This window comes from Bradyrhizobium sp. CCH5-F6, assembly GCF_001556045.1.
GTDB lineage: Bacteria > Pseudomonadota > Alphaproteobacteria > Rhizobiales > Xanthobacteraceae > Bradyrhizobium.
Map to the genome: position 1 here is coordinate 1 of NZ_LSIC01000150.1, position 53,919 is coordinate 53,919.

Sequence of the window (53,919 nt, forward strand, 5' to 3'; positions counted from 1 at the left end):
AGCGAAGCAATCCAGAATCTTTCCGCGGAGGGACTCTGGATTGCTTCGCTGCGCTCGCCAATGACGGGGATCAGGAGGCACCCTGCGCATGGCGCCGATGATGCCATTCTGCCGGTGTTTTGCCCGACGAAGCAAATCGCTTCGGCAGGGCCGAAATTTTGCTAACGTTTTCAACCCCATCCCTACTGTGCATGGGGTTGTTTTCGCGGTTTATGTTGGAGGGCCCTCCGCGCAGCAAAAGCCCTAGGGCTTCACCTCCGCCACCGTCTTCGCCTTCGGCGCCTTCTTCGACGCGCGCCAGTTCTCGAAGCGCTGCACCACCACGAAGAAGGCCGGCACGAACAGCACTGCAAGGCAGGTCGAGGCCAGCATCCCCGAAAACACGGTGATGCCGATCGACTTGCGCGCGCTGGCGCCGGCGCCGGTGGCGAGCACCAGCGGCACCACGCCGAGGATGAAGGCGAAGGAGGTCATCAGGATGGGACGGAAGCGGGCGCGCGCCGCCTCGATGGCGGACTCCAGGATCGGCTTGCCGTCGCGGCCGTGCAGCTCGAGCCCGACCTCGACGATCAGGATGGCGTTCTTCGCCGACAGCGCGATCAGGAGGATCAGGCCGATCTGGCAATAGAGGTTGTTGTCGATCTTGAGGGCGCTGAGGATCAGCATCGGCCCGAGCAGCGACAGCGGCACCGCGAGGATCACCGAGATCGGCGCGTACCAGCTCTCGTACTGGCCGGCGAGCACGAGATAGACCAGCAGCATGGCGAGGCCGAACACCCAGTAGATCTGGTTCGAGACCGCCTTCTCCTGATAGGACATCGCGGTCCATTCATAGCCGGTGCCCGGCGGCAGCGTCTTGTCCGCGATCTCCTCCATCAGCTTCAGTGACTGGCCGGACGAATAGCCCTGCGCCGGCAGGCCGATGACGGTCGAGGACGGATAGAGATTGTAGAGGCTGATCAGCGACGGGCCGGTCGCCGGCGTGATCTTGGCGACGGTGCCGATCGGAATCATGTCGCCGTTCGAGTTGCGCACCATCATGTTGGCGATGTCGCGCTCGGTGACGCGGAATGCCGGATCGGCCTGGGTGTAGACCTGGAACACGCGGCCGAACTTGTTGAACTGGTTGACGTAGGACGAGCCGAGGTAGGTCGACAACGCCGCGAACACCTGGTCCGTTGTCACATGCAGCGTCTGGGTCTTGACGCGGTCGATCTCGACGTCGAATTGCGGCACCGACGAGCGGAACGAGGACTGTACGCGCTGCAGCGCGCTCTGGCTCTGGCCGTTACTGACCATCGCGCTGGTGATCGCCTGCAGCTTGGCGAAGTCGCTGTTGCCGTCGCGCAGTTCGACCTGCATCGAGAAGCCCGCGGCGTTGCCGATGCCCTGGATCGGCGGCGGCGGCAGCACGATCGTGCGCGCCTCCATGATGGTCGCGAGCTTGTCGTTCAGCCCGTAGACCAGCGAACGCAAATCCTCGCCCGGCCCCTTGCGGGCGTCCCAGTCCTTCAGGATGATGTAGGCGACGCCGGCATTGGCAAGGCTAGCGCTGTTGTCGAGCGCGGAGATGCCGGCGATGGTGATGACCTGCTGGACGCCCGGCGTGTCCTTGATGATCTCGCTGGCCCTGTCGAGCACGTTCTGTGTCCGCTCCAGCGCGGCGCCGTCGGGCAGCTGCACGGCGGCGATCAGATAGCCTTGGTCCTCGATCGGCAGGAACCCGGTCGGCACCCGCGACAGGCCGTAGCCGCTGGCTCCGATGACCAGCAGCGCGACCGCGACGGAGATGGTGGCGTGCTTCACGAGGAAGGTGATCAGCCGCGTGTAGCCGCGCTCGACCCGGTTGTAGACCGCGTTGAAGCCGCGATAGAAGAAATTGCGCTGCTCGGGCGGCACCGACGGCCGCAGCCAGAGGGCGCATTGCGTCGGCTTCAAGGTCGCCGCGTTGATGGCGGAGAGCAGCGCGGTCGCGGCGATCACCAGCGCGAATTGCGAATAGATGCGTCCCGTCAGCCCCGCGAGGAACGAGGCCGGCAGGAACACCGAGATCAGCACCAGGGTGATGCCGACGATCGGCGCGAACAGCTGGTCCATCGCCTTGATAGCGGCGTCGTGGCCGTTCATGCCCTGCTCGATGTTGTGGGCCGCGCCCTCGACCACGACGATGGCGTCGTCGACCACGATGCCGATCGCGAGCACGATCGCGAACAGCGTCGACATGTTGATGGTGAAGCCGAGCGCCGCCATCGCGGCGAACGCGCCGATGATGGTGACCGGCACGGTCGTCGCCGGCACCAGCATCGCGCGCCAGTCCTGCAGGAACACCAGGATCACGACCAGCACGAGCAGGCCCGCCTCGATCAGGGTCATGTAGACCTCGTGCACCGAGGCCTCCACGAACTTGGTGGTGTCGAACGGCGTGTCGTACTTGATGCCTTCAGGGAAGCGCTTGGCGAGCTCGGCCATCTTCCTCTCGACGGCCTGCTCGACCTGGAGCGCGTTGGCGCCGGGCGACTGGAATACGCCGATGCCCACGGCCGGCTGCTTGTTGAGCGAGAAGATCTGGCTGTAGGTCTGCGCGCCGAGCTCGACCCAGCCGACGTCGCGCACCCGCGTGACGTCGCCGCTGGTACCGGTCTTGACGATGATGTTCTCGAACTGGCTGGCGTCGTCGAGCCGTCCGTTGACGTTGAGAGTGTACTGGAACGCCTGTCCGGGCGGCGTCGGCGGCGCGCCGATCTGGCCGGCTGCGACCTGCTGGCTCTGCTGCTGGATCGCCTGGATCACGTCCTGCGGCACGAGGCCACGGACCTGCAGCTTGTTGGGGTCGAGCCAGATCCGCATCGAATACTGGCCGGCGCCGAACACGGTGACGTTGCCGACGCCGGGCAGGCGCGAGAGCTCGTCGCGAATGTTGATGGTGGCGTAGTTGCTCAGGTAAAGGCTGTCGTACTTGGAGTCCGGCGAGGTCAGGGTCACGAACAGGAGGATCGAGGTCGATCGCTTCTGCACCGTGACGCCCTGGTTCTGCACGGCCTGGGGCAATTGCGACAGCGCGCTGGAGACGCGGTTCTGCACCAGCACCTGCGCGAAGTTGAGGTCGGTGCCGATCTTGAAGGTCACGGTCAGCGTGTAGGTGCCGTCCGAGCCGCTGTAGGACTGCATGTAGAGCATGTCCTCGACGCCGTTGACCTGCTGCTCTATCGGCAGAGCCACGGTGTCGATCACGGTCTTGGCGCTGGCGCCGGGATAGCGCGTGGTGACCTGCACGGTCGGCGGCACCACGTCGGGATATTGCGCGATCGCGAGGTTGAACAGCGCGACGCCGCCGATCAGGATCATCAGGAGCGCGATGACGTTCGAGAGGACCGGCCGCTCGATGAAGAATTTCGAGATCATGGCTGACAGCCCCTCACTTGGCCGAGGCCTGAGACTGGTCGATCTTCGTCACCTGCGGGTCGATCTTCTGGCCCGGGATCACCCGCAACAGTCCCGCGGTCACCACGCGATCCTCCGGCTTCAATCCGCTTTCGATCACGCGCAGGCCCTTGTCGGTCGGGCCGATCTGCACCTTGCGCTGCTCGACGACGTTGTCGCTGTTGACCACCAGCAGGTAGCGGCCGCCCTGGTCGCTGCCGAGCGCCGTGTCGGGAACGAGGAGGGACTCCTTCTCCTGGCTGAAGGGCACGCGGACGCGGACGAAATAGCCGGGCAGCAACACCCGCTTGTCGTTGGCGATGAGCCCGCGTACGGCCAGCGTGCCCGTGGATTGATTGAGCGTCGGCGCAACGTAGTCGAGATGTCCCTGATGCGGGTAGCCGGTCTCGGTCTGAAGCCCGATCTCGATCGGGAATTGCTTGAGGTCGGCCGGCGTCAGCCCCCGGCGAGCCGCCTCGGCGCGGATGCGCAGCACGTCCTGTTCGTTGACCGTGAAGTTCACATAGATCGGGTCCATCGCGACGATGGTGGCGAGCTGGGTCGGCGAGGAGACGCCGACGAGCTCGCCGATCGAGACCATGTGCGCGCTGACGATGCCGTCGAACGGCGCCGTCACCCTGGTGTAGCCGTAGTTCACCTCGGCGAGTTTCGTATTGGCCTGGGCCTGCTGCAGATTGGCCTGGGCGTTGTCGCGGTTGGACGTCGAGGTGTCGAGCGTGGCCTGGGAGACGGCCTGGCGCTGCACCAGCTCGGCCTGCCGCTTGTAGTCGGCTTCCGCCTGACGGAGCGAGGCCTGCGCGCCGGCCTCGGCCGCCTGCGCCTGCTCGAGCTTGAGCTTGTAGGTCTCCGGCTCGATCGTGAACAGCTGGGTGCCTTGCTTGACGAAGGTGCCGTCCTGATAGTCGATCGATTGCAGAAAGCCCTGCACGCGCGCGACGAGATCGACGCTCTTGATCGGCGCCGTGTTGCCGGTGGCCTCGATGTAGCGCGTCACCGGACGTTGCACCGGCGTCGCGACATCCACCTTGGGCGGCGGCGGCGCCACGAACGTGTTCTTGTCCTCGCAGCCGGCGAGCGCGATCGCGGCGGCTGCCGTTGCCAATGCTCGCCCGGCATATCTCCACACTCCGTTGCATCGTGCGGGAAATGCGGGATTCGCGCGCGTCATTCGGTTGCCCTCGTTGCGGTCTGTCGGTGCGGCAGGCTAGCAACAAAAGTCCGGCCGTGGAACACCATAGCCATGGCAGTCACAGGTCTTGCAGTGCAAGGAGCGGTGTGCCCTCTGACAGATTTGTCATGACAGGCCGCTTTTCATCGCGCGCATGATCGTCCAGAATTGCGTCAATGACCGCGCGACGGACGGGAAGCGGTCCGTAGAAGAAAAGATGAAGTAAGCATGACATGCCCATGTCTCTCGGATTGGCGTCTCTCGGATCGGCCCTTGCCGGCCTCGTTCTCGCAGCGGGAATTGACATGCCTGCACTAGCCGATGGCCTGAAGGAGGAGATCGCGCCGACCGGCAAGCTGCGCGTCGCGATCGCGATCAGCCCGGCGGGCGGCGCGTTCTGGTCGACCAGGACGGAGGCCGGCTATGCCGGCGTCCCCGTCGACCTCGGCAAGGAGATGGCCGCCTGGCTCGGCGTGCCCGTCGAATATGTCGTGCACCAGAATTCCGGACAGATCAGTGACGCAGCCGGGACGGGGAAATGGGACGTCACCTGGCTGCCGAAGGATCCCGAGCGCGAGACCAGAATGTTGTTCGGTCCGATCTACGAGGTCGCCGATGCCACCTACATCGTCAGGCCGGGCTCATCCATCACCAATTTCGCCACGCTCGACCAGGCTGGCGTCAAGGTCGCGGCGGTCAACGCCACGACCACCATGCGCGGTGCGATCGCGCATCTGAAGAACGCCAAAGTCACGGGCTATCAGACCTATGACGAGATCTTCGACCTCTTGAAAAGCGGCGAGATCGACGCCTCCGCGCTGTCACGCGACCAGCTCAACAAGATGGCGCAGAAGATTCCGGGCACGAAGGTGCTGGACGAAACGTTCAAGAAGACGGTGACCGCCGTCGCCGTCCCGCTCGGTCACGGCCAAGCATTGGCGTTCGTCACCAAATTCATGAACGAGGCCGCGACGAACGGCACGCTGCGCAAGGCCTATGACAACAACGGCCTGAAGGACTCGCCGATCCGGACGGAATAGAGCGTCCTTCGCCGGACACATTGGATATCAACTGGGCGCACATGCTTGGACGTTGGATTGCAGTTTCGATCATACCCCTGGTCTTGATGATGCAGAGCGCTCACGCCCAGCCGCTGACGGTCGATCCTGAAACCATCGTCCCCTTGCCGCCGCGGTTCGAGATGGAGCCGCCGGCAGCCGACGTGCCGCCGGAGATTGCCCGCTTCCAGGGTGCATGGATCGGGACCTGGCAAGACGACCGGCACATCCTCGTGGTCGAGCGCGTACAGGCCAATGGGCATGCAGACCTCGTCTTTGCCCGGTCGGACTCGGCCTTCAATGGCATGAACCGCGAATGGTGGCGGGACCAGGCGACGGTCGTCGATGGCGTGCTGACCATGACAGGGTTTCGTGTCTTTCGTTATGCCTTCGAGGGCCCGGACCGCTTGTACATGACGGCCACGCTCAAGAATGGCCTCGTCACGTCGGGAGCGCTGGTCCGTGCCGATCCCGCGCGTCTCGCTGCGGGCGAGTGGCCGAACGACTGGCCGTGGCCCGGAGAGCGCGTCCGAATTCCGCACCTCACGGTTCGAACGCCCGATGGTAAACGGCCGATCACGCTCGAGGGCACGTTCTATCCGCCGTCAGGGCATGGGCAGGCACCGCTCGCGATCCTCACCCATGGATCCGACATCGGTCGCAATCAGCTCAGGTCCTGGTCGTTCTCAACCGAGGCGCATTGGTTGCACGACAATGGATTTGCGATGCTGGCGCTCATGCGCCGCGGACGTGGCAGCTCCGAGGGTATCAACGGTGAGGAGACCTTCGGGCGTGCGAACGACGGCAGCCTCATCGACGTCTCGGCCGGTGTTGCCGAAGCCGTTGAAGACCTCGAGTCCGCGATCGCCTTTGGCCGCACGCTGCCGGGGGTCAAGCCGGGCAAGGTGCTGCTCGCGGGTCAGTCGCGCGGCGGCTTTCTCGCCATGCACTATGCCGGCCTGAAGCCCGGCGAGGTGATGGGCGTGGTGAATTTCAGTGGCGGCTGGTATCCTTACGGACCGGTGACCACGTCCTATTATGCGAATGCCGGCCGCGGTGCAGGCCCTGAGGTCACGCAGCTCTGGCTCTATGCCGATAACGACCGCCTCTACAAGGAGGAGCTCATCCGCGAATATCACCAGGCATTCGTAGCCGCCGGCGGCAGCGTGCGCTTCGAGCTGCTGCGCGGCGTGCCGGGCGATGGCCACCTGCTGCGGCTTTATCCGGAGCGGTGGAGATCGATCGCCGACGAATTCCTCGCCTCACTCGGTCGGCAGCAGTAATCGCGACAGCTTGCAGAGATCGTGTTACACCATGTCTGCAATGCGTCCGACCGGAAAGCGGCAAAGGATTGCTGGAGCCATTCCGTTGACCTAAGTCCTTTTGGCGGCATGCCACGCCGCAAGCACGTCCCGCTCTTCATCGGCGGTAAGCCCGACGACCGGGCCGCCGCTGTTGCGAAGCCAATGCAACGTATCGCGTGCGGTATCGGCCGGTGGTCGCGAGGTCAGGCCGGCGGCGCGCGCCGGTGAGGTGTCGCGGGTCAGGAAGCCGGCGAAGTCGGGCAGGGGAAGCCACATCGGCAAGGACCGCGGGCCTGCCCAGCGCCGCACGTCGTGCGCTTCGAGGAAGGCGCGATCGACCCAGGTGAACGTGCATGATGCGTTCAGCGCCGTTGCGCACTCGGCCAGGAATTCGCCGCGCGTGCGAATTGGCCCGATCCCGTCATAGATGCCGGACAGACGGGTCTCTGCCGCATGCACGATCCACTGCGCGAGATCGCGGACGTCGATGAACTGGACGGCGTCGTCAGGCGATCCCGGCGCCAGCACTTCGCCGCCGCGCGCGAGCCGCGCGGGCCAATAGGCGAAGCGTCCGGTCGGGTCTTCCGGTCCGGCGATGAGGCCGGCGCGGCAGATGAATGCGTCCTCGCCGACCTCCTGCTCGCACGCGACCTTCGCGGCACCGTAGATTGCATCGGTGCTGTGCTCGACATCCGCGGCAACAGGCTCGCGCAGCGGCGCGGTGTCCGCGCGTTGCCCCGGGATACGGTTGTCCGCATACACGCTGATCGTCGAAACAAAGGTCCAATGAATGCCCGGCCGCTTCAGCGCTGCGACCGCGCGGCGAACCTGGCCGGGATGACGCGAGACATCGACGATTGCGTCGAACGACTCGCCCGCGAGCGGTTCGAGACCGCCGGCGACGTCGCGGTCGATCCGCACGAAGCGCGCGCCCGCGGCAATCGGCCCCGCAAGGCCGCGGGCAGCGCAGGTCACGTCATGCCCCCTGGCGCAAGCATGGTTTGCGATCGCGCGTCCGAGAAACTGGCTGCCGCCGAGAATGAGAACGCGCATGAAACGGTCCGTGTCTCCGATGAGATCGCGAGACTACAACGTCCGGTAGCGGTTGCAACCGCTCCCTCAGCGTTGCCTTATCTCCGCATGTTTCGCCATCGCGCGCTCGAACTTCCTTTTGAACAGCCACATGGCAGCGAGGATCTCGCGGTAGCTTGCCGAAGTGCGCGCCCGGTCGGCCTGTCCGAAGGCGAAGATGCTGTTGTTGCGCAGGTGCTTCATGATGGTGGGGCTGGAGACCCCATAGTTCAGGAGATCGCCCGATTTGAGCGCGGACCTTGTCGGGGTGGGAACGATCTGGATCAGCTCGAACAGCTTCATCTGGTCGATCGGATCAGGCAGCGTCTTCGCAATTCCGGGGATCTCGCGGAACAGATCTGCGTGCGCGTTCATCAGGCCGTTGCGCACGTTGGTCCAGTGGTTGAAGCGGTGGTCGGTGCCGCGGGCCCGCGCCTCTTCCCTGTCGTCGCGCGCGCTCAGCGCCGGATCGATCGCGGCGATCTCGCCCTTGATGGCCTCCCATTTCCTCCGGCCGTTGCGGTCTTCGGAGGGGCCGGTCTGGAAGCTGCCCATGTAGGTGTTCGAGCGCGCATTGCGGACGTTCTGCTTGCCATTGGTTTCCGCAAAGAACAGCCCGAGGCTGATGCGGCCGGCAGTCTCGGCATGTTCAGGCGCAAGCCCCTTGGCGCGCGCGATCGCAACGGCGAGATCGACGACGTCCTTGAAGGGCGTTGGCGAGTTCTGCGCACTGGCAGGCGGCGCCTCCATGATGTCGAACAGCTTTCCATATTCGTCGACGAGCGGCTCGATGTCGGCATCGAAATAGGCGGGAGGAATCTCGAACTTGTTGGGCCGGCCGATCCGCGACGGCATGGCGTCGGTGAGATCCTTGTAGGTGCTGATGACGGCGACCCGCGCGAGATAGAGCGCCTGTCCCGGCAGGTTCGGCAGCGGCTCCCTCGCCTCGATCTGGCGCCGCCGCTCGGCGAGGATCGATTTGAAGTCGGCGAGCGCGCGGTCATAGGCGGCGAGCGCCTCGGATTGTCTGGCCGTGAGCGCGCCCTGTCCCATCGCGGGTGTCGCGAGAAGCAGGGCAAGCCCAGCGATGATCGCGGCGGCGTGGCGTCTTGATTGCATCGCGGGCTCCCGGACCGGCCGATTCGGCAGCCGGAATCGTAGGCAATACGGCCTGGCCTGGCGAGCCGCGAGTTCGGGTCGGCGGCAGCTAGCCGGCCTTCATGCCGTTGCCCGGTACTCCGGCGCGGAAGCCAGGAACTTCGCATAATCGTCCGCATCCGGAGGCTGGAAGCGGCCCGCGGGCCCGCCGCGCTTCTGGGCCCTCGCGCCGATGTCGGCCATCAGCTCGTCGAAATGGCGGTAGTGATAGGGCGCGACGCACAGGCCGCCATAGACGCCCGCAGCCGGCCGTTCGACGCGCTTGAAGTGCAGCATCATCTCGATGTTGTCGCGCATCGCTTGCGCCGTCGGCTGGTTGGCGAGCTGGCCGTCGGCATAGCGCACCAGCCAGTTGGCGGCGAGGTCGGCGCAGAGCACGGTGCAGAACGACGAGTTGAAGCCGACGAAGCCGAGCTCGGGCAGATCGGGATTGGCGATCAGGCGATAGAGCCGGTACTGCCCGTCGGCATCGACCAGCTTCTGCCGATACGCTTCGGGGAGGAACGGCACCCCGAGCTTGTAGCCGATGGCGAGCACGGCGACATCCGCACCGATGCGCTCGCCCCCGCTCGTCACGATGCTGTCGCCTTCATATCGGTCGAACGTGCCGAACACCGCCTTGATGCGGCCGTCGGCGACCATCGGATAGAAGCCCGGCGTTGCAATCGGAACCGAGCAGTTGACGCCGTCCTCGATCCGCTCCTTCGGCACCATCTTGCATTGCTTGAGCTTGAGCTGCGCTTTCAACAAGCTCTCCAGCCCGCGCCAGTTCGCCCAGACCAGTGGCGTGGCGAGGCGGTGTGCGAGCCGCGCCATCGGGCCGATGCCCCAGCCGGGAAACATGTCCTCCTGCGCGCGGATGTAGAGGATGCGCTTGAAGTTCACGAGCCCGCCGATGAAATAGGGAATGCGCCAGACCGGCTCGCGCATCACGATCGTCACCTCGCGCGCGCCCGATTTCACCGCGTTCACGGCGATGTCGGTCGCAGACTTCGACCCGCCGAGCACGACGACGCGGCGTCCTTTTGCCAGCGCGGCATCGTTGTATTTCGACGAATGCAGGATCTGGCCGCCCTGTGCGAGAAAGCCGTCCTCGCCGGGGCAATGTAGCTCGCGCGGCTCGTTGAACTGGCCGGTGCAGATCGCGACGAAGTCGAAATCCTCGCTCGTGTCCGTGCCGTCCTTGTCTTTCAGGGCGAGCGTCCAGCCCGGCTTGCCGTCGGCGCGGCGCGCCATGCCCGCGACCTCCGTGTTCAGCCGCAGCATGCGCTCGAGGCCAAAACTCTTGGCGTAATCGGCGAGATAGGCGTGGACCTGCGGCCCGGTCGGCCATTCCGGATAGGCGTCCGGCATGGCGCGATCGGTGTAGCGGTAGAGTTCCTTCGGGCTCTGCGTCTGCACGTCGGGATAGGAGCGCGCCGGCTCCCAGACGCCGCCGAGATCGCCGCTGCGCTCGACGATGGTGACGCGGTGGCCGCGGGTAGAGAACGCCTTTGCGGCGGCAAGACCGGAGACGCCGGCGCCGATCACGCAGACATGTTTGGGACTGACCATGAAATGGCTCGCAATCAATGTGTTTCGCGCGCAAGCGGCCACGTTCGGCCGCAAGGCGCGGCCGGCCGAGCTGCAAGCAGATGGAAATGGACGAGAAGGCGGATCGCCTAGTCGTTGGCCTCGGGCGGCAGGAAGTCGACCTCGTGCAGCGCCGAGATGCGCACAACCTCGGCAGGGTCGGTCAGATTGTGGAGCTGTTCGAACAGCGCCTCCAGCTTCTGCATCGGTGAGACCCAGAACAGTGCGCGGCAGGGCTTGTCGGATTTGTTGAAATAGCCGTGCGGGATCCCGCGCGGCATGCGCACGAGGTCGCCGGCATGGGCCTTGACCCATTGACCGTCGAGCTTGAGGTCGAGCGTGCCCTCCTGCACCAGGATGAACTCGTCCTGGGTCGGATGGATGTGCACCGGCACGAACTGGCCGGGATCGCTGTTGGTCTCGAACGCGAAGGTGGAGTCTGTGACGGCCTTGGGGAAATAGACCTGGCCCAGGATATTCCAGCTCTTGCCGCCATAGCCCGTGCCGTTCGCAGTAATGCCCTTTTCGAGTGCAGTCATGCTCGCCTCCTGATGGATTCCGGCGGGGACGGAGCATCGGCCAGCCAGGGGCCGCCTGTCTATCCGCTAAACGAATCCCGCGCGGCTTATCGCCATGCAGCACGACGATAAGCGGACACGGCCCTTTTCGTCCGCCGGGAACTATTATAGGCTTAAAATAATTCCCGGGCGCGAAGCATGGTCGACGATGTCCGCAGCCGAGCTGGAAATGAGCGCAAGAGCCTCTGCAGCCGAACGGCTCGCGGACTTCGCCCGCGTCACCACGGATGACGTCGACGAAGCGGCCGAGCAGATCGGTCGTATCTTCTGCCCGCACGATCTCAAGCCTGCGCAGGCGCGCGCCGCCGGCTTCTCCGCCCGGCACAATTGCGCGGCGTTCGAGGGCTTCTCGATCAACTACGTCGCCTATGGCGGATCGGTCAGCATCGATCCCGGCTGTCTCGATCGCTTTTTCCTGGTGCAGGTCCCGCTCACGGGCAGCGCCCGCATTCGCGCCGGCGTCAGCGAGCTCGATGTCGCGCCGGACAGGACAGCGTCGCTGCTGTCGCCGACCATTCCGACGCGGATGATGTGGAACGACTGTGCGCAGGCGATCCTGCTGCTCGATCGCCGCATGGTCGAGCAGCGCGCCGCGGCGCTGTCGGGCAGGGCGGTGGGCACCGTCGAGTTCGATCCGGCGATCGATCTGGATGCGCCGTGCGGGCGGGCCTTGCAGGCGAGCCTTGCCGAGCTGATGCGGCTTGCCGAGCGTCTCGGTCCGTCCGGCAGGCTTTCACCGGTCGCGGTGGCCGATTGGCGCGAGACCTTGCTCGATCGCCTCCTCAACGGCCAGCGGCATGGCCTCTCGGATGCGATCAGGACGTTCTCCGGCTGCGCCGAACGCCTGCCGCGAGCGCTCCGCACCGCGCGGGACCATCTGGCGGACAATGCGGGCGAGCCGCTCGACCTTGCGCAGCTTGCCCGCGCGTCCGGCATCGGCATCCGCGCGCTCCAGCTCGGCTTCCGCCGTCACTTCGGCGTGTCGATCTCGCAGATGCTGCTCGACATGCGCCTTGCAGACCTGCACGCGCGCCTCGCGCAGGCGGCGCCCGATGCTTCCGTCACCGAGATCGCCTTCGATCTCGGCTTCACCCATCTCGGCCGCATGGCCGGTGCCTATCGCGACAAATTCGGCGAGACGCCATCGGCGACGCTGCGGCGAAGAATGAGCTGAATTGTCGGCTGGACCTGTTCTTGCGACCTCGTCCCACGGTCTTCGCGCAGTCGAGATCGGCCTGCGTGCGGCGGTTGTTCGGCAATCCGCAGCATGCCTCTACGAAGAAGCTGATGGCAGCCGTGCCGGTGCCCGATCCATCGCGTCGCGGCGCGCGGCGCGAATTGTCGAATGACGAGATCAGAAGCGCGGCGCGCGCGCCGGACTACCAGCCGCTTCGGCGACAGTATCGCGAGGTGTCGCCTGGTCAAAGTCGTTCAGGCCTGAGACCCGAAGGCGCGGTGAGTTTCCGGTGATGCGGCCGAGCCTCATGGGTTGACCTGGACGAAACTCGCAAGCGTGGAGATCTGATGTCGGCGAAACGCGGGAGAGCTCGCTGACTGACTGCGCCTTTCAGCTCCCGCTCGCGCGCTCCCGGGTATCGCGACGATGCAGAGCCTCTTCCGGAAACTGTGATCGGATGGAGCGACAGGAAACCAAGGTGTGTGAACCGTCTCATATTCCATCACTCACTTTTTGAACTATCACTTCCGCAAGAAATTGCCGCACCCGGACCTAACTGACAGACACGGGTGAGATGCAATGCCTGCGCAGCCGCGAGCTCGCAGCTTTGGATTGGCTCTCGTCTTGCTCACGAGCAAGCCAGTCCCGCTACTCAGCACAGATCTTTCAGAAATTGGAATCCAGGGAATCGCAAAACGCGGTCACGAGGCAACCTCTAATCGAGGTCGGCCGATAGGCCGCTACTTACCTGAGAGGGAGACTCCAATGAAGATCAGCAATGCAGTGCCCAGCGCATTTTCCCTAAGAAGGTACACCGGCCATCTTCGGATCGCCCGTTCCAGTCTGATCAGGTCGGCCCATCTTCTTGAAAGAATTGGGCTCGCAGCCATTGGGGCCTCTTGCGGCCTCTATGTGGGGGCGACCCTGTTGCGCGAGAAAGGCGGCATGTTTGAAAGCGGCTGGATCGTGCTGATATCGATGCTCTATGGAGCTCTTAGCCATTATGTCGGAATTGATTTGTCCGGCGGTGTCGCACGGAAGTCGATTTCGAGCATCTCGGAAGAGTGGAACGGTTTCGAGCCGGCTGAGATCATGAGCGCGACCGGAACGTTCGGCGCCGCGATTGCCGCAACGCTGTCCGTCAGTATCCTTGTCCTTGATCAAAACCCACCCAATGGGCTGATAGCCTTTGTTGCCGGCTGTTGGGTGGTCGGTTCTTCGCTTCAAGTTGCAGCGGGCACGATGGCTCGCAACTACGAAGCGTCCATGGGCAAGGAATGATGGAACTGCGCTCACCGACAAACGGCTGCTTGACGTCGTGACGTGGGCACAATCCGCAGTGTTGGATTCGGCTTCAGGTTGGAGTGAGTAGTGACGACTCATTGCAACCTCTATCATCCAGTGCTGAGTGCCTACGAGTTTTGGTGGCGTAATCGTTCGCATGGGGCAGCGTCCTTGCTTGGACGCCGCACCGGTACTGAGCAACCTAACTTATCGCGCAACAAACAAGACGTGCCATCATGGTGATGTTGGGATATCGTTTCCGGCGCGCCGTGGTCCAAAATTCTGCTAACCGCCAGCCACACGATCGGTGGAGCCAATGCAGATTGCGGAGTGGCTCGAGAAACTGGGGCTTGGGCAATACGCAGAGCGTTTTGCCCAAAATGGGATCGACGTGGGCGTCCTCCCCGAACTGATGGACGAGGACTTTGACAAGCTCGGAGTCCTGCTAGGCCATCGCCGCAAAATGCTGCGTGCTATTGCCGACCTCGATCCCGCCGCGTTGATCGCATCGCCGGCTCCTCCTCAAGACGCCGAGCGGCGCCATCTTACCGTCATGTTTTGCGATCTGGTCGGCTCAACTGCACTCTCGGCGCGCCTCGATCCCGAGGATATGTGGGAAGTGATCCGGGCCTACCGCGCGGCGTGCGCGAGAGTCATTGCCGCTTACGATGGCAGGATAGCCAGGTTCGTCGGCGACGGAATACTCGTATATTTCGGCTACCCTCGCGCCCACGAGGATGACGCGGAGCGCGCAGTGCGAGCGGGCCTCGACGCAATATCCGCGATTCGGCAGCTAAAAACAGGCGCCGACGAACGGGTTGAACTGCGGATCGCAATTGCGACCGGGCTTGTGGTGGTCGGCGACCTCATCAGTGGAGATGCGTCGGAGGAGCACGCAACCGTCGGCGATACACCAAACCTCGCTGCTCGGCTCCAGAGCCTGGCGGAACCGGGGGCGGTCGTCGTTGCATCCTCGACGCGCCGGCTGCTTGGTGATCTCTTCGCGTTTCGCAATCTCGGCCGCCGTGAGGTCAAGGGAATAGCCGAACCCATCGCAGTCTGGGCGGTGGAGGGAGCGACCGCATCCGAGAGTCGCTTCGAGGCGGTGCGCGCGGCGCGCTCGATCGGCTTTGTCGGCCGCAAGGACGAGATCGAATTCATTCTCTCGCGCCAGCGCCGGGCATGGCAGGGGCAGGGCCAGATGGTCTTGATTTCCGGCGAAGCTGGCATCGGCAAGTCGCGCATTGTCGCGACGCTGTCCGAAAGCCCATCGTTGGAGGCGCACCGCCGGGTGCGATATCAGTGTTCACCTTACCACACCAACAGTGCGCTTCATCCCTTTGTCGCGCAGCTCGAGCGCGCCGCCGGCATTCGCTCGCACGATACGGCCGGGGAGAAGCTCGACAAGCTCGAAGCAATGCTGGCGCTTGGAACACAACAGGTCGCACGAGCGACACCGCTCATAGCGGCTCTCCTTTCGATTCCAACCGGAGACCATTGTTCGCCGCTCGGTTTGAGCCCGGCGCAGCAGCGGCGACAGACGTTTGCAACCCTTCTCGATCAGCTTGAAGGGTTGGCGCGAGAGCAACCCCTGCTGATTATCTGCGAGGATATGCATTGGGCCGATGCGACGACACTTGAACTGTTCGATCTTGCGGTCGACCGAATCAGGAGGCTGCCGATACTCGTCCTCATGACGTCCCGGCCGGAGTTCGAGCCCTCATGGTCGGGCCTCGCCAACGTCAGTCTGTTGCGGCTCGATCGACTCGATCGACAGGACTCGCGCGCGCTGGTCGAACAGGTGGCCGTTGGTTGCCAGCTGCCGCGCGAGATGATGAAGCAGATCATCGACAAGACCGATGGCATCCCTCTATTCGTCGAGGAATTGACCAAGATGGTGCTCGAGTCCGGGCTACTCGTCGAAGATGCCGGGCGCTATCGCCCCAATAGTCCGCTCCCGCCGCTCGCAATTCCCGCGACACTGCAAGATTCGCTGATGGCGCGGCTCGACCGGCTCGCTCCAGTCAAGGAGGTGGCGCAGATTGGCGCTGCCATCGGCCGCGACTTCTCATACGCGCTGCTGAAATATGTGGCGGGACGCAATGACCAGACGCTGAGCGTAGCGCTGGGACAACTCGAAGAGGCCGAACTGCTGGTGCGTCGCGGGACCCCGCCCGAAGCAAACTATAGTTTCAGGCACGCTCTTGTTCAGGAAGCGGCCTACGAGAGCCTGCTCAAGAGCAAACGGCAGGTGCTGCACACGCGCATCGGCGACGTCCTGCGCGCGAAGTTTCCGGTCGTGGCCGAGACCGAGCCGGAAGTTGTGGCACACCACTTCACGGAGGCCGGGCTGAACGATGTCGCCCTCGAGTGGTGGCGCAAAGCGGGACAGCAGGCGCTGAAACGCTCGGCCTATTCCGAGGCGATTGCACATCTCGGCAAAGCCATTGCGATCGCAGATCAGTTGCCTGACGAGCCCCGCCGGATGATGAGCAGGCTGCATCTTCAAATCGCATACGGTCGTGCACTCAGGGGCAGCCTCGGCCATAGCGCTCCCGAAACGGTCGCGGCATGGACGCGTGCGCGCCAGTTCGCAGCCGATATCGATGATCCCGTCGAACTTGCGCCGGTACATTCGGGGCTGTTCAATGCCTGCCTGACACACGGCGAACTCGCTCCGATGCGGGAGCTGGCGGATGTCATCAGGAGCGCCGCTGACCGTCGACCGGACTCGCCGGTCGCCGCCATCGTCGCCCATTGGACGGGCGGCGTCACCTGCTGGTTCGGGGGCGATTACTTGAATGCGAGAACGCATCTCGAGCAAGCGTTGGCGATCCATGGTGCTGAACCGGATCCCGCGACCTTTAGGGCTGCGGCGCTGGATCTGCCGTTCGTGATCATGAGATTTCTTGCCCTGGTGCTCTGGCCGCTCGGTAGCACCGCTCGTGCGCGCAAGCTCGCAGCGGAAGCGGTGGGGGCTCCGGGAGAAAAACGGGCGCTGTCCCAGGCCAATGCGCTGGTTCATCGCGCTGTGTTCGACGGGGTATGCGGGAGCATGCTTCAGCAAACAGAGACGATCCTGGCGCTCGGTCTCGCGCGCGATCACACGATGCCGCTGTACGTGGCCGCGGGCACCTATCTGAATGGCCTGGCCAAATGGCGTGCCGGCGACCGAATGGCCGGACTGGCGGACATGCGTCACGGCTGGACCTTGCTGCACGAGAACGATTGCTACCTCTGTGAACCGTTTTGGGGGATGCATGTCGCCATGGCGGCCGCAGAGTCGGGTCAACTCGAAGACGGGCTGGAAATCTTGAGCGAACTGATTGCATGGGCGGGTCAATCCGGTCAGCATTGGCTTGATGCCGAGCTGCATCGCGTCCAAGGCGAACTGCTGTCGCGCCTCGACCCTGATGGATCCGGTGCCGAAAATGCCCTCAATCGGGCGCTGGAAATCGCACGACGCCAACAGGCGAAGACTTTCGAGTTGCGCAGCGCCCTTGGACTTGCGCGCCTGCACAAGACAAAAGACCGAGCGGGCGCGGTATCTGAGGTGCTTGCCCCCGTCCTCGCTGAATTCGATGCGGAGCGAAATCTTCCCGAAGTGGAAGAAGCGAAAGAGCTGCTCAAGCAAGAGCATTAGGCGCGTGCTGTCCCCAACTGGCCGTCCGTCCGTGGTCAGGGGAGGCGTCTCGGTATGCCCGCGGCATCCCCGATTACCTCAATTGCGCAATTGCGCGACGAAGTTGGCACCTGACGTCCGGGTCAGGAGATGGCGCTTTACGAATTGACGTGCACGAAATCCCGCAGCAACGGATAGATCTCGTTGTTCCAGCGCTTGCCCGAGAACACGCCGTAATGGCCGACGCCGGCCTGCATGTGGTGAACGCGGCGATAGGCGCGCACGCCGGTGCAGAGATCCTGCGCCGCCAGCGTCTGTCCGATCGAGCAGATGTCGTCCTTCTCGCCCTCGACCGTCATCAGGCCCATGCGGCTGACGGCCTTGGTGTTCACCGGGCGGCCGCGATGCATCAGTCTGCCCTGCGGCAACAGGTGCTCCTGAAACACGTCGCGGACGGTCTCGATGTAGAATTCCGCAGGAAGATCCATCACCGCGAAATATTCATCGTAGAACGTCTTGATGGTCGCCGCCTTCTCCTTCTCGCCCTTGGCGATGTGGTTGGCGAGATCCATGTGCTGCTTGATGTGGCGCTCGAGATTCATCGAGACGAAGGCGGTGAGCTGCACGAAGCCGGGATAGACCTTCCGCAAGGCGCCGCGGCACTGCACCGGCACGTAGTTGATCAGGTTCTGCTCGAACCATTCGATCGGCTTGCTCTTGGCGAACTCGTTCACCCGGGTCGGCTGGATCCGCGTGTCGATCGGGCCCGCCATCAGCGTCAGCGTCGCCGGGCGCGCGGGATGGTTGTCCTCGCACATGATCGCGGCGGCCGCGAGCGCCGAGACGGACGGCTGGCAGATCGCCACCATGTGCGGGCGCGGCCCCAACTGTCCGAGGAAGTCGATCAGGTGCTCGGTGTAGTCGTCGAGCCCGAAGCGGCCTTCGCTGCGCGGAATGTCGCGCGGATTGTGCCAGTCGGTGATGTAGACGTCGTGGTCCTGGAGCAGCGTCTTGACGGTCCCGCGCAGGAGCGTGGCGAAATGGCCGGACATCGGCGCCACCAGCAGCATGCGCGGCTGCTCGCCGACGCCCTCTTTCTTGAAGTGCAGCAGCGAGCCGAACGGCGTCGCGTAGGCGACCTCCTCGGTAACGGCGATTTCGCGGTTGCCCACCATCACGCTGTCGATGCCGTAGGCAGGCCGGTCGTAGGTGAGGGTGGAGCGCGAGATCAGCTCCAGCGCGGCCGTCAGCCGGCCGACGACCTGATCCGACATGCCCTGAGGCACCAGATTGAGGAATTTGAGCGCGGACGAAGCCCCCGCGCGCCATGGCGCCGTCAGGTCCATGTGGTTTTGAAAGGCCTGATAATACATCGACATCATGCTGAAACGCCCATCCCGTCCGGTGCTGCTATGCAATAAGGACGCCAGACGGCGGGTCGGGCGGTCGCGAAAATTGGCACGTCGCTTGCTGCTTAGGCCATGGAAACACAGGCCACGGGCACGTCCGGGCTGATGTCGGGACCAGGGAAGGGGCCATATGGCGAAGGCGACACTGACCATCAGCAGCAAGAACTACTCGTCCTGGTCGCTGCGTGGCTGGCTGCTGACGAAATTCTCCGGACTCGATTTCGAGGAGATCGTGACCGCGCCGGACGATCCGTCCGCGCGCGCGGAAATCCTCCTGCTGTCGTCGTCCATCCTGGTGCCGTGCCTGCGGCACGAGGGCGCCGTGGTCTGGGACACGCTGGCGATCGCCGAATATCTCAACGAGGTGATGCCGAATGCCGGCCTGTTGCCGGCCGACCGCATCCAGCGCGCGCATTGCCGCTCGATCTGCGGCGAAATCCATTCCGGCTTCACCACGCTGCGCGCCTCGCTGCCGGTCAACCTGAAGGGACACTTTCCCGGCTTCAAGATTTGGTCGCGGGCGCAGGCCGACATCGACCGCGTCTGCTCCATCTGGCAGGACTGCCTGGAGAAATCGGGCGGCCCCTTCCTGTTCGGCGCGCACCGCACCATGGCGGATGCGATGTACGCCCCGGTGGTGACGCGCTTCGTGACCTACGACGTCAAGCTCGCGCCGCCGCTGAAGGCCTATGCCGATACCATCATGGCCATGCCCGAGATGCAGGAATGGATCGCGGCGGCGAGGGAGGAGCCGGCCGAGATCGAGGAGCTCGAGGTCGAATATTAGGCAGGCGTTGCGCTCCCTGCCTGTTTCGAGGGCGGAGGCCCTCTCGCCGCGGCCTTATGACTATGCCTCTTCCGCGATTAACCTTTGGGCGCCGGTACCAGCTTGGGCCGCCGGGCGCGCTGCGCAGATATTGTACGCATCCGCAGAGCCGCGCCGACATCTAGCCGTGAACAGGTGCGTACGCGGCCTTTCGGCTGATTCGGACGTGATTCGTTCGGGCCGCGTTCCGAAGGTTAAAACGGAGCGCGACCCCGTCGCATTTTGAGACAGAGACCGCCTTCAGGCGGCCCCGCGCTGCTTCACGCGCGGCAGGCGCCAGCCGATGACGGTTGCTTCGACTGCAATGCCGGCCTCGTGGTTCTGCCAACGTCCCTCGACATAGCGGCAGGCGAACGGCAGCTGATACGTTCCGCTGTGGTCTTCGCATAGCACTTCGACCGGCAGGCCCGGCGGTGGTTCTCCGGCGCCGTCGAACTCCGCCAAACGTCTATCGCGCGTTGCCATTCCAAAAATCTCCCCTAAACAAAGCCGCGGAAAGAACGCCCACTTCGCCCCGCGTGCCGATCAACGTTCCCCGTCCGAGGGAACAGCGCAAGCTCAACGCGAGAATGCGGTACGAGTGTGGTAGCCTTCCGCAGCGGCGCGCAAACAGCGCACATTGCCGTGATCGATTGGACGAGGAACCTGCATGATGCTTCGAAACGCCGGCATTTGTTTCGCGATGTTGCTACCCGCAGCGCTGGCGCCTCTGGCGGTGCACGCGCAGGACGTGCCCGGCATCGAGATCTGCACCGTCGAGAAGACCATGGAGCGGCGCACCAGCTGTCTCCAGAGCAATGTCGATTTCCTGCAGAAGACGATCGCCAAGCTCGCCCTCGATCATCAGCAGAAGCTGGATGCCGCCAATCGCCAGATCGACGCGTTGAAGACGAGCCTCGCCGGCTTGCAGAAGACGCTCGGCGACCTTCAGGCCGCGCAGGTGAAGACCGCCGAGGACCTGAAGAAGAAGCAGGACGCGCCTCCGGCGAAGGACGCCGCGAAATAAGCGCGCCGGTCACGCGACGCGATAGCGCTCCATCACGGCGCGGTCAGGCTCGTAGCCGAGCCCGGGGCCTGAGGGCACCGCGACATGGCCGGTGGCATCGACATCGGCGCGGCCGCCCCAGAGGCAGGCTTCGCGCTTCAGGTAGAACACCTCGACCAGCCCATCGTCGCGCGTCGCGAGCAGGTGCAGCGTCGCCAGCAGGCCAGGGCCGAAATAGGGGGAGTGCGGCACGATCTTGATGCCGCGCCGATCCGCCAGCGCCGCGACCTTCAGGAATTCCGTGATGCCGCCGACCTTGATGACCGAGGGCTGGGCGTGGCTCACTGCGCCCGCATCCATCATCTGGCGGAACTGATATTCCGTGCAGGCATTCTCGCCGGCGGCAATGCCGAGCCCGCCCTTGCTGCGGACGTCGGCGAGGGTGGCAAAGTCCTCCGGCGGCCAGACCGGCTCCTCCAGGAACATCGGCTGCGCGTCTTGGCATGACTTCGCGAAGGCGATCGCCTGCTCGCCCGTCAGGGGGCAGTTCATGTCGACCATCAGCGGAACGGCCGGCCCGATCGCCTCGCGCGCGGCGAATACCGCAGGCGCCGTGGTCTCGTGCAGCTTGATCGCGCCATAGCCGAGCGCGAGCGCCTTCCTGCATTCGTCGGCGATGTTGCCGGGCGAGCCGATCCGCAGCAGGCTCGCGTAAGCCGGAATGGCCGTGCGCCTGATCTCGCCGAGCAAACGATGCAGCGGCACGCCTTTGACCTTCGCGGCCAGGTCCCACAATGCGATGTCGAGCCCGGAGATCGCGAACATGGTGATGCCGTAGCGGCCGAACAGATGCAGATTGCGCTGGATCTGCTCCATGGCCGCCGGGATGCCTGCCGCATCGGGCACCTTCAGCCCGCGGGCCTGCGGCGCGATCATCTCCTCGACGGCGCTCCGTGTGGTGCGCGGGCAGACATAGGCGAAGGCATCGCCCCAGCCGGTCAGCCCGGAATCGGTCGTGACCTCGACCAGCACCATGTCGAGCGCGGAGATCGCCGAAGCGCCCTGGCGGAAGCTGGCGACGCCGGCGTCATAGGGAATGCGGATATGGTGCGCCCGCACATCGGTGATTTCCATGACGCGGTTCCTCCGTGCTTTCTTGTGAGCGGTTCAGAAACACCGGCAGTGTAGCCGTGAACGCGAGGCCGTTGCCAGCGGCCATTCCGGGACTATCTCACAGCAATGCCGATCAAGCGAAGTGGGATGACCGGCTTACCCTTGCCGCGCTTCGAACGAGGACAATTGCCGTGAATCCAGCCCAGCGCGCGCTCTGGTACGTCGAGAGCCATCTGGCCGAGCCGATGACGCTCGACGAGATCGCGGAAATATCCGGCGTGTCGCGGTTCCACATCGTGCGTGCGTTCGCCGCAGCCACCGGTCTTCCCGTGATGCGCTACGCGCGTGCGCGGCGTTTGACGGAGGCGGCGCGCAGTCTGGCAAAGGGCGCACCCGACATCCTGTCCCTGGCGCTGGAGGCCGACTACGGCTCGCACGAAGCCTTCACCCGCGCGTTCCGAGACCAGTTCGGCACCACACCCGAAGCGGTGAGGGCGGCGACGTGCGTCAACCACCTCAAGCTTCAGGAGCCGATCCTGATGGACTCCACCATGCTCGACCATCTCGCCCCGCCGCGTTTCGAAATGGGAAAGGCCTTCCTCGTCGCCGGTCGCGGCGAGCGCATCTCCTGCGACAACGGCGCCATCATCCCCGGTCTTTGGCAACGCTTCCATCAGGAGACCGCCGACATTCCCGCACGCGTCGGCCAAGGAAAAAATCAGGTCGCTTACGGCGTCTGCTGCAACGGCGATGACGCCGGCAATTTCGACTACATCGCGGGCGTCGAAGTCGCCGATTTCTCCGACCTGCCGCGTCGATTCAGCCGAGTCCGCATTCCCGAGCAGCGCTACGCGGTGTTCACACATGCCGGGCACGTCGCCTCGATCAGGCGCACCGTCAACACGATCTGGAATCAGTGGTTGCCGGCCTCCGGTCTCAAAGCCGCGGACGCGCCGAACTTCGAACGCTACGGCGAGACGTTCGACCCCGCAACCGGCAATGGCGGCTTCGAAATCTGGGTGCCGGTGCGGGAATCCTGAAGCATCATGCTCGAACGATGACGCAAGGCGCGATGATCCACATCGCGCTTTGCAGTGCAACGCTGGCATACCGTCCCGCTTGCTTGGCAAGCCTTGGCGACTTTGTCATAACCGCAGCTAAATCTTGCCTGCGGGGCCCGTGCCGGACATCCCGTGCAAGCCATAACAAGCAGCCGGGAGGGTCCCACCATGTCCAACATCCGCGTTCTCGCCACCGATCTCGAATTTCCCGAAGGGCCGGTCGTGATGCCGGACGGCTCGGTGGTGCTGGTCGAAATCCGCGGCCAGCGTCTGACGCGCGTCTATCCTGATGGCCGCAAGGAGATTGTCGCGAAGATTCCGGGTGGTCCGAATGGCGCCGCGCTCGGCCCCGACGGCAAGATGTACATCTGCAACAATGGCGGCTTCTCCTGGATCCCGACCCGCAACATGATCATGCCGGGCCCGCAGCCCGACGATTATCTCGGCGGCTCGATCCAGCGCGTCGATCTGCAATCCGGCAAGGTCGAAACCGTCGTGAGCAAATGCGGCGCGCACGACCTCCGCGGGCCGAACGACCTCGTCTTCGACAGGCAGGGCGGCCTCTGGTTCTCCGATCTCGGCAAGCGCCGCGCGCGCGAGATGGACGTCGGCGGCATGTATTACCTCAAGCCCGGCATGAGCGAGATCGTGGAGGTCGTGCACGGGATCCTGCCGGCCAACGGCATCGGGCTGTCGCCGGACGAGAACACCGTCTACATCGCGGAGACGCCGACGGGGCGGCTCTGGGCCTATGAGCTCTCCGCGCCGGGCACGCTCAAGCCGCGCGACGTGATCTACCGCGGCGAGCGGGGAAAGCCGATCTGCGGCCTCGGCGGCTACCAGATGTTCGACTCGCTCGCGGTGGAGGCGAGCGGCAATGTCTGCGTCGCCACCCTCGTCTCCGGCTGCATCTCGGTGATCGCGCCCGACGGGACCCTGGTCGAGCAGGTCCCGACCGGCGACCGCGTCACCACCAACATCGCCTTCGGCGGCCCCGAGCTGAAGACCGCCTACATCACCCTGTCGGGCAAGGGCGAGCTGATCGCCATGGACTGGCCGCGCGGCGGTTTGCCGTTGAATTTCTTGAACAAGTGAGCCAAGCCGTCATTGCGAGGAGCCCGCGACAAAATTGCGTAGCAATTTTGCGCTGGCGACGAAGCAATTCAGACTGCCTCCGCGGTAAGACTCTGGATTGCTTCGCTTCGCTTGCAATGACGTAAGGAGAGACTTTCAATGCCCTGGCCCGATCCCGTCACCCTGCGCGGACAGCACGCCCGTCTCGAGCCGCTGTCGCATGATCATCGCGACGGTCTGGTCGAGGCCGTCAAGGACGGCGAACTGTCCAAGCTCTGGTACACCGCGATCCCGCTGCCGGAGAACATGGGCAAGGAGATCGACCGCCGCCTCGGCCTGCAGGCCGCGGGCTCGATGCTGCCGTTCACCGTGTTCGACGCCGACGGCCGGATCGTCGGCATGACCACCTACATGAACATCGATGCCGCCAATCGCCGCGTCGAGATCGGCTCGACCTGGTACGCCAAGAGCGCGCAGCGCGGGCCGCTCAACACGCAGTGCAAGCTCCTGCTGCTGCGGCACGCCTTCGAAACCCTGAACTGCATCGCGGTCGAGTTCCGCACGCATTTCTTCAATCACCAGAGCCGCCGCGCCATCGAGCGCCTGGGCGCCAAGCAGGACGGCATCCTGCGCAGCCACCAGATCGCGCCGAACGGCACCCTGCGCGACACCGTGGTCTACAGCATCACCGCCGCCGAATGGCCGACGGTGCAGACGCATCTCGAGTTTCAACTCAACGACAAGCCGCGCTAGCCATGATGTACCCCGATCTTGCCGCGAGCTCGATCACCTCTCCCATAGGGAGAGGTCGCGCCGAAGGCGCGGGTGAGGGGACCGGTCTATCGTGGAACCTGACCCCCCTCACCCGATTTGCTGCGCAAATCGACCTCTCCCCTGCGGGGAGAGGTGTCAGCGTGCGCGGCTGCAATTCATTCAATCTCACGACACGCTAGAGGCGGCCGGCACCATGGACAGATTCGATTACGTCATCGTCGGCGCGGGCTCCGCCGGTTGCGTGCTCGCCAGCCGGCTGAGCGAAGATCCCAACACCAGCGTCTGCGTGCTGGAGGCGGGCCCCTCCGACTGGCACCCCTACATCCACCTGCCGGCGGGCTTCATCAAGACCTTCTACATGAAGAGCATCAACTGGGGATACCAGCAGGAGCCGGGGCCCTGGACCGGCGGGCGCAGCATCTACGCGCCGCGCGGCAAGACGCTCGGCGGCTCGTCCTCGATCAACGGCCACATCTACAATCGCGGCCAGCGCATGGACTTCGACACCTGGGCGCAGATGGGCAATCGCGGCTGGGGCTATGCCGACGTGCTGCCCTATTTCCGGCGACTGGAGAAGCGCGTCGGCGAAGGCGAGGCGCTCTATCGCGGGCGCGAGGGCAGCCTCACGGTCACCACCATGGACTGGCGCGACCCGCTCTGCGAAGCCTTCATGGAAGGCGCGGTCTCGCTCGGCATTCCCCGCAATCCCGATTACAACGGCAAGACCCAGGAAGGCGTCTCCTACTGCCAGCGCACCATCAACAACGGCCTGCGCGTCTCCGCCTCGACCGCGTTCCTCAAGCCCGCGATGAAGCGGCCGAACGTGCATGTGCACACCTATGCGCACGCGACCGAGATCGTCTTCGAGGGCAAGCGCGCCGTCGGCGTGCGCTACATGAAGGGCGGTCGCGGGGGGCATCCTGTCGAGGTGCGGGCCAACAAGGAGGTGATCCTGTCCGGCGGCACCTATAATTCGCCGCAGCTGCTGCAGCTCTCCGGCGTCGGCTCGCCCGATCTGCTGCAGCAGCACGGCATTGCCGTCCGTCATGCCCTCCCGGTCGGCGAGGGCCTGCAGGACCATTACGCGCCTCGCACGGTCGCGCGCGTCAAGAACATCAAGACCATCAACGAGCTCCGCCGCGGCCTCTCGCTGTGGATCGAGGCGCTGAAATGGGCGACCTCGCGCCGTGGCCTGCTCTCGCTGTCGCCGACGATGGTCTACTGCTTCTGGCACTCCGGCGAGAGCGCGGAGAGCTCCGACCTCCAGCTCACCTTCACGCCGGCGAGCTACAAGGAAGGCGTGCAGGGCCAGCTCGAGGACGAGCCCGGCATGACGGTCGCCTCCTGGCAGCAGCGGCCCGAGAGCCGCGGCTATGTCCGCATTCGCTCGAACGATCCGTTTGCGCCGCCGATCATCCAGACCAACTATCTCGACGCCGAGCTCGACCGCCGCGTCGTCGTCGGCGGCATGAAGCTCGCGCGCGAGCTCTTGAAGTCCGCGCCGCTGTCGCCCTACTACGCCTACGAGGATTTCCCCGGCCCCAACGTCAATACCGACGACGAATTCCTCCACGCCGCCACCGAGCGCGGCACCACCACCTTCCACCCCGGCTGCACCTGCCGCATGGGCCCGGCGGACTCGACCTGGGCGGTCGTCGACGACCAGCTCCGCGTCCACGGGTTGGAGGGCCTGCGCGTCATCGACGCCTCCGTGATGCCGCGCATGATCTCGGCGAATCTGAATGCATCAACGATGATGATCGCGGACCGCGCCTCGGACCTCATCCGCGGCAAGCAGCCGATGGAAGCGGCAAGGATCCCGGACGCGGCGGTGGCGTGACATCTTCGTGGGGTGGGTTAGTTAGCTAGGGGGCTGCGCGAAGCGCAGTCCGCTGGCGTAACCCACCACTTCTGCCGATGCGGAAACGAAAGAGGTGGGTTGCGCTGACGCTAATCCACCCTAAGGTTGTTTGATTTTGTAGCTACAAGATGTTGACGGTCGGATAAATCGTAGCTACATTAAAGGCAATGAAAATCGTCTGGGATGAACCGAAGCGGCTCGCCAATCTCGACAAGCATGGGCTGGATTTTGTCGATCTCGACGAAGCCTTCTTCGACGCCGCACTGGTCATTCCGTCGCACAACAGGAGCAGGCGCTTGATCGCGATCGGCGCGAGCATCCGTGGCGTCATCGTTGTCGTATTTGCTCGGCTGGGACGCGAGGGCGTCAGCATCATCAGCATGCGACCGGCAAGTCGAAGCGAAAGGAAACTCTATGCCGAACGCTAAGAAGAAGCCGGTTTATACAAAGAAGGATTTGCGCGCGGTCAGCGATAATCCGGAACTGACAAAGGCAGATTTTGCCAAGGCGCGGCCGTTCTCCGAAGTCTTTCCCGATCTCAGCGCGACCATCCGGAAGGGCCGGGGACCCAACAAGGCGCCGACCAAGAAATTGGTCTCCCTGCGCCTCAGCCCCGAGGTAGTCGAGCATTTCAAGTCGACCGGACCGGGCTGGCAGTCGCGGATCGACGAGACCTTGCGCAAGGCGGTGAAGCGCAAGGCGTCGTGAGATGCAGCGCGAGCTTCGTATGGTGGATTGGCGGCGCTGTTGCGCGAAGCGCAATTCGGGCGGCGTAACCCACCGTTTTTGCCGATGCGAACACGAAGAGGTGGGTTACGCTGACGCGAACCCACCCGAGCGACCAGTGGACAGACTGCAAATGCCTCAACCTCGCGCCGAGCGACAATCCGTTGGCCAGATTGCCTTCTGCGGCCTCGTATTTCTCTGCACCGCTATCCCGCTCGGTCTGCTGCTGCGCGTGGGCTGGCGCGATTGGACCCTGTTTGCTGGCCTCTGGGCGATCATGTACTTCATGAGCGGAATCGCATGGTTTCCTCGGAGCACACCAGTTCAGAAAGCCTTCTCATATGGACTGCTCGTCGGCACGGTGCTTCCGGCGCTGGAGTGGGCAGCGACGAGTCACGGCCCCTAGTCGTGTGCTGGGGTGCAGCGCCGCCATGGGTGGCACGATGCTGAATGTCCACGAAGAGATCCTGTTGAACCAATTGGCGCAGGGGATCGCAAGCGATGCAGAAGGGGAGGCTTGGTTCGGCGCGCAGAGCGGGGACAACAAGCGCAGGCTGCTTCGCGGCTTAGGCAACTTCATATTGCAGGCAGGGCCTAAGCCTGAAGATGCGGCAATTGCAATTGCGGAGTCGCAGCTGAAGCCGACGCTTACCCCGTGCGTCTTGATTGCAATGCCCAACCTCCGGGTTCAATTGGCGAAGGTGGCGACGCTTCCGGAATTTGAGCTGCCTCGCGTGTTTCGACTCCTCATCAAGTTGCTCGCCGCTGCAGACGGCAGGCGACGAAAGGAGCAACCGCCGGATCTCGTAAACCATTGGTGGCACCGAGACTTGAGCGACCCGGACGTCGTGAACGACATCAAACGAAAGCGGGGAGCAGCGCTTCTGGAAAGCTTGCTTTCTTTTGTCCGGACAGAGACGTTGACTCAAAAGGAAATCACGCTTGGCACCGACATCGCCTGGGATTTGGGCGTCGACGGAGAGGACGCGCGAGAGTTCGTTGGTCGATTTGCGGGTCAGTTCAACGTCGACATGTCGGAGTTCGATTTTGACATGTATTTTGGCGGGGAAAGATTTGAGCTGATCGGCCTGATGAGGTCGCTCTCTGGGCCGAGAACCAAGGCACCTATGACGGTGGGGCTTCTTTTCGGAGCGGCGGAACAGGGGCGCTGGCCTCGCAATTCCGGGGCTTGAGGCCTCGAACAATCCCATCTTTCGTTGCCCGTCGGGCAAAATACCCCGCAACCCGTCAATCCCTTCCCGCGAAAATATTCCACTTTACCGAAATTCGGAATTGCGGCATACATCACACAGCCCGGCCCGACGGAGAGGGGCGGTTCGCGAGTCGTTCGAAACGCGGGCCGGGTTGCGGTGGACGCGGCAGCGTCGGCACGAAAGGTGCGGGCAGGGCGGGTAGTCCCTGTGAGCCCGTGGCCGCGTGCAGACGAACGGCGCTGAAGTCCGGCGAAGCCTCTTGGCGAAGCCGGATGAGCTGCGTACGGCAAAACCGTGTGGTCCTGGCCGTCGTTGCCACGGTCAAGCCTGTCTGCGGAGATGTGCGCGAGCCCAACCGGGTGGACGGCATCGTCAATTCGCGGGGTGAGGGAGGCCAGAGGAAAGTTCGGCTCCCGGGAGAGCACGGCATACGCCGTCCGACCATCGCGCAGGGAAGGCCGTGTGTACGGCCACACCTGTATGCTGCTGTGCGGTTTTTCTGCGCGTGCGTTTCGCGCAGCAGACCGTGGGTGCGAGCCGGCACCCGGCCTTCCCTGCGCCCTCTTCTGTTGGGGCGATGGAATGATGCAAAGCTCGGGCGAGATGCGCCGCGAGGCTGCGAAGGCGTGTCTGCAAGCGAGCTGGACGGGAAGAGCGGATCCGTTGCGTCACACTCCGTCATTGCGAGCGAAGCGAAGCAATCCAGAAATCCCTCCGCGGAAAGATTCTGGATTGCTTCGTCGCAAGAGCTCCTCGCAATGACGTGGAGAGAGTGTGTCCCACACTCCGCTCTCGTGCCCCGGACGCAGCGCAGCAGCGTTGCACGCTGCAGCGCGTCCGGGACACGAGACGTCTCACACTTCCCGTCGGCTCAGGAACGCCAGCCGCTCGAACAAATGCACGTCCTGCTCGTTCTTGAGCAGCGCGCCGTGCAGCGGCGGGATCAGCTTGCGCGGGTCGCGCTCGCGCAGCTGCTCGACGCTCATGTCCTCGTTGAGCAGCAGCTTCAGCCAGTCGAGCAGCTCCGACGTGGAGGGCTTCTTCTTCAGCCCGGGCACCTCGCGCACCTCGAAGAAGATGCGCAGCGCTTCTTCGACCAGGCGCTTCTTGATGCCGGGGAAGTGGACGTCGACGATGCGGCCCATCGTGTCGGCGTCGGGGAACTTGATGTAGTGGAAGAAGCAGCGGCGCAGGAAGGCGTCCGGCAGCTCCTTCTCGTTGTTGGAGGTGATCATCATGATCGGGCGCTGCTTGGCCTTGATCGTCTCGCCGGTCTCGTAGACGTGGAATTCCATGCGGTCGAGCTCGAGCAGGAGGTCGTTGGGGAATTCGATGTCGGCCTTGTCGATCTCGTCGATCAGCAGCACCGGGCGCTGCTCGGCCGTGAAGGCCTCCCACAGCTTGCCGCGCTTGATGTAGTTCTTGATGTCGGACACCCTGCTATCGCCGAGCTGGCTGTCGCGCAGGCGCGAGACCGCGTCGTATTCGTAGAGGCCCTGCTGCGCCTTGGTGGTGGATTTGATGTGCCAGGTCAGAAGCGGCGCGTTCAGCGCCTTCGCCACTTCCTCCGCCAGCACCGTCTTGCCGGTGCCGGGCTCGCCCTTCACCAGGAGCGGGCGCTCGAGCACGATCGAGGCGTTGACGGCGACCTTGAGATCGTCGGTCGCAACATAGTCCTTGGTGCCGGTAAATTTCATTGCGCGTCCTTGTTGGTCGTCGTCGTGAGGCAATGCCAATTTCGTTGCCTCGGTCACGACAAGCGAACGGCCGCGCATGGCGGCCGTTCCTGGTTCGGTCAGGCTTTCAGACCCGTTTTATCAGCGAAAGGATCACCAGCACAATCACCGCGCCAATCGTGGCGTCCACGATGGCGCCGACCGTGCCGGTGGCGAGCTGGATATGCAGCTGGGGCAGCACCCAGCCCGCAACCAGGGCGCCGATGATGCCGACGACGATGTTGCCAACCAGTCCAAATCCCGCCCCGTGGACAATCTTGCCCGCGAGCCAGCCTGCGATCGCGCCAATGATGAGCGCTGCGAGAATTCCCATTGCAAACGTCCCCAAAACAACCCCGTGAGAAGGCCAATTCTAGAGCAAAAAGGCGGCGGGTCCACCCGCGCTCGCGATTTCGCTTCACCTCTTCCCTAGCGGGCAGAGGTGGAGCGCCCCTTGACGTTCGCCACCCGACGGGCAATCTGTCACCCATGTTCCTGCAATTCTTCACCTCTCTGCGCGACGCGCAGGTCCCCGTGACGCTGCGCGAATACCTCACACTGGTGGAGGCGCTCGACGCCGACCTTGCGGACTATTCGGTCGAGAATTTCTACTATCTGTCGCGCACCGCGCTGGTGAAGGACGAGCGCAATCTCGACAAGTTCGACCGCGTCTTCGGCACGGTGTTCAAGGGGCTGGAAAGCCTGCTCGAGGCCATGGACAAGGCGGAGATCCCCGAGGAGTGGCTGAAGAAGCTCGCCGAGAAGTACCTGACGGAAGAAGAGAAGAAGCAGATCGAGGCCATGGGCTGGGACAAGCTCATGGAGACCTTGAAGAAGCGCCTCGAGGAGCAGAAGGGCCGGCACCAGGGCGGCTCGAAGTGGATCGGCACCGCCGGCACCTCGCCGTTCGGCGCCCACGGCTACAATCCCGAAGGCGTGCGCATCGGCCAGGAGAAGAACCGCAACAACCGCGCCGTGAAGGTGTGGGACAAGCGCGAGTTCAAGGATCTCGACGGCAATGTCGAGCTCGGCATCCGCAACATCAAGGTGGCGCTGCGCCGCCTGCGCAAATTCGCGCGCACCGGCGCGCCCGACGAGCTCGATCTCGATACCACCATCCGCGAGACCGCCAATCACGGCTATCTCGACGTGCACATGCGCCCCGAGCGGCGCAACGCGGTGAAGCTGCTGGTGTTCTTCGACATCGGCGGCTCGATGGACGCGCATATCGAGCAGGTCGAGGAGCTGTTCTCGGCGGCGAAGAGCGAGTTCAAGCACATGGAGTATTTCTACTTCCACAACTGCCTCTATGAAGGCGTGTGGAAGCAGAACAAGCGCCGCTTCACCGACCGCACGCCGACCTGGGACGTGCTGCACAAATACCCGCACGACTACAAGGTCGTGTTCGTCGGCGACGCCTCGATGAGCCCTTACGAGATCATGGTGCCCGGCGGCTCGGTCGAGCACGTCAACGAGGAGCCGGGCTCGGTCTGGCTCGATCGCATCATCCGCACCTATCCGCACACGGTGTGGCTGAACCCGGTGCAGCAGAAGCACTGGGATTATTCGGAATCGACCACGATCATCCGCCGCATCTTCGCCAACCGCATGTACCCGATCACGATCGAGGGGCTTGAGAGCGCGATGAAGGAATTGACGCACTGATGCATGAGTGAGGCCGGCTCTGCCGGCGACGGGACTGCGCTCCCTCCCTCGCTTGCGGGGAGGGGTGGGGAGAGGGTTCTCTCCACGAGCGATGCTCCCCAAGAGGAGAGAGCCCTCACCCGCATCGCTTCGCGCTGCGACCTCTCCCGCAAGCGGGAGAGGTGACCCTACCCTAAGCAACTCGCTCGGGGACGACGACGTAACAAGAGGGAGAACCCACAATGCCCCAGACCATCACCCGCGGCATCAAGGCGCTGATCGACGAGGCCAATGCCGAGATCGAGACGCTCTCCGCCAAGGACGCCATCGAGATCTCCAAGAACGGCGATGTCGTCATCGTCGACATCCGCGACCCCCGCGAGATCGAGCGCGAGGGCCGCATCCCGGGCGCGTTCTCCTGCACCCGGGGCATGCTCGAATTCTGGATCGATCCGCAGAGCCCCTATGCCAAGCCGATCTTCCAGGAGGACAAGAAGTTCGTCTTCCACTGCGCCGGCGGCCTGCGCTCCGCGCTCGCGGCCAAGACCGCCCAGGACATGGGCCTCAAGCCCGTCGCCCACATCGCAGGCGGCTACGCCGCCTGGCGCGATGCCGGCGGGCCGACGGAGGCGTGGGAGCCGAAGAAGAAGGGGTGAGCGTACTGCGCTGTCGCGCCAATCTCCGCCGTCATTCCCCGCGAAAGCGGGGAATCCAGTACGCCGCGGCCCCTCGGCTCAATCACAACTGCCTCTGAAATACTGGATCGCCCGGTCTAGCCGGGCGATGACAGCGGAGTTTGACGGGCTAAGGCTCCGTCTCTCGCGCGCCCCGGAATGACCACAAGGATGCATCAATGGCCACCGACCCCCTCGTCTCCACCGAATGGCTCGCCGCCCACATCAACGACGCCAATGTCAAAGTGCTCGACGCCAGCTTCAAATTGCCCGGCGTGCTGCCGCTGCCGAAGGACGACTATCTCGCCGCGCATCTGCCGGGCGCGGTATTCTTCGACGTCGATGCGGTGTCGGATCATTCCAATCCGCTGCCGCACATGTTTCCGAGCGCCGAGCAGTTCGGTCGCGACGTCGGCAATCTCGGCATCGGAAATAGCGACACCGTCGTGCTCTACGATGCCGGCGGCTGGGTCGCCGCGCCCCGCGCATGGTGGATGTTCCTGTCCTACGGCCACGGCAATGTGCGCATCCTCAATGGCGGCCTGAAGAAGTGGCGCGCCGAAGGTCGTCCGGTCGAGAGCGGCGAGGTCAAGCCGAAGCCGGCAACCTTCAAGGCGAGCTACGATCCAAAGCGCGTGCGCAGCATGCAGCAGCTGATCGCCAACGTCGAAAGTCGCAAGGAGCAGGTGATCGACGCGCGCGCCGCCGAGCGTTTCGAGGGCCGCGCGCCGGAGCCGCGTCCGGGCATCCGCTCCGGACACATCCCCGGCGCCCGCAACGTGCCCTACAATCTGCTGTTCGATGCTGCGACCGGCGAGATGAAGCCGCTGGATGACCTCCGCGCCGCCTTCACCGGCGCCGGCGTCAAGCTCGACGCACCGATCGTGACGAGCTGCGGCTCGGGCGTATCGGCCGGCGTGCTGACGCTCGCGCTCTATCGCCTGGGGATCACCGACACCGCGCTCTATGACGGCTCGTGGTCGGAATGGGGCCAGGCCGGCGGCCCGCCGATCGCGACCGGGCCGGCGTAGGCTCGTCGCGCTGAAGCATCACCGCGTGCGCGCGGTCGTCGTTGTCGCGAAAGCCGGCTGCGGCTGTCCAAACGGATCGAGCGCCTGCTGCAACTGCTGAGGCGGCGGACGTCGCACCACACGGTGCCGCTTCTTCGCCTTCGCCTTGCGCTTGGTCGCCTTGCTGTCGGAAGCGCTGCCGTCCGCCTTGTTGCTCTCGGCCTTGGCCTTCGCGGGCGTGTCCTTCACGGCGGTGGTCGCGGGTTCGTTCAGCGCGGCTACCTTCGCGGAGGGGACATCGACCGGCGAGGAGGCGAGGGCGGTACTGGGGTCAACCGTCGCCGGCTCGCCGGCGGCAGGCTGGGCCTCGGGGATCGAGGCCGTGGTGTCGGCGGGGGTGAGCGTGTCGGCGAGGGTGAGCGTGTCGTTGGGCGCTGGCGCTTCGGCTTCCGCCGTCGTCTCGGGCTTGGCCGGCTCGGCGGCCGGAGGCGCGGCGTCAGCGACCTGAGGCTGAGCGTCAGCCTCGCTCGTCGGTGCGGCAATCTGCTCGGGCTGGCTCGCAGGCAGTCCGATGGTCGGCACCTGGTCGCGCAGCGACGGTGCGGGATCGGGCGCGATCTCCGGCTCCGCCCGTAACACCGCGAGCACCGGCTGAGCCGGCTCGGGGCTCTGCGCAAACACCTGCTCCGGCGGGCCGTTCCGCCAGGTGGGGTTGCTGACATACTGCTGATGGGTCGCCCGCAGCAGCGCGGCGGCCCCTAGTCCGAACACCAGGATGGAGGTTGACAGCAGGATCGCGGCAAACAGGAAGCGAAAGCCGGGAAGCATCGAGCGATTGCGAATTTCCGCCCCGGCGGCGAGGTGGCCAGGGCCCAAGAGCCATCTGAACGCGGTGACGGTACTGATTGCCGCGTTCGCCACGCGGGGTCGGAGCTCGAAAGGGTGGCGAATCAGGCTGATTCGACCATATCGCAACGCTTCCGCATCGTTCCGTTAAAAATCGCGGCCGAACATTCCGGCAATCGATGCTGCGGCGCGATTTCAGTCCCGTGATGCAACGGGGCAACGGTGGTATTGCGGATCACAAATCGGCAAGTCCGGCGCAAATGAGCCTGATATGTCTTGAATGTGCCGCTATCTTCCGTCATCTGGCCGTTAACGGTCCGATCGGGCTTCGGGACTATACAAGAGCGATGATGATCAAACATTTTCTGACGATATGCGCTGCCGCAACGGTCGCTGCGGCGGGAACCTCGCTCGCTCAGGCTCAGAGCTATCCGGTCCAGCAGGCGCCGAGCTATGGCGCTCCGGCCGAATACCGGCCGGGTGATCGCACGCCGAATTTCGACGCGCTGGACGAGGACGACGAGGCGATGCCGCAGGCCTCTCTGCCGCCGCCCGGTCCGGCGGACGATCCGCGCTACGGCTACGGCCGCCCCGTCGGCCCGCCGCAGGGCCCGGTGATGTCGCCGGATGATCCGCGCTACGGCCGTCCGGCGGGCGCCCCGGTCTATTCGGCGGCGCCGCCCCAGGGGCCCGTGATGTCGCCCGACGATCCCCGCTACGGCCGGCCCGCCGGTCCGCCGCCGGTGATCTATGCCAACCGTCCGGGACAGGGCCAGGCACCGGCCAATGACGGCCTGCGTCCGCCGGAGGCGGTCGGTGGTCCCGCCGCGACCGGGACGGTCCAGGCCGCGCAGCCGCCCGTCGGCGCCGATGGCCGGCCGATGACATTGGCCGCGCTGCCGCCCGAGGAGCAGCCCGATGCTGCGCCGGTGCAGCTGCCGCCGAACCTGCGCCGCCAGGAGGTCGCGTTCCAGACCAAGGAGCCGGCCGGCACGCTCGTGGTCGATACGCCCAACACCTACCTCTATTACGTGCTCGGAGGCGGCCGTGCGATCCGCTACGGCGTCCGCGTCGGCCGCGACGGGTTCACCTGGACCGGCGTGCAGAAGATCACCCGCAAGGCCGAGTGGCCGGATTGGCATCCGCCGACCGAGATGATCGAGCGCCAGCCCTATCTGCCGCGCTTCATGGCTGGGGGCCCCGGCAATCCGCTCGGTGCCCGCGCGATGTATCTGGGCTCGACCGTCTACCGCATCCACGGCACCAATCAGCCCTCGACGATCGGCAAGTTCGTCTCCTCCGGCTGTATCGGCATGCTCAACGAGGACGTCTCCGACCTGTTCGATCGCGTCAAGGTCGGCACCCGCGTGGTGGTGCTGCCGGGCGGCCCGCCGCCGGGAACGGCGACCGCTTCCGCTGCGCCGGCGCCGGGAGCTGCATCCGTCGCGGCTCAGGCCGGCCCGGTCCCCGGCACCCAGCCGACGGTCGTGCCGCCGCTGCCCGCTCCGGTCACCGTGCGCTGAACGCTTCGGCCATCCCAGATTGCAGAAAGGGCGTGCCGTCGGCACGCCCTTTTCATTTCAGGCCAGCCTGCGCGGCAGCTCGCCGCCCCTGGTGAAGGCGTCGATGGCCTCGACCATCTGGCCGTAATGGATGCGCAAGCCGTCCGTGGTGGCGTAGCCGAGATGCGGCGTCAGCACGAGGTTGTCGAGCTTGCGGAAGGGGTGGTCGACCGGCAGCGGCTCGACCGAGAACACGTCCAGCCCTGCGCCTGCGATGCTGCGCTGCTGCAACGCCTCGAGCAGCGCCTGCTCGTCGACGATCGGCCCGCGCGCGGTGTTGACGAGAAAGGCCGTCGGCTTCATCCGCGCGAGATCGGCGCGGCCAACCAGGCCGCGCGAGCGCTCGCTCAGCACCACGTGGATGGTGACGATGTCGGACTTGGCGAACAGCTCCTCCTTGCTGGCGTAGCCGACGCCGGCCTCCTTGCACTTCTCCGGCGTGAGGTTCGGGCTCCAGGCAATCACGTTCATGCCGAACGCTTTCGCGATCCCCGCCATCTTGCTGCCGAGCTTGCCGAGCCCGACGATGCCGAGCGTCAAGCCCTCGATCTCGACGCCGGCAAAGCTCTGCCAGGGTTCGCCGGCATGCATGCGTGCATTCTCGCGGCCGATCCCGCGGGTCAGTTCCAGGATCAGGCCCATGGTGAGCGGCGCCGTCGGGTCGCGCGAATATTGCGTGCCCCCGATTGCGACGCCGCGCGCTTTCGCCGCCTCCATGTCGATCGAAGCGTTGCGCATGCCTGACGTCAGCAGCAGCTTCAGCTTCGGCAGCTTGTCGAACAGGCTCCTGGGGAACGCGGTGCGCTCGCGCATCGCACAGACGATCTCGAAATCGGCCAGCGCACTTTCCGCGGCCTGTTCCGAGGCGAACGGATGGCTGAACACGGTGACGTCGATCCGGTCCGACAGTTTCGGCCAGTCGGCGACGTCGAGGGCGATGTTGAAATAATCGTCGAGAATTGCACAGCGCGGCCGGCTCATCAGTCCCATCCATGGCGAGGGGTGACGGCGCGAGGCGAGGCGCCATCGTTCAGAACCGGACCATGGTTGCGCGCAATCAGACCCGTGCGCAAGCCGCTCGCGCCTTCAAAAATCCGATAGGTAGGAGGGGTCAGAGATCGCGCGCCTTCAGGCGGATCGGCGCATCCATGCCGTGCTTGGCGCGCCAGGCGGGACCGGGTCCACGCATGTAGTGCAGCTCGGGCCGGTACGGGCTGAACGCGGTGGCGAGGAAGCGCTTCCAGAAACCCTTGATCTCCGAGGCGAACCCGGAGACGTGGCCGGCTTCTGCCGGAACAGGAAGAGTATTGGTCTCGATCAGAGCCATGATGCGGCCTCGCTGTGCTCGCCGTTCGTTCTGAGCGGGCGGCGCTGTTTCCGCGCGAAACCGAGCATTCGGCCTGATTTATTAAAAGATGGTTTCAATTGTCCGGATTGCGCCCGGATGGTGTCCGTCCCGTATTCATCCGTGGTGAACGGATGGAAAACGTTGCCCTTTCGGGGCGGGATCGTTACATCGGCGGCAAGCAAATTTCCTCAAATCGAAGGTTTCACGGGACCGATGGCGCGCCAGTTCATCTATTTCATGCAGGGCCTGACCAAGAGCTACCCGACCCGGAAGGTGCTCGATAACATCCATCTGAGCTTCTATCCGGACGCCAAGATCGGCGTGCTCGGCGTCAACGGCTCGGGCAAGTCGACGCTGCTCAAGATCATGGCCGGCCTCGACAAGGAGTACACCGGCGAGGCCTGGGTGGCCGAGGGCGCCCGCGTCGGCTATCTCGAACAGGAGCCGCAGCTCGATCCCAAACTGTCCGTCCGCGAAAACGTCATGCAGGGCGTCGCCAAGCAGAAGGCGATCCTCGACCGCTACAACGAGCTCGCGGTCAACTATTCAGACGAGACCGCCGACGAGATGACCAAGCTCCAGGACGAGATCGAGGCCCAGGGCCTTTGGGATCTCGACAGCAAGGTCGACCAGGCCATGGACGCTCTTCGCTGCCCGCCCGATGACGCCGACGTGACCAAGCTCTCCGGCGGCGAACGCCGCCGCGTCGCGCTGTGCAAGCTGCTGCTCGACCAGCCCGAACTCCTGCTGCTGGACGAACCGACCAACCATCTCGATGCCGAGTCGGTGTCGTGGCTGGAAGGGCATCTGCGCAACTATCCCGGCGCGATCCTGATCGTCACCCACGACCGTTACTTCCTCGACAACGTCACGGGCTGGATTCTCGAGCTCGATCGCGGCCGCGGCATCCCCTACGAGGGCAACTACTCGTCCTGGCTGGTGCAGAAGCAGAAGCGCCTGGAGCAGGAGGGACGCGAGGACGCGGCGCACCAGAAGACGCTTGCCCGCGAGCAGGAATGGGTCGCCTCATCACCGAAGGCGCGCCAGGCCAAGTCGAAGGCGCGCTATCAGCGCTACGAGGAGCTGCTCAAGAAGGCGAGCGAGAAGCAGACCCAGACCGCCCAGATCGTCATTCCCGTCGCCGAGCGGCTCGGCGCCAATGTGGTCGACTTCGAAGGCCTCAGCAAAGGCTTTGGCGATCGCCTCCTGATCGACAATCTCACGTTCAAGCTGCCGCCCGGTGGCATCGTCGGTGTGATCGGCCCCAACGGCGCCGGCAAGACCACGCTGTTTCGGATGATCACCGGACAGGAGAAGCCGGATGCAGGCACGATCACGGTCGGCGAGACCGTGCATCTCGGCTATGTCGACCAGTCGCGCGATGCGCTCGACGGCAAGAAGACCGTGTGGGAGGAAATCTCCGGCGGCAACGAGCTCATCCTGCTCGGCAAGAAGGAAGTCAATTCGCGCGGCTATTGCTCTGCCTTCAATTTCAAGGGGGCGGACCAGCAGAAGAAGGTCGGCGCGCTCTCCGGCGGTGAACGCAACCGCGTGCATCTCGCCAAGATGCTGAAGTCCGGCGCCAACGTGCTGCTGCTCGACGAACCGACCAACGACCTCGACGTCGACACGCTGCGCGCGCTCGAAGAGGCGCTGGAGGATTTCGCCGGCTGCGCCGTCATCATCAGCCACGATCGCTGGTTCCTCGACCGCATCGCGACCCACATCCTGGCCTTCGAAGGCGACAGCCACGTCGAATGGTTCGAGGGCAACTTCCAGGATTACGAGAAAGACAAGATGCGCCGCCTCGGCCAGGACAGCATCATTCCGCACCGCGTGAAGTACAAGAAGCTGACGCGGTGACGGCGGCATGATGCGGCGGGCGCTCATCGCTGCGGTGATCGCGGTCACCTGCGGCTGGTCGTCCGCCCGCGCAGCAGACGCGGCGTTCACGCAGTTCATCGCCTCGCTCTGGCCGGAGGCACAGGCCGCGGGCGTTTCGCGTGCGACGTTCGAGCGAGAGACGCGCGGGCTCGAGCCTGACTACAAGCTGCCCGACCTGCTTTTGCCGGGCCGGCCTGCGACCGGCGCGCCATCGCAGGCCGAGTTCGTGCAGGTGCCGGCCGATTACGTCAGGGAAGCCTCGATCGCGCGGCTCGCGGGCGAGGGGCAGCGGCTGCTGCAGAAATATCGGCCGGTGCTGACCGAGATCGAGAAGAAGTCCGGTGTGCCCGCAACCGTGATGCTCGCAATCTGGGGCCGCGAGACCGATTACGGCCGCTACGCGCTGCCCTACGATCTCGTGCGCGTGCTGGCGACGCAGGCCTATGTCGGCCGCCGCAAGGATCAGTACCGCAACGAGTTCATCCTCTCGCTCAAGATCCTTGGCGAGGGCGCGGTGACGCGCAAGGACATGCGCTCCTCCTGGGCCGGCGCCACCGGGCTGACGCAATTCCTGCCGTCGGAATATTACAAGCATGGCGTCGATTTCGACGGCGACGGCCGCGTCGACATCTGGCATTCGGTGCCGGATGCGCTGGCATCAGCCGCGCAGCAGCTCGTCAACAAGGGCTGGCAAAGTGGCTTGCGCTGGGCCTACGAGGTGCGGGCACCGGCAAGGATCGATTGCACCGCCGGCGTGCCGGAGCTGACGAAGCCGATCGGTCAATGGCTGCGCGAAGGCTTTGTGCCGGTACGCGGAGAAAAGCTCGGTGCCGCCGAGCAGGCGGAGCCGGCCTCGCTGCTTCAGCCCGAAGGCATCTACGGCCCGTCCTTCCTGACCACCAAGAATTACTTCGTCATCAAGGAATACAATTTCTCCGACCTCTACGTGCTGTTCGTCGGCCATCTCAGCGACCGCATGACCAGCCCGCTGCCATTCGCAACGCCGTGGTCGGCTTCGAAGCAGCTGCGCACGAAAGACGTCGAGACCATGCAGCGCGAGCTGACGCGCGTCGGGCTCTACAAGGACAAGATCGATGGCAAGGCCGGCATGCAGACGCGCGCCGCGCTCGGCGCCTACCAGAAGTCGGCAGGCCTCAAGGTCGATTGCTGGCCGAGCGAAGAGGTGCTGCGCTCGATCCAGGCGGGGCGATAGCGGCGGGGCCAAAAGAAAAAGCCCGGCCGATGGTCTCGGCCGGGCTTCGATCGCTGCGCTTGTGAGCGCGGTGCGATCAGATCAGTAGCAGACGCGAACCGGGCGAACGACCCAGCCGTAGCCGTCCCAATAACGCTGGCGCTGCCAGTAGCAGGGCGGGGGCGGCGGGCCGGGCTCGGCCACGTAAACCGGACCACCATAGGCCGGACGGCTCGACGCGATGGCGCCGCCGACGATCGCGCCGCCGATCAGGCCGGCCGCGATACCGGCGCCGATGTTGTCACCGGCTTTCGCCGGCGGGGTCGCGGTCACCAGCGAAGCGGCGACCGTCGCGACCGTGAGGGCGGCAACCAAAGTCTTCTTCATGCTCTTGGCTCTCCTGGGAGATGGACTTCCCCTGTAAGGGATGGCCCGGGTTTCAAAGGTTCACGCACACTCTGATGGAATTTGGCCTTGCGGTTAGGAAGCGCGCAAATGGTCAATCCACGGTAAACGCACACGGAGCTGTGACGAGAAAAAGCGGTCTTTTTCGGGCTCCGAGATGAACGGAGCATCCGTAGTGAACCGGTTAACGACGCCTCAGCCACAAACCCTGACGCGGCGGACGCGCCAGGCATAGCCGTCCCAGAAGCGCTGCTTCTGCCAGACGCAGCCGCCGCCGTAATAGCCGTCGGCGACATAGCCCGGACCCGGCGCGTAGTAGCGCGGCGGGTAGTAGTCGGGCTGGTAATAGCCATAGCCGGGCCCTGGTCCGTAATAATACGGAGAGGCGAGCGCGCCGCCGACGATGGCGCCGCCAATAATCCCGGCTGCGACGCCGGCAGCGACACCGCGCTGCGCCTGGGCCGGCGTTCCGGCCGTCAGGGCCAGGGTGACGATGGCAGCAACTGCCAGGAGCGACTTCTTCATTGGCTTGACCTTCACACAATCACCCGGGGACGCTTCACGCGGGAACTCTTTAAGGACAGAGTTCCATACTTCTCTTGAATGATCAATGAACGGCGCCCTTGCCGGGTACTACCAATGGCACGCAATGCAGCTCCACCGGGGAGACGATGATGGGCAACGCGATGGTCAGTGCAGTGATTGCTGCCGCGATCGTTCTCGCGATCGGCTACGGCTTGATCACGCATCTCCAGAACCGCGGACGCCGGTCCCGCGCGGCGGCCCGCAGCGACGGAGGGAGTAGCGCCGGCCTCAATGGCTATGTGGCACCGGACAGTGGCTTCTCGCTCGGAAGCTGGTTTTCGAACGACAGTTCGGGGAGTTCGATTGGCGGCGGCAGCTGTTCCAGCAGCGACAGCGGCAGCAGCGGCGGGGATTGTGGAGGTGGCGGCGACGGTGGTGGCGGCGGCGGCGACTAGACCCTCACCGCATTCTTGATCCAGCTCAACGCCCCGTTCTAGAGCCGTTCTAGGCTGTTTTCAGGCCAGTTTGGAATAGCTTCAAATACCGCTTTTTCCTTTTGCATCCGGCGGGCCGCTTAAATATCGATGATGGCGCATCACCGAAGGGCCTGCCGCTTCCATGATCGTATGTTCCTGTAACGTGCTGAGCGATGAAGACATCCGCGCCGCCCTTGCTGAGGCCGACGACGCAGTGCGACATGCCAAACAGGTCTATGGATGCCTCGGCTGTAGCGCCGAATGTGGCCGTTGCGCGCGAACCATCAAGACCATCATCGATGAAGCGCTCGGCCCCTGCGCCCAGTCCTGCTGTTCCGGCTGCCCGCACAGCCACACCGTGGCGGCCAATGACGAGACGTCCGAACCCGCCCAGTTCGCCCTCGCAGCCTGCTGAAGTCTCCAAGATCGGTTGAAAGATCGGTTGAGCTTTTCCCCGGCTGCGCCCCGGTGACCGGTTGCCCTTATCCGCAAACTCATTTAGAAGCATTCTAAATTCGGTTAGGGCCGATTTGGACTGCAAGAGCTGGAGTGAACCATGCAGGGCGACGCAAAAGTCATCGAGTATCTCAACAAGGCGCTGCGTCATGAACTGACTGCGATCAATCAGTACTGGCTGCACTACCGTTTCCTCGACAATTGGGGCCTGCTGGACATGGCCAAGGTCTGGCGCAAGGAGTCCATCGAGGAGATGGAGCACGCCGACAAGCTCACCGAGCGCATCCTGTTCTTCGACGGGTTCCCGAACATGCAGGTGCTGGATCCCCTGCGCATCGGCCAGAACGTCAAGGAGATCATCGAGTGCGATCTCGCCGCGGAGATGAGCGCGCGGGCGCTGTACCAGGAAGCGGCGACCTACTGCCACGGCGTCAAGGACTACGTCACGCGTGACCTGTTCGAGAAGCTGATGAGCGACGAAGAGCACCACATCGACTTCCTCGAAACCCAGCTCGACCTGATCGGCCGCATCGGCCTCGAACTCTACACCCAGAAGCACGTCGGCGGGCTCGAGGGCGAGGGGCATTAAGGCTCCACTCTCTCCATTCGTGCATGGCCGGGCTTGACCCGGCCACATGGTGCCGCACCACGAAGGCGTGGATGCCCGGGGCAGGCCCGGGCACGACGGTTGCTTCAACAGCAAAAGCAGCCCGCTACAACTGCGTCTTGTAGAGCTCTTCCACGATCTCCTGACTCTGCGGCTCGCCCAAGCCCGTCTGATCGTGGATGACCTCTGTGATGCTCGGCATGACCGAGCGCTGCACTTTCTCGGGCGACCACAGCTTCGAGCGCATCAAGGCCTTGCCGCAGTGGAAATAGACTTCGCTGACCGCGACGTTCAGCACCGCGCGCGGCGGCTTGCCGAACTCCACCATCGCGGCGAGCAGATCCGGATCGGCCGACAGCGTGCCGCGTCCGCCGACGCGCAGCGTCTCGTCGATCCCCGGCACGAAGAACAAGAGATGCACGAAGCCGGAGCCTTCGACGACGTTCCGGAAGCTGTCGATCCGGTTGTTGCCGGAGCGGTCGGGCATCAGCAACTGGTTGGGGCCGGCGACGCGGACGAAGCCGATGCCGCCGCCGCGCGGTGAGGCATCGACGCTGCCGTCCGCGCCCGACGTCGCGAGCACGCAGAACGGCGACATCTCGATGAACTTCTTCGCATGCGCATCGATCGCGGGCCGCGCTTTCGCGATCACGCGCGGGGTCGGCTTGGCATAGATGGCGGCGAGGTCTTCGGCGCGAAGGTCGGTCAACTGCGTGACTCCATATCAGCTTGGCTTCAGGCTACCCGACCAGGCGCCTTCAGCCAACGAAATCCATCGCGCTAGACCGCATCCGCCGGGACGAAGCAGCTGATGATGATGGCGCCGCGGTGGTGGACGTACCACACCACGGCCTGTCCGACGGGATTGCCGCGATCGCGGATGATGGCGCGCGCGGGCACCTCGATCCATTGTCCCTCGATCGGCACCCAATAAGCGCCGCCGCGCACGTCGTATTCGGTGCGATGGCCGTCGGAGATGTCGCAGCAGGGCACGCCGTTCGGCGCGATTACGCTTTTGAACCAGGCGCGGATGTCGGGCGGGACGTGATCATATTGCCCGTTGTCGATCGCGAACGCGGCGCTCGTCAGCGCAGCCAGCCAGACGCACAGTGCGAGCGTGCGCATGCGATCCTCCTCGCGTCGATTCGTATCGTTGACGCGATTAAGCCCGAGCCGCCGGATCATTGCATGCTCAAATAGTATGCGGTGATGGTGCACCGCACAGCCTCCTCCGTGCAACTGACGTTCGGGGCCGCGTGGCCGGCGCTTAACAGGAAGGCGGGGAGGGATGTAGGATTTTGCCTCTGCCGACCGTCCTTGGGGGATATATCCGGAGAGAATGCATGTGCCGCAACATCAAGACGCTGTTCAACTTCGAGCCGCCGGCAACGGAGGACGAGATCCATGCCAGCGCGCTTCAGTTCGTGCGCAAGCTGTCCGGCTTCAACAAGCCGTCGCAGGCCAATGAAGAGGCGTTCGAGCGTGCGGTAGCCGAAGTCTCCGACGCCGCGCGCAAACTCCTGACCTCGCTGCACACCCACGCGCCGGCGCGCGACCGCGAGGTCGAGGCGGAAAAGGCGAAGGAACGCTCACGGTTGCGGTTCGGTTAGTCGTTTCCTCAGCTTCCGTTGCGTGATCTCGCTCACGGAAGGTGACCTCGTCCTGCGCAATGATGTTCGGGTTCTTCGACCGCCCGGAGCACGAACATGAGCCGCCCCCTTCTTCCACTGAAAGCAGGTGCCGTCACCTTCACGGTGCTGTGGACCGCCTGGATGATGTGGTGGAGCGGGTCTTACAGCAGCGCCAGCCTCTTCGTCCTGACGCTGCTCGGCACGTTGGTCGGCTATCTCTGGTATCGCGCGATGCGCTGGCAGTTCGAGCGCATGGGCATGCTGCCGCGCAAGGATGACTCCTCGCGGGCGCCTTGATCCGGAACCTGCAGGTCGCGAGCGCAGCTCTCAGCGGGATCGCGCAGTGCTGCATGGCAGAGTGCACCGCGCTCGCAGGCATAGACGTTCGGGCGCGCCACTAAAGCGCGATGCGATTAGGATGAATCGTCATCGCGCTTCAGGTTTTTGTTTAAGCATGATCTTTTCGGAAAACCGCTGCGCACTTTTCCGGATCATGCTTTAGACCTTGTCGTGCCTCTTCTTCTTTTTCTTCTTCTTCTTGTGATCGTCGCTGTCGCTGACCTCGTCATCGGCGATCGACGCATCCGGCTCCTGCACGGCGGCCGCCAGCGCCTCGCGCTCGGCGGCCTCGCGTTCGCGCTGGCGGCGGCGTTCGTCCCATGCGTCGAACAACTGCTCGAGCCAGGGCAACACCTGCTCGATCGACGGCAGTTGACCGGCCGGCCCCGGCTCGCCGCGCGGTCCTTGCGGCCCTGCCGGTCCCTGCGGCCCGACGGGGCCCTGCGCGCCTGCTGGTCCACGCGGACCGATCTCGCCCTGCTTGCCCTGCGGACCGGGTTTGCCAGGCGGTCCCGCCTTTCCGGTCGGCCCCGGCTTGCCCTGCGGCCCCGGCTTGCCGCGCGCGCCGTCGGCACCGCGCCGGCCCGGATGACCCTGCGGCCCCGGCCGTCCCGGTTGGCCCTGCGGTCCGCGCGGGCCTTGAGGTCCCCGCCGTCGTCCCTGATCGTCTGCCACGCCACTGCTCCCTTTCACGGAAGCAAGCTACTTAGCGGCGTTTGACGACAGCAGCAATTCCACCCGCGCCTCGCCCGGGATCGCTCAACATCAATCGGCACGCCACCGCGCGCTAGTCCTGATAGGCGGGCACGTCGATGCCGGAGGCGGCATAGAGTTTGATCTTGTTGCGCAGCGTGCGCACTGACAGGCCGAGCACGCGCGCGGCCCGCGTGCGGTTGCCGTCGCAGCGCGCGAGCGTCTGGAGCACGAGCTCGCGCTCGACCTCATCGACGGTCGCGCCGATCAGCATCGGAACGATCTGGTTGGGGGCAAGAAATTGTGCGCCCGGTACGGACGCAGCGACGTGAACAGTGGTCATCAATACACTCCCCGATCAACGCCCGCTTTCCATCGCTGGAAGCGGATCGAGAACAAACGACCCCCAAGCCGTAGATCTACGGTGGTCCCGTTTGGTTAACCAAAGGTTAACCGCCGACGATCGCACCAATTGACCCCAGGAATGCCGCGAAGCCGCCGCGATTGGCGCGGGATGCGGAGCAATGCGGACCTATCTCGTCCCGCACGCTGTCATGCCCCGCGGCAGGCGGGGCACCCACGACGCCGCGGCCTCTCGATTCAATCGCTGCCGTTTCGGAATGCTGGATCGTCCGCCTTCGCGGACGATGCACCGCGTGGATGGTGAAAAGATTGCGCCTCTCACACCGTCCGATAGCCGCCGTCCACCATCACGATCGTCCCCGTGACGTAGGCCGACATGTCCGAGGCCAGGAAGATCGCGGGTCCCACGATGTCTTCGGGCTTGCCGGTGCGCGACAGCGGGGTGTGATCGAGGAAGGCCTGCACCAGCGCCGGATTGGTCGCGCGCACATTGGCGTTGATGTTGGTCTCGATGAAGCCGGGACCGATCGCGTTGACGCGCACGCCTTCCTTGCCGAGCTCGGCGGCGAGCGCCTTGGTGAAGCCGAGCACGCCGTGTTTCGAGGTCGTGTAGGCCGCCGAGCTCGGCGTGCGCAGATGCACGAAGGACTGGATCGAGCCGATATTGACGATGCGGCCCTTGCTCGCGCACAAGGGCGCGAGGAACGCCTGCGTCATGTTGAAGACGCCGTTGAGGTTGAGCGAGATGATGTCGTTCCAGTCCTTCGCGACCGTCTCGGTCTCGGCGGTGAAGGCGTTGCGGCGGGTGATGCCGGCATTGTTGACGAGGATCGAGACCCGCCCGACCTTGCCCTCGACCTGCTTGGCCAGCGCGAAGCAGTCCTCGCGGCGGGTCACGTCGAGCGCGAAGCTCTCGGCCTTGCCGCCGGCCTTGCGGATCTCCTGGGCGGCCTCCGCGACGGTGTCGGCATTGACGTCGAGCAGCACGACCTGCGCGCCTTCCCGCGCGTAGCCAGCGGCGATCGCCCGGCCGATGCCGGAGCCGGCGCCCGTGACGACGGCGATCTGGTTTGCGAGCAATGCCATGACAGTTTCCTCCCGGTTTCTTTTCGAAGTTTCACGAAAAGCTAACCCGAAATTAAGGGGTCGGAAACGGCGGCCTTGGCATACTGATTCCGATTGCTAAACGTTGCGCGCATGATGGAACGGCTTGAATCCTGGAAACTGGCGCTCGAGCGCCTGCGGTCGGCGCAGTCGGCTGATTGGGTCGAGGCAGGCCGCCTGGTGGCCGAGATCGCGCGGATGAGCAGCGACGTCACGCTTCGCCAGGCGGCGGAGCAGGCGCTTCCGGTGCTGCGCCAGGCCGTGGACAATGACGATCACGGCGTCACGCTCGCGGCCCAGCGTCGCGTCGGCGTCGTGCTCGAGGTCATTCACGATTTGAGCGCGCCGCGCTTCGGCCGCCGCAACGCCATGCCGAAGAAGCTGTCGCGCGAGGATCGCGCCCGCAAGGTGCTCGGCCTGCCGCTCGCCGTCCAGCTCACCTGCGAGGACATCAACCAGGCCTATCGCCGCGCAGCCAAGGGCATGCATCCCGACCACGGCGGCAGCGCGCAGGCCTTCATCGACCTCGCCGCAGCGCGCGACGTCCTCATTCATCCCGGCGCCTACAAGGACGCGTGAGCATCAATGTGCTAGACTGTAGCCCGGATGAGCGAAGCGATATCCGGGGCAGGTCTCGCCATGGTTCTGTACCGCAGAAACTTTATTCCCGGCGGCACTTACTTTTTCACAGTGACGCTTTTCGACCGTCGGTCGAGCGTCCTTACTGACAACATTGATGCTCTTCGCAACGCCTTCCGAACCGCTCGGAACGAGCGACCGTTTGAGGTCGACGCCATCGTGATCCTTCCGGATCATCTGCATGCGGTCATGAAACTCCCGCTGGACGACTCTGACTTTGCAGGACGCTGGCGTCGGATAAAGGGGCACTTCAGCAGTGCTCTGCTTCATGCCGGTGTCGACATAGCCCGCCACTCCAATGGAGAATTGGCGCTATGGCAGCGGCGATACTGGGAGCACACGATCCGCAACGAAGACGACTTTGAACGTCATATCGATTACGTTCACTTCAATCCTGTCAAGCACGGATACGTTCGGCGTGTTGGTGATTGGCCGCATTCGTCCTTTCACCTCTACGTGCGGGCGGGCTTGTTGCCGGGGGACTGGGCTGGTGAGGTTGGCGAAGGCGCGGATGCATTCGGAGAGCGTGCCGAGGGGGACCGACCGGGGGGGATAGGCCGGCTCCCGGATGTCGCTTCGCTCATCCGGGCTACGGAGTGGTCAAACAAACCGGGCAAGGACGCTGGCGTCCTTGCCCGGTACTTCGTCCGCCGATCGAATTGTTACCAGGTGCAGCTGCCGCCCTTGAGCGCGGCGTCCTTCAGCGCGAGGGCGTCGATGAAGGTCGGCACGCTCGCGCTGGCGCGATGATAGCCGGCCGGCCACGGCGTGGTCGGGATGCTCTCGTCCCAGATCTGGCAGAAGCCGCTGTCCTGCCAGCGGATCAGGTGATAGCTGGCTTCGGCAGGGCTCGCGGCGGCGAATGCAGTGACGGCAAGGCCGGCAGCAGCGCACAGCACGGAAATACGACGCATGATCAGCTCCTCGAAATGAATGATGTGATGCGCCTCCCGACAATGAGGGGAGGGCTGGCGCGGGACGCGTTCGCATGCGCCCCGGACAAGATGTGAGTAGCTGCTTGCGCTGATCAGGTTCAAACGGCGCGCGCCGGACATGCGCGGTTTTCGGCCGGAAAACGAACGGTCCTCCAGGAACGGAAAGGGCGGACCGCTCGCGCGATCCGCCCTTCGAATTCGGTCCCTCGTGCAGGGCTTAGAGCGTGCAGCGGCGCTCCGATCGCAGCTTGATCTGCAGGTCGGACGCCTGCTGGAAGGTCGGGAACGGCTTGCTGACGACCTTGTAGGTCGACACCCCGAACTGGAACGGCTTGTACTGCAGGTCCTCGTTCCAGACCTGGCAGATGCCGGTGTTGTCCCAGCGGATCACGTAATAGCCGACCTTCGCGGACGCGGGCACGGCGAACAGGGAGCTGGCGATGCCGGCGGCGGCACAGAGGGCGAGAACGCGACGCATGAAGTATCTCCTGAGGCGAAGTGGGACGCTGGGGTGAAGTGGGATGCGAAAATTCGTGCGGTAAAAGCAGGTGCTTTGCAAGCCGGGGAGCTGCCGTTCACGGACATGTCAGTCGCATCCGCGCATTTGGTTCGGCCGCGTGCCCGACAGGTCACACGCGGGGCTCACCTCGACAGCGAGGCCACCGCTTCGATCTCGATCAGCATCTTCGGATCGGGCAGCGCCTGCACCACGCAGGTGGTGCGCGCGGGGTAGGGCGGCGGGCCGAAGGCACCGGCATAGAGCGCGTTCATGGCGGCCACATCGGCGGCGCGGGTCAGCAGCACGTTGACCTTGACGAGGTCGCCGATCCCGGCGCCGGCCTCGCCCAGCACGCGCTTGATGTTGACGACGACGTTGGCGAACTGCGCCTCGAAGCCGTCGGGCAGCGCGCCATTGGCATCGAAGCCGGGAATGCCGGAGATGAACAGGAGGTCGCCGACGCGCGTCGCAAAGGACAGCGGCGGCGCCTTGACGTGCGGCGGGGGCGCGAAATGCTGGATCGGCATGGGAACACCTCGGAAGCGGTCGCTGACGCCTGAGCGTAGCGGCAGGCGAGAGCCGCTCAAAACAAAAAATGCGAAAACAACCCCATGCACAGTAGACATGAAGCGGAAATCATTGGTCTTTTCAGAATTCGGGAAGAGCGAAACAATCGTTTGCTTCGTCGGGCAAAACAGGGGCAGAATGGCATGATGGAAATTGGTCCGTGCGGGCTCCGCCGTCATGCCTCGGCTTGGCCGGGGCATCCAGTACGCCGCGGCGGATGTGGCGAGAGCAAGCTTCCACACGCGGGCCTCTGGAATACTGGATCGCCCGGTTAAACCGGGCGATGACATTTGGGGCGTTGCTACAGCCCGCAACCCACATCTCGTCCACCATCATGTTGCCGCCCCGATCGATGGGGTAAGTTCGCCGCGTCTGATTCGCGAATCCTCCCTAAAAAATAGCCCCCGGAGACACAAATGAAGCTCGCATCCACCTTTCGCGCCGCGCTGGTCGCCATCGCCGCCCTGGCCGGCCTCTCGACAGCGGCGCGGGCCGACAGCGGCTTCGTGACGCTGACGATCTACAAGGCCGGCTGGATCATCGGCGGTTCCGGCGGCTCGGGCGTGCTCAACTTCCGCGGCCGCACCTACGGGCTCTCCACCGGCGGCCTCGACTACGGCCTGGTGTTCGGCGGCTCGAAAACCGTGCTGCGCGGCCGCGTCTCCAACATCAACCGTCCCTCCGACGTCGCCGGAGTCTATGGCGCGGCCGGCGCCGGCATTGCCGTCGGATCCGGCGCCCGCGCCATCGTGCTGACCAACCAGAAGGGTGCGGTGCTGGAGCTGTCGGGAACGCAGGTCGGCCTGATGGCGAATGTCGATCTCAGCGGTCTTGCGATCACGATGCGGTAGGGCGCGGCGCAGTAGGGTGGGTTAGCCGAAGGCGTAACCCACCTCTTTGGTTTCCGCAGTAGCAGAAGTGGTGGGTTACGCTGCGCTAACCCACCCTACGAAGTACGGACTACTCCGCTCACCGCCGCATGAATCCGCTCGCAATGCGCGACGAGATTTTCGTGCGTGTCGACGAAGGCCTTCAGCGGCGTCGGGATCGGAAAATAGTGGATGTTGGCGACGAAGCCGTAGATGCCGGCATCGACGCTGGTGGGCGCCGGGCCGTGGACGAAGCCCGCGGCCGGCACGATCTCCGCCAGCACCTGCAGATCGGCAAGGCCCCGCGCGTAGGCCTGCTCGGGCGTGTAGCGGCCGATGCCCTGGTGGTGATAGCGCTGCGCGTTGTACGCCTTCGCCTTCTCGAAGCCATCAGCGTCGATCTGCGGATGCTGCGCGATGAAGCCGTCGCGGAATGCGGGATAGAAGCGCTCGTCCTTCCAGCGCGAATACGACATCACCCAGTAGAGATCGTCCAGCATGCGCGTGACCAGATGATCGGTGCGGCGCTGCGCGGCCGACAGCGCGGCATCGATGCCGAGCCGATATTTCGCAATGACATGCGCGATGATCGTCTCGCTGTCGCCGATGGTCTCGCCGTCGTCGACGATGTAAGGCAGCTGCCCACGCGGCGCGGCGGAGGCATCGAAGATGTGCTCGTGCACGAACGGCACGCCCGCGAGCTTCAGGAAGGCATAGACCTTGAGGCCGTAGCCGTTGTTGTCGGCGACACCGAAGAGTTCCGGGTAGGAGTAGAGGGTCAGCATCGGCGGACTCCTGCGTGTGGGCGGAGCCTAGAATGCAGGGGCGCCGGGATGGACGCAATGGCCGCCCGTAGCCCGCATGAGCGGAAGCGACATGCGGGTCGCCTGCCGGCCCCGGATGTCGCGTGCGCTCATCCGGGCTACGTCAGAACTCAATTTGCAGATCGTCGATTGCCAAATAGGATTGCCTCAACACCGTTCGTTGGGAGATCAAGATGGCCATCAACAATGACAAGATCGACGACGCGGCGCTGGCCTTGCTCTATTTGACCCTGCACGACGGCTGTCGGGCATGGAAGGGCTTCGACTGGGACGTGCTCGGCCGCCTGCATGACAAGGGAATGATCGACGATCCCGTCGGCAAGGTGAAGTCGGTCGTGTTCACGGACGAGGGGCTTGAACGTGCGAAGACGCTGTTCAAGGAATTGTTCGAGGAATGAGGCCTCGTGCAGATCTGGCGACTTTTCGGTAGCCCGCATGAGCACAGCGACATGCGGGACCAGTCTCCCCGGATATCGCTTGCGCTCATCCGGGCTACGACCGTGACGCGGCGTTGAACACCGCCAATTGCGCCTCGAACGCACGCTTGAACGCCGGCCGCGCTTCGCCGCGGGCGACATAGGCGGCGATATCGGGATATTCGTCCAGCAGGCGTGATGCGCTCAACCGGCGCAACACGCTCACCATCATGAGATCGCCGGCGCTGAAGTCGCCGTCGAGCCAGTCGGCCTCGCCGAGACGGCGCGACAATTCATCGAGCCTGACGCGGACGCGTCGCTCCAGCAGGGGCAGCCGCGCCGCGTACCAGCTCTCGTCACGTTCGACCAGCATTGCCATGTCGAGTTCGACGATCGGCGGCTCCACCGTGTTCAGCGCCGCGAACATCCAGGCGATGGCACGGCTCCTCGCATTCGCCTCGCGCGGCAGCAGCCCGGCATGGCATTCGGCGATGTGCAACACGATCGCGCCGGATTCGAACAGCGCGAGGTCGCCGTCCTCATAGGTCGGGATCTGCCCGAACGGATGCAGCGCGCGATGCGGCGGCCGCTTCAAGTCCTCGAACGAGACGAGGCGAGCGTCGTAGGGCTGGCCGACTTCTTCCAGCGCCCAGCGCACCCGCATGTCGCGCGCCTGCCCGCGGCCTCGGTCGGGCGAGTTTGCGAAGGCGGTGATGGTGGGGGGCATGTCGGAACTCCGGGTGCTTGCGTTTGCACCGGAGGACGAATGGCCGATGCGGATTCCGACACGGGTCCAACGGACGATCTCGTAGCCCGCATGAGCGACAGCGACATGCGGGTCAACCGCCGGCCCCGGATGTCGCGTGCGCTCATCCGGGCTACGCCATCTCATCCTGCGCAGGTCTGTAGGATAGGTATAGCGCAGCGAAACCCATCGCCGGGTCCGCGGTCCAGTCAGCGTCTGGTGCGATCGAGCGGGTGCACCTGTTGCTTCGGCTCAGCTGATGGGTTTCGCTGCGCTCTACCCATCCTACAAACTACGCGGCGATCCACGCCGCCAGCTCCCGCCACGGCTCAATCGTCCAATGCCCGGATGCCGCGCCGGATGGCGAGGGCAGCACGAATATTTCTGGCAGGCTCGCATCGCGCTTCTGCCGCCCCAGTGCAATCGCGCTCGACGGCCGGCTGTAAAACAAGCTCGCCGCCTTCTTGCTCGTGAACGCAATCGTCCGCGGCCGGTACCTTTCGATCTTCGCCCTGAAGCCCGGCACGTCGATCGTCTCCGCCGCGATCTGGTGATCCATGCCGGCGCCCGTCTTGGAGAGATCGGTGAAGCCGATCCCGAGTGCGATCAGGCTGGCAAACTCGCTTGGCTGATAGCGCCGCGGCGTGATCCCGGCCTCATGGATCGCGCGCCAGAAGCGATTGCCGGGATGGGCGTAGTAGTGCCCGAGCTCGGCCGAACGCGTCGAGGCGGCGGTGCCGACGAAGACGAGGCGGAGGTCGGGGCGGAGCTGGTCGGGGAGGCGGTGGGGTGGCACGTCAGTCATTCGTTGCCGTAGCCCGCATAAGCGAAGCGATATGCGGGACGAGCAAGACCCCGGATGTCGCTGCGCCCATCCGGGCTACGATGGCTGGATTGATCGAGGAACGAGCACAACCGTTCGACGTCCTCAAGGGCGAAGCAGGACTACCCGATCCTGCGCGTCGCCGGCCGCGGAAGCTTCTGCGCCGAACCCCAGCTCGCGATCCAGTCCTTTACCTCGTCGAGCGGCACGGCGGCGCGGGTCTTTCTGAAATCATCCAGCCGACGCCGGTCCTCGGCGATGGCGGGGCCGACGATATCGACCACGGAATCGAGCAGCGCCACGGCCTTAGCGAGCACGGCGGCGACATCCTGCCCGCGCTCGTCGGCCATCTCGCGCAACCGCGCATCGGTGTCGGCGTCGACATCCAGAGTGCGGCGAATGGTGTTCATGAGATGAGGATAAACGCGGAGGAGGATTTTGTCGAGGCGCGCGGCTTGGGGGATCGGTGAAGCCGATGCCGAGCGATAGCAGGAAGTCTCGTAGGGTGGGTTAGCCGCTCAAGAATTCACTCGTTCGACAATCGCTGACGCAAGGCGTAACCCACCTCTTCAGCACCCGCGGCGACAGAGGCGGTGGGTTACGCCCCGCGGACTGCGCTTCGCGCATCCGCAAGGCTAACCCACCCTACGAG

At 64.6% G+C, this 53,919-nt stretch carries 57 protein-coding genes and 2 pseudogenes; 31 read left to right on the forward strand and 28 right to left on the reverse strand.

Annotated elements, in window-relative coordinates; all coding sequences use genetic code 11:
• Positions 1-243: 243 nt before the first annotated feature.
• Both AX729_RS26490 and AX729_RS26495 read right to left on the reverse strand, forming a co-directional pair.
• Positions 244-3,402: an efflux RND transporter permease subunit gene (locus AX729_RS26490; protein ID WP_061027183.1), complete on the reverse strand. Its 3,159-nt coding sequence runs from the start codon at positions 3,400-3,402 to the stop codon at positions 244-246.
• A 13-nt stretch (positions 3,403-3,415) separates the two neighbouring features.
• Positions 3,416-4,609 carry an efflux RND transporter periplasmic adaptor subunit gene (locus tag AX729_RS26495; RefSeq protein ID WP_061027184.1) on the reverse strand — a complete coding sequence of 398 codons (1,194 nt, stop codon included), beginning with the start codon at positions 4,607-4,609 and terminating at the stop codon, positions 3,416-3,418.
• 305 nt (positions 4,610-4,914) lie between these two features.
• Between AX729_RS26495 and AX729_RS26500 the strand changes: the two genes are divergently transcribed.
• Both AX729_RS26500 and AX729_RS26505 read left to right on the forward strand, forming a co-directional pair.
• Complete coding sequence (locus AX729_RS26500; protein WP_156457221.1) at positions 4,915-5,649, forward strand: ABC transporter substrate-binding protein; 735 nt, start codon at positions 4,915-4,917, stop codon at positions 5,647-5,649.
• A gap of 41 nt (positions 5,650-5,690) precedes the next feature.
• Positions 5,691-6,950, forward strand: coding sequence for an alpha/beta hydrolase family protein (locus AX729_RS26505; RefSeq protein WP_061027233.1), 1,260 nt, complete (start codon positions 5,691-5,693; stop codon positions 6,948-6,950).
• A 90-nt stretch (positions 6,951-7,040) separates the two neighbouring features.
• Here AX729_RS26505 and AX729_RS26510 read toward each other — a convergent pair whose 3' ends face one another.
• The 4 genes from AX729_RS26510 to AX729_RS26525 form a co-directional block, all read right to left on the reverse strand.
• Positions 7,041-8,024, reverse strand: coding sequence for an NAD-dependent epimerase/dehydratase family protein (locus AX729_RS26510; RefSeq protein WP_061027186.1), 984 nt, complete (start codon positions 8,022-8,024; stop codon positions 7,041-7,043).
• 66 nt (positions 8,025-8,090) lie between these two features.
• Positions 8,091-9,161: a hypothetical protein gene (locus tag AX729_RS26515; RefSeq protein ID WP_061027187.1), complete on the reverse strand. Its 1,071-nt coding sequence runs from the start codon at positions 9,159-9,161 to the stop codon at positions 8,091-8,093.
• A 99-nt stretch (positions 9,162-9,260) separates the two neighbouring features.
• On the reverse strand, positions 9,261-10,754 hold the full coding sequence (locus AX729_RS26520; RefSeq protein ID WP_061027188.1) for a flavin-containing monooxygenase: 1,494 nt from the start codon (positions 10,752-10,754) through the stop codon (positions 9,261-9,263).
• 107 nt (positions 10,755-10,861) lie between these two features.
• Positions 10,862-11,311, reverse strand: coding sequence for a cupin domain-containing protein (locus AX729_RS26525; protein ID WP_061027189.1), 450 nt, complete (start codon positions 11,309-11,311; stop codon positions 10,862-10,864).
• Positions 11,312-11,498: 187 nt separating this feature from the next.
• Between AX729_RS26525 and AX729_RS26530 the strand changes: the two genes are divergently transcribed.
• The 4 genes and pseudogenes from AX729_RS26530 (at position 11,499) to AX729_RS26545 (ending at position 17,454) form a co-directional block, all read left to right on the forward strand.
• The gene (locus AX729_RS26530; protein ID WP_061027190.1) at positions 11,499-12,524 is read left to right on the forward strand and encodes an AraC family transcriptional regulator; all 1,026 of its coding nucleotides are present in this window, start codon (positions 11,499-11,501) and stop codon (positions 12,522-12,524) included.
• Positions 12,525-12,573: 49 nt separating this feature from the next.
• Positions 12,574-12,820 (forward strand): annotated as a pseudogene (locus tag AX729_RS41260) (hypothetical protein); the annotation flags it as partial.
• A 472-nt stretch (positions 12,821-13,292) separates the two neighbouring features.
• On the forward strand, positions 13,293-13,808 hold the full coding sequence (locus AX729_RS26540) for a hypothetical protein (RefSeq protein ID WP_061027192.1): 516 nt from the start codon (positions 13,293-13,295) through the stop codon (positions 13,806-13,808).
• A gap of 319 nt (positions 13,809-14,127) precedes the next feature.
• Positions 14,128-17,454 (forward strand): AAA family ATPase, encoded by a 3,327-nt coding sequence (locus AX729_RS26545; protein WP_061027193.1) that lies wholly within the window; start codon positions 14,128-14,130, stop codon positions 17,452-17,454.
• Between the two features lie 137 nt (positions 17,455-17,591).
• Here AX729_RS26545 and AX729_RS26550 read toward each other — a convergent pair whose 3' ends face one another.
• Entirely contained in the window at positions 17,592-18,815 is a 1,224-nt protein-coding gene (locus AX729_RS26550; RefSeq protein WP_156457223.1) for a polyhydroxyalkanoate depolymerase, read from the reverse strand.
• Between the two features lie 157 nt (positions 18,816-18,972).
• Between AX729_RS26550 and AX729_RS26555 the strand changes: the two genes are divergently transcribed.
• On the forward strand, positions 18,973-19,629 hold the full coding sequence (locus AX729_RS26555; RefSeq protein ID WP_061027194.1) for a glutathione S-transferase family protein: 657 nt from the start codon (positions 18,973-18,975) through the stop codon (positions 19,627-19,629).
• A 279-nt stretch (positions 19,630-19,908) separates the two neighbouring features.
• Here AX729_RS26555 and AX729_RS26560 read toward each other — a convergent pair whose 3' ends face one another.
• Positions 19,909-20,133 (reverse strand): hypothetical protein, encoded by a 225-nt coding sequence (locus AX729_RS26560; protein ID WP_061027195.1) that lies wholly within the window; start codon positions 20,131-20,133, stop codon positions 19,909-19,911.
• Positions 20,134-20,317: 184 nt separating this feature from the next.
• On the opposite strand from AX729_RS26560, the gene AX729_RS26565 reads away from it, so the two are divergent.
• Positions 20,318-20,674, forward strand: a complete 357-nt coding sequence (locus AX729_RS26565) for a hypothetical protein (protein ID WP_061027196.1) — start codon at positions 20,318-20,320, stop codon at positions 20,672-20,674.
• Positions 20,675-20,683: 9 nt separating this feature from the next.
• Here the strand turns inward: AX729_RS26565 and AX729_RS26570 are convergent, their stop codons facing one another.
• Entirely contained in the window at positions 20,684-21,787 is a 1,104-nt protein-coding gene (locus tag AX729_RS26570) for a mandelate racemase/muconate lactonizing enzyme family protein (RefSeq protein ID WP_061027197.1), read from the reverse strand.
• Between the two features lie 170 nt (positions 21,788-21,957).
• Between AX729_RS26570 and AX729_RS26575 the strand changes: the two genes are divergently transcribed.
• The 8 genes from AX729_RS26575 to AX729_RS26610 all read left to right on the forward strand — a co-directional run bounded on the left by AX729_RS26575 (position 21,958) and on the right by AX729_RS26610 (position 28,455).
• Positions 21,958-22,806 carry an AraC family transcriptional regulator gene (locus tag AX729_RS26575; RefSeq protein ID WP_061027198.1) on the forward strand — a complete coding sequence of 283 codons (849 nt, stop codon included), beginning with the start codon at positions 21,958-21,960 and terminating at the stop codon, positions 22,804-22,806.
• Positions 22,807-22,995: 189 nt separating this feature from the next.
• Complete coding sequence (locus tag AX729_RS26580; RefSeq protein ID WP_061027199.1) at positions 22,996-23,922, forward strand: SMP-30/gluconolactonase/LRE family protein; 927 nt, start codon at positions 22,996-22,998, stop codon at positions 23,920-23,922.
• Positions 23,923-24,060: 138 nt separating this feature from the next.
• Positions 24,061-24,654, forward strand: coding sequence for a GNAT family N-acetyltransferase (locus AX729_RS26585; RefSeq protein WP_061027200.1), 594 nt, complete (start codon positions 24,061-24,063; stop codon positions 24,652-24,654).
• Between the two features lie 214 nt (positions 24,655-24,868).
• The gene (locus tag AX729_RS26590) at positions 24,869-26,515 is read left to right on the forward strand and encodes a GMC family oxidoreductase (protein WP_061027201.1); all 1,647 of its coding nucleotides are present in this window, start codon (positions 24,869-24,871) and stop codon (positions 26,513-26,515) included.
• 188 nt (positions 26,516-26,703) lie between these two features.
• Positions 26,704-26,964: a BrnT family toxin gene (locus tag AX729_RS26595; RefSeq protein WP_061027202.1), complete on the forward strand. Its 261-nt coding sequence runs from the start codon at positions 26,704-26,706 to the stop codon at positions 26,962-26,964.
• Positions 26,951-27,244: a BrnA antitoxin family protein gene (locus AX729_RS26600; RefSeq protein WP_061027203.1), complete on the forward strand. Its 294-nt coding sequence runs from the start codon at positions 26,951-26,953 to the stop codon at positions 27,242-27,244. Before AX729_RS26595 ends, AX729_RS26600 begins: the two co-directional genes overlap by 14 nt.
• A gap of 1 nt (position 27,245) precedes the next feature.
• Entirely contained in the window at positions 27,246-27,668 is a 423-nt protein-coding gene (locus AX729_RS40670; protein WP_061027204.1) for a hypothetical protein, read from the forward strand.
• 25 nt (positions 27,669-27,693) lie between these two features.
• Complete coding sequence (locus AX729_RS26610; protein ID WP_197433676.1) at positions 27,694-28,455, forward strand: DUF5958 family protein; 762 nt, start codon at positions 27,694-27,696, stop codon at positions 28,453-28,455.
• Between the two features lie 875 nt (positions 28,456-29,330).
• Here the strand turns inward: AX729_RS26610 and AX729_RS26615 are convergent.
• Both AX729_RS26615 and AX729_RS26620 read right to left on the reverse strand, forming a co-directional pair.
• Entirely contained in the window at positions 29,331-30,173 is an 843-nt protein-coding gene (locus tag AX729_RS26615) for an AAA family ATPase (RefSeq protein ID WP_061027206.1), read from the reverse strand.
• 106 nt (positions 30,174-30,279) lie between these two features.
• Positions 30,280-30,525 carry a GlsB/YeaQ/YmgE family stress response membrane protein gene (locus tag AX729_RS26620; protein ID WP_028179892.1) on the reverse strand — a complete coding sequence of 82 codons (246 nt, stop codon included), beginning with the start codon at positions 30,523-30,525 and terminating at the stop codon, positions 30,280-30,282.
• A gap of 155 nt (positions 30,526-30,680) precedes the next feature.
• Here AX729_RS26620 and AX729_RS26625 point away from each other — a divergent pair, with 155 nt between their 5' ends.
• The 3 genes from AX729_RS26625 (at position 30,681) to sseA (ending at position 33,540) form a co-directional block, all read left to right on the forward strand.
• The gene (locus tag AX729_RS26625) at positions 30,681-31,856 is read left to right on the forward strand and encodes a vWA domain-containing protein (protein ID WP_061027207.1); all 1,176 of its coding nucleotides are present in this window, start codon (positions 30,681-30,683) and stop codon (positions 31,854-31,856) included.
• 221 nt (positions 31,857-32,077) lie between these two features.
• The gene (locus tag AX729_RS26630) at positions 32,078-32,491 is read left to right on the forward strand and encodes a rhodanese-like domain-containing protein (protein ID WP_061027208.1); all 414 of its coding nucleotides are present in this window, start codon (positions 32,078-32,080) and stop codon (positions 32,489-32,491) included.
• A gap of 197 nt (positions 32,492-32,688) precedes the next feature.
• Complete coding sequence (gene sseA / locus AX729_RS26635) at positions 32,689-33,540, forward strand: 3-mercaptopyruvate sulfurtransferase (protein ID WP_061027209.1); 852 nt, start codon at positions 32,689-32,691, stop codon at positions 33,538-33,540.
• Positions 33,541-33,558: 18 nt separating this feature from the next.
• Here sseA and AX729_RS26640 read toward each other — a convergent pair whose 3' ends face one another.
• On the reverse strand, positions 33,559-34,347 hold the full coding sequence (locus tag AX729_RS26640) for a hypothetical protein (protein WP_197433677.1): 789 nt from the start codon (positions 34,345-34,347) through the stop codon (positions 33,559-33,561).
• A gap of 368 nt (positions 34,348-34,715) precedes the next feature.
• On the opposite strand from AX729_RS26640, the gene AX729_RS26645 reads away from it, so the two are divergent.
• Complete coding sequence (locus tag AX729_RS26645) at positions 34,716-35,888, forward strand: L,D-transpeptidase (RefSeq protein ID WP_061027235.1); 1,173 nt, start codon at positions 34,716-34,718, stop codon at positions 35,886-35,888.
• 57 nt (positions 35,889-35,945) lie between these two features.
• Here the strand turns inward: AX729_RS26645 and AX729_RS26650 are convergent, their stop codons facing one another.
• Together AX729_RS26650 and AX729_RS26655 are read right to left on the reverse strand one after the other, a co-directional pair.
• Positions 35,946-36,908 carry a D-2-hydroxyacid dehydrogenase family protein gene (locus AX729_RS26650; protein WP_061027236.1) on the reverse strand — a complete coding sequence of 321 codons (963 nt, stop codon included), beginning with the start codon at positions 36,906-36,908 and terminating at the stop codon, positions 35,946-35,948.
• Positions 36,909-37,038: 130 nt separating this feature from the next.
• A complete protein-coding gene (locus AX729_RS26655; protein ID WP_061027211.1) occupies positions 37,039-37,254 on the reverse strand; it encodes a hypothetical protein in 216 nt (71 codons plus the stop codon).
• A 234-nt stretch (positions 37,255-37,488) separates the two neighbouring features.
• Between AX729_RS26655 and ettA the strand changes: the two genes are divergently transcribed.
• Positions 37,489-39,138 (forward strand): energy-dependent translational throttle protein EttA, encoded by a 1,650-nt coding sequence (ettA, locus tag AX729_RS26660; RefSeq protein ID WP_061027212.1) that lies wholly within the window; start codon positions 37,489-37,491, stop codon positions 39,136-39,138.
• Positions 39,139-39,145: 7 nt separating this feature from the next.
• A complete protein-coding gene (locus AX729_RS26665; RefSeq protein WP_061027213.1) occupies positions 39,146-40,372 on the forward strand; it encodes a lytic murein transglycosylase in 1,227 nt (408 codons plus the stop codon).
• A gap of 81 nt (positions 40,373-40,453) precedes the next feature.
• Here the strand turns inward: AX729_RS26665 and AX729_RS26670 are convergent, their stop codons facing one another.
• Positions 40,454-40,738 carry a hypothetical protein gene (locus AX729_RS26670; RefSeq protein WP_061027214.1) on the reverse strand — a complete coding sequence of 95 codons (285 nt, stop codon included), beginning with the start codon at positions 40,736-40,738 and terminating at the stop codon, positions 40,454-40,456.
• Between the two features lie 213 nt (positions 40,739-40,951).
• Complete coding sequence (locus tag AX729_RS26675; protein ID WP_061027237.1) at positions 40,952-41,281, reverse strand: hypothetical protein; 330 nt, start codon at positions 41,279-41,281, stop codon at positions 40,952-40,954.
• 146 nt (positions 41,282-41,427) lie between these two features.
• On the opposite strand from AX729_RS26675, the gene AX729_RS26680 reads away from it, so the two are divergent.
• The 3 genes from AX729_RS26680 to bfr all read left to right on the forward strand — a co-directional run bounded on the left by AX729_RS26680 (position 41,428) and on the right by bfr (position 42,802).
• Positions 41,428-41,736, forward strand: coding sequence for a hypothetical protein (locus AX729_RS26680; RefSeq protein WP_061027215.1), 309 nt, complete (start codon positions 41,428-41,430; stop codon positions 41,734-41,736).
• 163 nt (positions 41,737-41,899) lie between these two features.
• The gene (locus AX729_RS26685) at positions 41,900-42,172 is read left to right on the forward strand and encodes a (2Fe-2S)-binding protein (RefSeq protein ID WP_061027216.1); all 273 of its coding nucleotides are present in this window, start codon (positions 41,900-41,902) and stop codon (positions 42,170-42,172) included.
• A 141-nt stretch (positions 42,173-42,313) separates the two neighbouring features.
• Entirely contained in the window at positions 42,314-42,802 is a 489-nt protein-coding gene (gene bfr, locus AX729_RS26690; protein WP_061027217.1) for a bacterioferritin, read from the forward strand.
• A 124-nt stretch (positions 42,803-42,926) separates the two neighbouring features.
• On the opposite strand, the gene AX729_RS26695 is transcribed toward bfr, so the two are convergent.
• Both AX729_RS26695 and AX729_RS26700 read right to left on the reverse strand, forming a co-directional pair.
• Positions 42,927-43,529 carry an MSMEG_1061 family FMN-dependent PPOX-type flavoprotein gene (locus tag AX729_RS26695; protein ID WP_061027218.1) on the reverse strand — a complete coding sequence of 201 codons (603 nt, stop codon included), beginning with the start codon at positions 43,527-43,529 and terminating at the stop codon, positions 42,927-42,929.
• Positions 43,530-43,600: 71 nt separating this feature from the next.
• A complete protein-coding gene (locus AX729_RS26700; RefSeq protein ID WP_061027238.1) occupies positions 43,601-43,945 on the reverse strand; it encodes a hypothetical protein in 345 nt (114 codons plus the stop codon).
• Positions 43,946-44,163: 218 nt separating this feature from the next.
• Here AX729_RS26700 and AX729_RS26705 point away from each other — a divergent pair, with 218 nt between their 5' ends.
• Both AX729_RS26705 and AX729_RS26710 read left to right on the forward strand, forming a co-directional pair.
• On the forward strand, positions 44,164-44,430 hold the full coding sequence (locus AX729_RS26705) for a DUF2277 domain-containing protein (RefSeq protein ID WP_061027219.1): 267 nt from the start codon (positions 44,164-44,166) through the stop codon (positions 44,428-44,430).
• Positions 44,431-44,526: 96 nt separating this feature from the next.
• Positions 44,527-44,748, forward strand: a complete 222-nt coding sequence (locus AX729_RS26710; RefSeq protein WP_061027220.1) for a hypothetical protein — start codon at positions 44,527-44,529, stop codon at positions 44,746-44,748.
• Positions 44,749-44,949: 201 nt separating this feature from the next.
• Here AX729_RS26710 and AX729_RS26715 read toward each other — a convergent pair whose 3' ends face one another.
• From AX729_RS26715 to AX729_RS26725, 3 genes are all read right to left on the reverse strand, one after another.
• Entirely contained in the window at positions 44,950-45,465 is a 516-nt protein-coding gene (locus AX729_RS26715; RefSeq protein ID WP_061027221.1) for a collagen-like domain-containing protein, read from the reverse strand.
• A gap of 112 nt (positions 45,466-45,577) precedes the next feature.
• Entirely contained in the window at positions 45,578-45,826 is a 249-nt protein-coding gene (locus AX729_RS26720) for a helix-turn-helix domain-containing protein (protein ID WP_061027222.1), read from the reverse strand.
• Between the two features lie 338 nt (positions 45,827-46,164).
• Positions 46,165-46,932, reverse strand: coding sequence for an SDR family NAD(P)-dependent oxidoreductase (locus tag AX729_RS26725; RefSeq protein WP_061027223.1), 768 nt, complete (start codon positions 46,930-46,932; stop codon positions 46,165-46,167).
• 111 nt (positions 46,933-47,043) lie between these two features.
• On the opposite strand from AX729_RS26725, the gene AX729_RS26730 reads away from it, so the two are divergent.
• Together AX729_RS26730 and AX729_RS26735 are read left to right on the forward strand one after the other, a co-directional pair.
• Positions 47,044-47,529, forward strand: a complete 486-nt coding sequence (locus AX729_RS26730) for a molecular chaperone DnaJ (RefSeq protein ID WP_061027224.1) — start codon at positions 47,044-47,046, stop codon at positions 47,527-47,529.
• A 60-nt stretch (positions 47,530-47,589) separates the two neighbouring features.
• Positions 47,590-48,117: pseudogene (locus AX729_RS26735) on the forward strand (REP-associated tyrosine transposase); the annotation flags it as partial.
• Between the two features lie 134 nt (positions 48,118-48,251).
• On the opposite strand, the gene AX729_RS26740 reads toward AX729_RS26735, so the two are convergent.
• From AX729_RS26740 to AX729_RS26750, 3 genes are all read right to left on the reverse strand, one after another.
• Complete coding sequence (locus AX729_RS26740) at positions 48,252-48,503, reverse strand: hypothetical protein (protein ID WP_061027239.1); 252 nt, start codon at positions 48,501-48,503, stop codon at positions 48,252-48,254.
• Positions 48,504-48,741: 238 nt separating this feature from the next.
• A complete protein-coding gene (locus AX729_RS40675) occupies positions 48,742-49,002 on the reverse strand; it encodes a hypothetical protein (RefSeq protein ID WP_061027225.1) in 261 nt (86 codons plus the stop codon).
• A 164-nt stretch (positions 49,003-49,166) separates the two neighbouring features.
• Complete coding sequence (locus tag AX729_RS26750) at positions 49,167-49,550, reverse strand: RidA family protein (RefSeq protein WP_061027226.1); 384 nt, start codon at positions 49,548-49,550, stop codon at positions 49,167-49,169.
• Between the two features lie 456 nt (positions 49,551-50,006).
• On the opposite strand from AX729_RS26750, the gene AX729_RS26755 reads away from it, so the two are divergent.
• Positions 50,007-50,441 carry a hypothetical protein gene (locus AX729_RS26755; protein WP_061027227.1) on the forward strand — a complete coding sequence of 145 codons (435 nt, stop codon included), beginning with the start codon at positions 50,007-50,009 and terminating at the stop codon, positions 50,439-50,441.
• Positions 50,442-50,536: 95 nt separating this feature from the next.
• Here the strand turns inward: AX729_RS26755 and AX729_RS26760 are convergent, their stop codons facing one another.
• Positions 50,537-51,244, reverse strand: a complete 708-nt coding sequence (locus AX729_RS26760; protein WP_061027228.1) for a glutathione S-transferase family protein — start codon at positions 51,242-51,244, stop codon at positions 50,537-50,539.
• 212 nt (positions 51,245-51,456) lie between these two features.
• On the opposite strand from AX729_RS26760, the gene AX729_RS26765 reads away from it, so the two are divergent.
• Positions 51,457-51,681, forward strand: coding sequence for a DUF6429 family protein (locus AX729_RS26765; protein WP_061027229.1), 225 nt, complete (start codon positions 51,457-51,459; stop codon positions 51,679-51,681).
• Between the two features lie 94 nt (positions 51,682-51,775).
• Here the strand turns inward: AX729_RS26765 and AX729_RS26770 are convergent, their stop codons facing one another.
• From AX729_RS26770 to AX729_RS26780, 3 genes are all read right to left on the reverse strand, one after another.
• The gene (locus AX729_RS26770) at positions 51,776-52,426 is read right to left on the reverse strand and encodes a glutathione S-transferase family protein (protein ID WP_061027230.1); all 651 of its coding nucleotides are present in this window, start codon (positions 52,424-52,426) and stop codon (positions 51,776-51,778) included.
• A 310-nt stretch (positions 52,427-52,736) separates the two neighbouring features.
• A complete protein-coding gene (locus AX729_RS26775; protein ID WP_061027231.1) occupies positions 52,737-53,249 on the reverse strand; it encodes a mismatch-specific DNA-glycosylase in 513 nt (170 codons plus the stop codon).
• Between the two features lie 140 nt (positions 53,250-53,389).
• Positions 53,390-53,677: a hypothetical protein gene (locus AX729_RS26780; protein WP_061027232.1), complete on the reverse strand. Its 288-nt coding sequence runs from the start codon at positions 53,675-53,677 to the stop codon at positions 53,390-53,392.
• Positions 53,678-53,919: the final 242 nt, after the last annotated feature.

Coding starts and splice junctions, on each gene's coding strand:
- AX729_RS26490 (WP_061027183.1), bottom strand. CDS start 3,402: ATGATCTCGAAATTCTTCATCGAGCGGCCGGTCCTCTCGAACGTCATC.
- AX729_RS26495 (WP_061027184.1), bottom strand. CDS start 4,609: ATGACGCGCGCGAATCCCGCATTTCCCGCACGATGCAACGGAGTGTGG.
- AX729_RS26500 (WP_156457221.1), top strand. CDS start 4,915: ATGCCTGCACTAGCCGATGGCCTGAAGGAGGAGATCGCGCCGACCGGC.
- AX729_RS26505 (WP_061027233.1), top strand. CDS start 5,691: ATGCTTGGACGTTGGATTGCAGTTTCGATCATACCCCTGGTCTTGATG.
- AX729_RS26510 (WP_061027186.1), bottom strand. CDS start 8,024: ATGCGCGTTCTCATTCTCGGCGGCAGCCAGTTTCTCGGACGCGCGATC.
- AX729_RS26515 (WP_061027187.1), bottom strand. CDS start 9,161: ATGCAATCAAGACGCCACGCCGCCGCGATCATCGCTGGGCTTGCCCTG.
- AX729_RS26520 (WP_061027188.1), bottom strand. CDS start 10,754: ATGGTCAGTCCCAAACATGTCTGCGTGATCGGCGCCGGCGTCTCCGGT.
- AX729_RS26525 (WP_061027189.1), bottom strand. CDS start 11,311: ATGACTGCACTCGAAAAGGGCATTACTGCGAACGGCACGGGCTATGGC.
- AX729_RS26530 (WP_061027190.1), top strand. CDS start 11,499: ATGTCCGCAGCCGAGCTGGAAATGAGCGCAAGAGCCTCTGCAGCCGAA.
- AX729_RS26540 (WP_061027192.1), top strand. CDS start 13,293: ATGAAGATCAGCAATGCAGTGCCCAGCGCATTTTCCCTAAGAAGGTAC.
- AX729_RS26545 (WP_061027193.1), top strand. CDS start 14,128: ATGCAGATTGCGGAGTGGCTCGAGAAACTGGGGCTTGGGCAATACGCA.
- AX729_RS26550 (WP_156457223.1), bottom strand. CDS start 18,815: ATGATGTCGATGTATTATCAGGCCTTTCAAAACCACATGGACCTGACG.
- AX729_RS26555 (WP_061027194.1), top strand. CDS start 18,973: ATGGCGAAGGCGACACTGACCATCAGCAGCAAGAACTACTCGTCCTGG.
- AX729_RS26560 (WP_061027195.1), bottom strand. CDS start 20,133: ATGGCAACGCGCGATAGACGTTTGGCGGAGTTCGACGGCGCCGGAGAA.
- AX729_RS26565 (WP_061027196.1), top strand. CDS start 20,318: ATGATGCTTCGAAACGCCGGCATTTGTTTCGCGATGTTGCTACCCGCA.
- AX729_RS26570 (WP_061027197.1), bottom strand. CDS start 21,787: ATGGAAATCACCGATGTGCGGGCGCACCATATCCGCATTCCCTATGAC.
- AX729_RS26580 (WP_061027199.1), top strand. CDS start 22,996: ATGTCCAACATCCGCGTTCTCGCCACCGATCTCGAATTTCCCGAAGGG.
- AX729_RS26585 (WP_061027200.1), top strand. CDS start 24,061: ATGCCCTGGCCCGATCCCGTCACCCTGCGCGGACAGCACGCCCGTCTC.
- AX729_RS26590 (WP_061027201.1), top strand. CDS start 24,869: ATGGACAGATTCGATTACGTCATCGTCGGCGCGGGCTCCGCCGGTTGC.
- AX729_RS26595 (WP_061027202.1), top strand. CDS start 26,704: ATGAAAATCGTCTGGGATGAACCGAAGCGGCTCGCCAATCTCGACAAG.
- AX729_RS26600 (WP_061027203.1), top strand. CDS start 26,951: ATGCCGAACGCTAAGAAGAAGCCGGTTTATACAAAGAAGGATTTGCGC.
- AX729_RS40670 (WP_061027204.1), top strand. CDS start 27,246: ATGCAGCGCGAGCTTCGTATGGTGGATTGGCGGCGCTGTTGCGCGAAG.
- AX729_RS26610 (WP_197433676.1), top strand. CDS start 27,694: ATGGGTGGCACGATGCTGAATGTCCACGAAGAGATCCTGTTGAACCAA.
- AX729_RS26615 (WP_061027206.1), bottom strand. CDS start 30,173: ATGAAATTTACCGGCACCAAGGACTATGTTGCGACCGACGATCTCAAG.
- AX729_RS26620 (WP_028179892.1), bottom strand. CDS start 30,525: ATGGGAATTCTCGCAGCGCTCATCATTGGCGCGATCGCAGGCTGGCTC.
- AX729_RS26625 (WP_061027207.1), top strand. CDS start 30,681: ATGTTCCTGCAATTCTTCACCTCTCTGCGCGACGCGCAGGTCCCCGTG.
- AX729_RS26630 (WP_061027208.1), top strand. CDS start 32,078: ATGCCCCAGACCATCACCCGCGGCATCAAGGCGCTGATCGACGAGGCC.
- sseA (WP_061027209.1), top strand. CDS start 32,689: ATGGCCACCGACCCCCTCGTCTCCACCGAATGGCTCGCCGCCCACATC.
- AX729_RS26640 (WP_197433677.1), bottom strand. CDS start 34,347: ATGCTTCCCGGCTTTCGCTTCCTGTTTGCCGCGATCCTGCTGTCAACC.
- AX729_RS26645 (WP_061027235.1), top strand. CDS start 34,716: ATGATCAAACATTTTCTGACGATATGCGCTGCCGCAACGGTCGCTGCG.
- AX729_RS26650 (WP_061027236.1), bottom strand. CDS start 36,908: ATGAGCCGGCCGCGCTGTGCAATTCTCGACGATTATTTCAACATCGCC.
- AX729_RS26655 (WP_061027211.1), bottom strand. CDS start 37,254: ATGGCTCTGATCGAGACCAATACTCTTCCTGTTCCGGCAGAAGCCGGC.
- ettA (WP_061027212.1), top strand. CDS start 37,489: ATGGCGCGCCAGTTCATCTATTTCATGCAGGGCCTGACCAAGAGCTAC.
- AX729_RS26665 (WP_061027213.1), top strand. CDS start 39,146: ATGATGCGGCGGGCGCTCATCGCTGCGGTGATCGCGGTCACCTGCGGC.
- AX729_RS26670 (WP_061027214.1), bottom strand. CDS start 40,738: ATGAAGAAGACTTTGGTTGCCGCCCTCACGGTCGCGACGGTCGCCGCT.
- AX729_RS26675 (WP_061027237.1), bottom strand. CDS start 41,281: ATGAAGAAGTCGCTCCTGGCAGTTGCTGCCATCGTCACCCTGGCCCTG.
- AX729_RS26680 (WP_061027215.1), top strand. CDS start 41,428: ATGATGGGCAACGCGATGGTCAGTGCAGTGATTGCTGCCGCGATCGTT.
- AX729_RS26685 (WP_061027216.1), top strand. CDS start 41,900: ATGATCGTATGTTCCTGTAACGTGCTGAGCGATGAAGACATCCGCGCC.
- bfr (WP_061027217.1), top strand. CDS start 42,314: ATGCAGGGCGACGCAAAAGTCATCGAGTATCTCAACAAGGCGCTGCGT.
- AX729_RS26700 (WP_061027238.1), bottom strand. CDS start 43,945: ATGCGCACGCTCGCACTGTGCGTCTGGCTGGCTGCGCTGACGAGCGCC.
- AX729_RS26705 (WP_061027219.1), top strand. CDS start 44,164: ATGTGCCGCAACATCAAGACGCTGTTCAACTTCGAGCCGCCGGCAACG.
- AX729_RS26710 (WP_061027220.1), top strand. CDS start 44,527: ATGAGCCGCCCCCTTCTTCCACTGAAAGCAGGTGCCGTCACCTTCACG.
- AX729_RS26720 (WP_061027222.1), bottom strand. CDS start 45,826: ATGACCACTGTTCACGTCGCTGCGTCCGTACCGGGCGCACAATTTCTT.
- AX729_RS26725 (WP_061027223.1), bottom strand. CDS start 46,932: ATGGCATTGCTCGCAAACCAGATCGCCGTCGTCACGGGCGCCGGCTCC.
- AX729_RS26730 (WP_061027224.1), top strand. CDS start 47,044: ATGATGGAACGGCTTGAATCCTGGAAACTGGCGCTCGAGCGCCTGCGG.
- AX729_RS26740 (WP_061027239.1), bottom strand. CDS start 48,503: ATGCGTCGTATTTCCGTGCTGTGCGCTGCTGCCGGCCTTGCCGTCACT.
- AX729_RS40675 (WP_061027225.1), bottom strand. CDS start 49,002: ATGCGTCGCGTTCTCGCCCTCTGTGCCGCCGCCGGCATCGCCAGCTCC.
- AX729_RS26750 (WP_061027226.1), bottom strand. CDS start 49,550: ATGCCGATCCAGCATTTCGCGCCCCCGCCGCACGTCAAGGCGCCGCCG.
- AX729_RS26755 (WP_061027227.1), top strand. CDS start 50,007: ATGAAGCTCGCATCCACCTTTCGCGCCGCGCTGGTCGCCATCGCCGCC.
- AX729_RS26760 (WP_061027228.1), bottom strand. CDS start 51,244: ATGCTGACCCTCTACTCCTACCCGGAACTCTTCGGTGTCGCCGACAAC.
- AX729_RS26765 (WP_061027229.1), top strand. CDS start 51,457: ATGGCCATCAACAATGACAAGATCGACGACGCGGCGCTGGCCTTGCTC.
- AX729_RS26770 (WP_061027230.1), bottom strand. CDS start 52,426: ATGCCCCCCACCATCACCGCCTTCGCAAACTCGCCCGACCGAGGCCGC.
- AX729_RS26775 (WP_061027231.1), bottom strand. CDS start 53,249: ATGACTGACGTGCCACCCCACCGCCTCCCCGACCAGCTCCGCCCCGAC.
- AX729_RS26780 (WP_061027232.1), bottom strand. CDS start 53,677: ATGAACACCATTCGCCGCACTCTGGATGTCGACGCCGACACCGATGCG.